Origin of the sequence: Streptomyces sp. BBFR102 (assembly GCF_051397025.1) — a bacterium.
Lineage (GTDB): Bacteria > Actinomycetota > Actinomycetes > Streptomycetales > Streptomycetaceae > Streptomyces.
In genome coordinates this window covers 5,945,963-6,003,633 of sequence record NZ_CP195757.1, presented here as the reverse complement: position 1 = coordinate 6,003,633, position 57,671 = coordinate 5,945,963, and the positions used below count along the sequence as shown (strand labels likewise).

Annotated in this window: 5 protein-coding genes (2 of these 5 running past the window's edge); all 5 read right to left on the bottom strand. The window is 74.8% G+C overall.

Going from position 1 to position 57,671, the window contains the following annotated elements:
- Window positions 1-6,398 carry the start of an SDR family NAD(P)-dependent oxidoreductase gene (locus tag ACSLIC_RS26175; protein WP_436740166.1) on the bottom strand. Its footprint begins 25,492 nt before the window's first position, so 6,398 of the gene's 31,890 nt are visible here — the first part of the coding sequence; its start codon is at window positions 6,396-6,398; the stop codon falls past the left edge of the window.
- A gap of 101 nt (window positions 6,399-6,499) precedes the next feature.
- Window positions 6,500-23,116, bottom strand: coding sequence for a type I polyketide synthase (locus ACSLIC_RS26170; RefSeq protein ID WP_436740165.1), 16,617 nt, complete (start codon window positions 23,114-23,116; stop codon window positions 6,500-6,502).
- A 413-nt stretch (window positions 23,117-23,529) separates the two neighbouring features.
- Window positions 23,530-29,679: an SDR family NAD(P)-dependent oxidoreductase gene (locus ACSLIC_RS26165; RefSeq protein ID WP_436740164.1), complete on the bottom strand. Its 6,150-nt coding sequence runs from the start codon at window positions 29,677-29,679 to the stop codon at window positions 23,530-23,532.
- Between the two features lie 37 nt (window positions 29,680-29,716).
- On the bottom strand, window positions 29,717-53,038 hold the full coding sequence (locus ACSLIC_RS26160) for a type I polyketide synthase (RefSeq protein WP_436740163.1): 23,322 nt from the start codon (window positions 53,036-53,038) through the stop codon (window positions 29,717-29,719).
- A gap of 10 nt (window positions 53,039-53,048) precedes the next feature.
- Window positions 53,049-57,671 carry the 3' portion of a type I polyketide synthase gene (locus tag ACSLIC_RS26155; RefSeq protein WP_436740162.1) on the bottom strand. 24,015 nt of this gene lie beyond the right edge of the window, so only the last 4,623 of its 28,638 coding nucleotides appear in the window; its start codon lies off the right edge, out of view — the gene reads right to left on this strand; its stop codon occupies window positions 53,049-53,051.

Sequence of the window (57,671 nt, the reverse complement as noted above, 5' to 3'; positions counted from 1 at the left end):
TGCCCCAGGTTCGACTTCACCGAACCGAGCCAGAGCGGCTTGCCCTCCTCACGCTCCTGCCCGTACGTCGCCAGGAGTGCCTGCGCCTCGATCGGATCACCCAGCGTCGTCCCCGTACCGTGGGCCTCCACCACATCCACATCACCGGCCGACAGACCACCACTCGCCAGAGCCTGACGAATCACCCGCTGCTGAGAGGGACCGTTCGGCGCCGTCAGACCGTTCGACGCACCATCCTGGTTCACCGCCGAACCACGCACCACCGCCAGCACACGATGACCATGACGCCGAGCATCCGACAGACGCTCCAGCACCACCATCCCCACACCCTCGGACCAGCCCACACCATCAGCCGAGTCCGCGAACGAACGGCACCGCCCGTCCGCCGACAGACCACCCTGCCGCGAGAACTCCACGAACGTCGTCGGCGTCGACATCACCGTCACACCACCGGCCACCGCCAGCGAGCACTCACCCGAACGCAACGCCTGCGCCGCCCAGTGCAACGCCACCAACGACGACGAACACGCCGTGTCCACCGTCACCGCCGGCCCCTCGAACCCGAACGTGTACGAGACACGGCCAGACGCGATGCTGGGTGCGCTGCCGTTGCTGCGGAAGCCCTCGTACCGCTCGTCGGCGAGCATGTTGCCGTAGTCGTTGTACATGACACCGGCGAAGACGCCCGTCTGGCTGCCGCGCAGGGAGACCGGGTCGATGCCCGACCGCTCGATCGCCTCCCACGTCGTCTCCAGCAGCAGACGCTGCTGGGAATCGGTCGCCACCGCCTCGCGCGGGCTCATCCCGAAGAACTCGGAGTCGAAAGCTCCGGCCTCGTGCAGGAAGCCACCGGCCTTGGTGTAGGTGGTGCCGGACGCGTCCCGGTCGGGGTTGTAGAGCGCGTCGGTGTCCCAGCCCCGGTTGACCGGGAACTCGGAAACGGTGTCGACGCCTTCGGAGACGATGTGCCACAGGTCCTCGGGCGAGGAGACACCACCGGGGTAGCGGCAGGCCATGCCCACGATCACGATCGGGTCCTCGGCCACCGACGGCAGCGCCGACACCGGCACCCCCTCCGCCGGCTCCACCCCACCGAACAACTCCTCCAGCAGATACCCCACCAACGCGTTGACCGTCGGATAGTCGAACACCACCGTCGCCGGCAACCGCAACCCCGTCGACTTCCCCAACCGGTTCCGCAACTCCACCGCGGTCAACGAATCGAAACCCAGATCCTGAAACGCACGCCCCGGATCCACCGACTGCACACCCGCATGCCCCAACACCACAGCGACCTGACCACGCACCAGATCCAGCAACACCTCACGACGCCCATCCCCACCCAACGCCCCAAGACGCCGCACCAGACCCGCCGCCGCCACCGAACCACCCGCAGCCGCACGACGACCACGCCGCCGCACCAGACCGAGCATCATCGGGTGCAGGTCACCCTGCCCACGCAGGGCGGCCAGGTCGAGGCGGACAGGGAGGACGACCGGCTCACCGGAGGCCAGGGCCGCGTCGAAGAGGGCGGTCCCCTGCTCGGCGGTCAGCTCGGGCATGCCTGCGCGGGCGACGCGGTGCCGGCTGGTCCCGGAGAGGGTGCCGATCATGCCGGCGTCCTGGGTCCACGGGCCCCAGGCGAGCGAGGTCGCGGGCAGGCCGAGGCTGCGGCGGTGGCGTACCAGGGCGTCGAGGAAGGTGTTGCCGGCCGCATAGTTGGCCTGGCCGGGGCCGCCGAGGATGCCGGACATCGAGGAGAAGACGACGAAGGCTTCGAGGTCGAGGGCGCGGGTGGCCTCGTGCAGGTTCCACGCGGCGTCCGCCTTCGGGCGCAGCACGCGGGCCATGCGCTCGGCCGTGAGTGATTCCACCGTGCCGTCGTCCAGCACCCCGGCGGAGTGGACGACCGCGCGCACCGGGTGGCGGGCGACCAGGTCCGCGACGGCGGCGGGGTCGGAGACGTCGCACGCCTCGACGGTCACGTGCGCACCGGCCTGGGACAGTTCGGCGACCAGTTGCTCGGCGCCGTCCGCGGCGGCCCCGCTGCGGCTCACCAGCAACAGGTCCCGCACCCCGCGCTCGACCACCAGGTGCCGGGCGACGATCCGCCCCAGGCCACCCGTACCGCCGGTCAGCAGCACGGTGCCGTCGAGGCTGTCCCAGCGCGGGCCCGTCGTGGTGCCGGAGGCGATCCGGGCCAGTCGCGGAGTGAGCACCTCGCCGTCGCGTGCGGCGGTCTCCGGCTCGCCCGTGGCGACGGCGGCCAGCACGGTCGCGGCGTCGGTGCCGCGCCCCACCTCCATCAGGCCGAAGCGGCCGGGGTGCTCGGAGACGGCGGAGCGCACCAGGCCCCGGAGCGCCGCGTCGGCCAGGTCGCCGCCGTCGACGGCGTCCGAGGTGACGAAGACCAGGCGGGAGTCGGTGAACCGCTCCTGCGCCAGCCACTCCCGCACCAGCTCCAGGCCCCGGGCGGCCAGGGCGTGGACGGCGTCCACCACCGCGTCGGGCCGCGTCGCGGCGTCGGGACGCACCCGGGCCAGCACTGTCGCCGGTACCTCTTCGGCGGCGGCCAGGGCTGCCAGGTCGGGGAAGGCCACGAACCCGCCGTCCGACAGCCCTTCGGCCCGGAGGACTCCCGCGAGGGCCGTGGGCGCGTCGGAATCCCCGAGGACGCCGACCGGACCGGTGTCGGCCGCGTCACCAGGTGTCCCGGTCCGGAGCCAGTCCACCCGGAAGAGCGCGTCACGGGTCAGGGCGTCGACACCGGTGGCGTCGGGCGCGACCGGGCGGAGCACCATGTTCTCGACGCTGGCGACGGGCGCACCGGTGGGGTCGGCCACGGCGACCGTCACGGTCTCGTCGCCGGTCCGGGTCATCCGGACCCGGACCTCCCGGGCGCCGGTGGCGTGCAGGCAGACCCCGTCCCAGGAGAACGGGACCACCCCGTGCGCGAGACCACCCAGGGCCGAGACGTGCAGGGAGGCGTCGAGCAGCGCCGGGTGGAGGCCGAAGCCGGCGGCGTCGCGCTCGGCGGAGTCGGGCAGGGCGACCTCGGCGAAGACGTCGTCGCCCCGCCGCCAGGCGGCCCGCAGGCCCTGGAAGAGCGGCCCGTACCGGTAGCCGCCCTCGGCCATGCGCTCGTACAGGCCGGTGAGGTCGAGGGGTTCGGCGTCGGCGGGGGGCCACACCGCGGTGTCGAACTCCACGGTGCGCTCCCCGGGAGCGAGGACACCGGTGGCGTGCTCGGTCCAGAGCTGGTCGTCGGCGCCCTCGGCGCGGGAGCGGGCGGCGAGGACGCGGCGGCCCGCGGCGTCGGCGGGGCCCACGTGCAGGTGGAGCTGGACGCCGCCCTGCCCGGGCAGAACGAGCGGGGCGGCGAGGGTCAGTTCCTCGACGCGGTCGCAGCCGACCTCGTCGCCGGCGCGGACCGCGAGTTCCACGAAGGCCGTGCCGGGCAGCAGCGCGTTGCCCATGACGACGTGCTCGCCGAGCCAGGGGTGGGTGCGCAGGGACAGCCGGGTGGTGAGCAGCAGGCCGCCGGAGTCGGAGAGTTCGACGGCGGCGCTGAGCAGGGGGTGCCCGGCGGCGCGCAGTCCGGCGGACTCCACGTCACCGGCGGGCATGAGGGCGGGCACGGGCCAGTAGTGCTCGTGCTGGAAGGCGTACGTGGGCAGGTCGACGAGGCGGGCGCCGGTCCCGGCGAGGACGGCGGTCCAGTCGACGGGCGCACCGGTGGCGTGGAGGCGGCCCAGCGCGCTGAGCGCGGTGACCTCCCCGTCGCGGTCCTTGCGCAGGAGCGGGACGAGAACGGCGTCCTCACCGGCACCGGCCCGCGCCATGCCACTGAGCACCCCGTCGGGCCCCAGCTCCACGAACCGCGCGACACCCTCCGCCGCCAAGGCCCGGACACCGTCATCGAACCGGACAGCCTCCCGGACGTGCCGCACCCAGTAGTCCGGCGTGGTCAGTTCACCGGACTCCGCGATCCGGCCCGAGACGTTCGAGACGACGGGCAGCGACGGCTCCGCGTACGACAGACCGGCCAGGACCTCTCGGAAGTCACCGAGCATCGGCTCCATCAGCGGCGAGTGGAAAGCGTGCGACACCCGCAGACGGCTGACCCGCCGCCCCAGCTCACGGAACACCTCCGCCACCGCCTCGACCGCGTCCTCGACGCCTGAGACGACCACCGACGAAGGTCCGTTGACGGCAGCGACCGACACGCCCACGACGGGCTCCAGGTGCGGCAGCACCTCCGCCTCGGACGCCTCCACAGCCACCATCGCGCCACCCTCCGGCAACGCCTGCATCAACCGCCCACGAGCGGCCACCAGAGCACACGCGTCCGCCAGCGAGAACACACCCGCCACATGCGCGGCCGCCACCTCACCGATCGAATGACCGGCCACGAACTCCGGCCGCACACCCCACGACTCGACAAGACGGAACAGCGCCACCTCGACCGCGAAGAGACCCGCCTGCGCGTACGCCGTCCCGTCCAGAACCGACGCGTCGTCGCCCCACACCACCTCACGCAGCGGGCGGTCCAGGTGCGCGTCGAGTCCGGCACACACCGCGTCGAACGCCTCCGCGAACACCGGGAAACGCTCGTACAGACCACGCCCCATCCCCAGCCGCTGCGACCCCTGCCCCGAGAACAGGAACGCGGTGGAGGCGCTGCGGACGGAGTCCTCCAGGACCGCGGGGTGGGGTTCGTCGGCGGCGAGGGCGGTGAGGGCCGCTTCGGTGGTTCCGGGGTCGGTGGCGAGGACGACCGCGCGGTGCGGGAGCGGGGCGCGGCTGGTGGCGAGGGAGAGGGCGATGTCCACCGGGCGCAGGGAGTCGGGGCCGGTACGGTCGGTGAGGTGGGCCAGGAGTCGTGCCGCCTGGGCGCGCAGCGCGGTCTGCGAGCGGGCGGAGAGGAACCAGGGGGTGACGGCCGGGTCGGTGGCCGTCACCGGTTCGGCGGGGGTGGCGTCCTGAGGGGTGTCCTCGGCCGCGGCGAGTTCGGGGGTGGCCTGTTCGAGCAGGACGTGGGCGTTGGTGCCGCTGATGCCGAAGGCGGAGACGCCGGCCCGGCGGGGGCGCTCGGCGTCGGGCCAGTCGACGGCCTCGGTGAGGAGTTCGACGGCGCCCGCCGTCCAGTCGACGTGCGGGGTGGGGGTGTCGACGTGGAGGGTGGCGGGCAGCAGGCCGTGGCGGATGGCCATGACCATCTTGATGACGCCGGCGACACCGGCGGCGGCCTGGGCGTGGCCGATGTTCGACTTGATGCCGCCCAGCCGCAGCGGGCGGTCCTCCGGGCGGTTCTGGCCGTACGTGGCGAGGAGGGCCTGGGCCTCGATGGGGTCGCCCAGGGTGGTGCCGGTGCCGTGCGCCTCGACGGCGTCGACCTGGTCGGCGGCGAGGCGGGCGTCGGCGAGCGCGGCCTCGATGACGCGGCGCTGAGAGGGCCCGTTGGGCGCGGTGAGGCGGCTGCTGGCACCGTCCTGGTTGACGGCGGTGCCGCGGACGACGGCGAGGACGGGGTGGCCGTTGCGGCGGGCGTCGGAGAGCCGCTCGACGAGCAGCACGCCGACGCCTTCGCCCCAGGAGGTGCCGTCGGCGGCTTCGGCGAAGGGCTTGCAGCGGCCGTCGGTGGCGAGGCCGCGCTGGCGGGAGAACTCGGTGAAGAGTTCGGTGGTCGGCATCATGGCGACGCCGCCGGCGAGGGCGAGGGAGCACTCGCCCGCGCGCAGGGCGCGGACCGCGAGGTGCAGGGCGACCAGGGACGAGGAGCAGGCGGTGTCGACGGTGACCGCCGGGCCCTCCAGGCCGAGCGTGTAGGAGATCCGGCCGGAGAGGACGCTCATGGCGCCGCCGGTGAGGTTGTGGCCCTCGGTCTCCTCGGCGGTGCGGGCCAGGGAGCCGTAGTTGGTGTCGGCCCCGCCGACGAAGACGCCGGTGTCGGTGTTGCGCAGGGAGGCGGGGCTGATGCGGGCGCGCTCGACGGCCTCCCAGGCGGTTTCCAGGAGCAGGCGCTGCTGGGGGTCCATGGCGAGGGCTTCGCGCGGGGCGATGCCGAACAGGTCCGCGTCGAAGCCGGCGGCACCTTCGAGGAAGCCGCCCTCACGGACGTAGCTCTTGCCGGGGGTGCCCGGGTCCGGGTCGTAGAGGCCGTCCAGGTCCCAGCCACGGTCCACGGGGAGGGGGCCGATGGCGTCGGTGCCGTCGGCGACCAGCTGCCACAGGTCCTCCGGGGAGCGGACACCGCCGGGGAACCGGCAGGCCATGCCGATGACGGCGATGGGCTCGCTCTCCCGGGCCTCGACCGACTCCAGCCGCTGCCGGGTGCGGCGAAGGTCGGTGGTGACCTTCTTGAGGTAGTCGCGGAGTTTGGCTTCGGAGCTTGCCATGGGGTGGATCCTCTGAATTCGGGAAGGACGCGGTGGCCGGGACGGGGGACGGGAGCGGTGGCCGCCGACGCGCTCGTGGACGCGCCGGCGGCCAGGCGCCGTCAGGCGAGCCCGAGTTCGTTGTCGATGAGGTCGAACATCTCGTCGTCCGTGGTGGTGTCGAGGTCGGAGTCGTCGTCGGGCTCTTCGGCGTCCTGGGAGGTGGCGTCGAGCTTCCACCCGAGGGCCTTGAGTCGCTGCGCCAGGCGGGCGCGGTCCTGGTCGTCGAGGGCGGCGCCGCCGACGGCGGCCTCCAGGGCGGCCAGTTCCGCGAAGACGGGCTGGTCGGATTGGCCGGTGGCTGTGCCGAGTTCGGCCTGGAGGTGGCGTACGAGGGCGGCCGGGTCCGGGTGGTCGAAGATCAGGGTGGTGGGCAGGGAGAGCCCGGTGTCGGCGTTGAGCCGGTTGCGGAGTTCGACCGCGGTCAGCGAGGACATCCCGAGGTCGAGGAAGCCGCGGTCCGCGTCGAGGGACGCGGCGGAGGCGTGGCCGAGGACGGCGGCGAGGTGGCCGAGGACCGTACGGTGCAGCAGCGCCCGCTGCTGGGGGCCGCTGAGGCCGGCCAGCCGCTCGCGGAGGTCCGCCAAAGCGCCGGTGGCCGCGTCGGGCCCGGAGTCGGCGGCGCGCCGTACGGCCGGGCGGGCCAGGGCCCGTAGCAGCGGGGGCACCTCGTCGGCGCGCAGGGTGCGGGTGTCGAGCCGTACGGGGACGAGGTGGGCGGTGTCCAGGGCGGTGCTCGCGTCGAGGAGGGCGAGCCCCTGTCCGGCGGTGAGGGGCCGGATGCCGGAGCGTTCCAGGCGGGCGAGACCGGTGGTGTCGAGGGCGCCGGTCAGGTCGCTGCGGTCCTCCCAGAGGCCCCAGGCCAGGGAGTGCGCGGGCAGGCCGCTCGCCCGGCGGTGCTGCGCGAGGGCGTCGAGGAAGGCGTTGGCGGCCGCGTAGTTGGCCTGACCGGGGCCACCGGCGACGCCCGCGTAGGAGGAGAACATCACGAACGCGGTGAGTTTGGTGTCGCGGGTGAGTTCGTGGAGGTGCCAGGCGGCGTCGGCCTTGGGGCGCAGGACGTGGGCGACGCGGTCGGGGGTGAGGCCGTCCAGTGTGCTGTCGTCCAGGACGCCGGCCGTGTGGACGACGGCGGTCAGGGGGTGCTCGGCCGGTACGGCGTCGAGGGCGCCGGCCAGTTGCTCGCGGTCGGCGACGTCGCAGGCGACGATCTCGGCCTCGGCGCCCAGCGCGGCGAGTTCCTCGCGCAGGGCCGCCGCGCCGGGGGCGTCGGGCCCGCGACGGCTGGTGAGCAGCAGGTGACGTACGCCGTGGCGGGTGACGAGGTGACGGGCGACGAGGGCGCCGAGGGTGCCGGTTCCGCCCGTGATCAGCACGGTGCCGGCTCCGGTTCCCTCGCCCCACGGGGCGGTGGCGGTGGGCGCGGGGGCGCCCTCCGGGTGGCCGGCGGGGACGAGGCGCGGCACGGTGACGGTGCCGGCCCGTACGGCGAGCTGGTGCTCGCCGGTGCGCCCGGCCGCCGCGGCGGCGGCGATCAGGGTGTCCGCGGCGCTGTCCTCGTCGGTGCCGCCGGGGGCGGGGTCGAGGTCGGCCAGGAGGAAGCGTCCGGGGTGCTCGGTCTGGGCGGAGCGCAGCAGGCCCCAGGCGGTGGCGTCGGCGAGGCCGGGAACGGAGTCGTCCGGGCCGGTGGCGACGGCGCCCTCGGTGACCAGGAGGAGCCGGGCGTCGGCGAGGCGCGGCTCCCGGAGCCAGGCGGTGGACAGCTCCAGGGCACGGGTCGCGGAGGTGTGCGCGGCGCTCGTCGGGTCCTCGCCGCTGTCGTGGCCGTGGAAGGCGACGACCAGGGCGGGAGGTGCCGCCTCGTCGTTGTCGAGGGCGGTGGTGAGGGCGGCCAGGTCGGGGTGGAGCTGAACGGTGGCGCCGCTGCGTTCGAGGGCGGCGGCGAGCCGTCCGGGGGCACCGATGACGGCCCACGGACCGTGTGGTTCCGGGCTGGCGGAGGAGGTGCTGTCGGTCCACGGGAGCCAGACGACCCGGTGCGGGGCGTCGGGGCCGGCGGTGGCGGGGAGCCGGTCGGGGCCGGCCGGGCGGGTCACGGCGGTGCCGGTGAGGACGAGGTCGCCTGCGGCGTCGCGGGCTTCGACGGTCCAGGTGGCGTCGTCTCCCGGGGTGAGGCGGACGCGGAGCCTGGTGGCGCCGGTGGCGTGCACGGTGACGTCCCGCCAGGCGGCGGGCAGGACGGGTGCGGTGGCCTCCTCGGCGGTCGCGGCCAGGGCGAGCGGGGTCTGGAGCAGCGCCGGGTGGAGGCGGAAACGCGCCGCCTCGGCGTGCGCGGTGTCGGGAAGTGCGACCTCGGCGAGGACGTCGGTGTCGGCACGCCACAGGGAGCGCACCGTGTCGAAGGGCGCGGCGAGGTCGAGACCGCGGTCCTCGGCGAGGGCGCGCGCAGGGGCAGGGTCACCCGCGACCGCGTCGGCGGGCGGCCAGGGGCCGGAAGCCTGCGGGGTGGTGGTGGGCCGGTCGGTGAGGGCGCCGGTCGCGTTCCGCGTCCAGGGGGTGGTGGGCTCTCCCGCGTCGGCGGCGTGCGGCCTTGAGTGGACGGAGAACGGCCGGGAGTTGGTCTCGGGAGCGGAGATGGTGAGCTGGATCTCGACGCGCCCCTCCTCGGGCACGACGAGCGGGCTGTGCTCGTCGAGTGCGGCGACCACGGGCAGGCCGGTCTCGTCGCCGGCCCGGACCGCCCAGTCCAGCAGGGCAGTGGTGGGGAGGACGGCGACGCCATGGGTCCGGTGGGCGTCCAGCCAGGGCTGGGTGGCGAGGGACAGGGAGCCGCTGAGGACGGCTCCGCCATCGGCCAGGCGGACGACGGTGTCGAGGCCGGCCGGGTCGCCCTGAGGGGTGCCGGCCTCCAGCCAGTACCGCCGGCGCTGGAAGGCGTAGGTCGGCAGGTCGACGGGGGTGCCGTGGGACACGGCGGGGCGCCAGTCGACGGGAACGCCTTCGACGTGGGCGGCGGCGAGGGCGGTCAGGACACGGGCGGGGCCGCCGTCGTCGCGGCGCAGCGAGCCGAGGGCCACCGCGTCGGCCCCGAGGGCGGCGACGGTGTCCTCGATGCCGACGGTGAGCACCGGGTGCGGGCCGCACTCCACGAAGACGTCGTGGCCCTGCTCGACGAGGGCCCGCAAGGACTCCTCCAGGCGGACGGTGCCGCGCAGGTTGCGGTGCCAGTAGTCGGCGCCGAGTCCGGTGCCGGGGTGCCAGTCCGCGGTGACGGTGGAGAAGAAGGGGATGTCGCCGTCGCGGGGCTCGATGCCGTCGAGGGCGGCGGGCAGGCTCTCGGCGAGCCGGTCGGCGTGGGCCGAGTGGGAGGCGTAGTCGACGGGGACGCGGCGGGCGCGGACGCCCTGTTCCTCGCAGGCGGCGAGGAGCGTGTCGAGGCCACCGGTGTCGCCGGAGACCACCGCGGAGGAGGGTCCGTTGACGGCGGCGACACAGACGCCGGGCAGGTCGGCGAGGAGGGCGGTCACCTCGTCGTGCGAGGCGGTGACGGCCACCATGCCGCCGTGTCCGGAGAGTTCGCGGGCGATGGCCCGGCTGCGGACCGCGACGATCCTGGCTGCGTCGGCGAGGGAGAGCACTCCGGCGACGGCCGCTGCGGCGATCTCGCCCTGGGAGTGGCCGAGGACGGCGGCCGGGCGCAGGCCGTGGGCGCGCCACACCTCGGCGAGGGCGACCATCACGGCCCAGGTGACGGGCTGGACGATGTCGACGCGGTCGAGGGTGGGGGCGCCCTCCTCCTGGCGCAGGACGGCGGTCAGGGACCAGTCGACGTACGGGGCGAGCGCCTCCTCGCAGGCGGCGACGCGGTCGGCGAAGGCCGGGCTGGCGTCGAGGAGTTCGGCGCCCATGCCGGCCCACTGGGAACCCTGTCCGGGGAAGACGAGGACGGTCCGGCGGTCGCGTCCGGCTCCCCGGCCGCCGGTCACCACGTGGGCGGCGGGGCTGCCCTCGGCGAGGGCGGCGAGGCCGGCGCGGAAGTCGCCGGTGGCGCTTCCGACGACGACGGCCCGCTTCTCCAGCTGGGCCCGGCGCGTGACCAGGGTGTGGGCGATGTCGGCGGGGTCGGTCCCGGGGTGGGCGTCGAGGTGGGCGAGGAGGGCCTTGGCCTGGCCGCGCAGGGCGGCCTCGCTGCGGGCGGACAGTACCCACGGCAGGGGCGCGGGGCCGGTCTCCGTCGCGTCGGCGCCGGTGGGCTCCGGCTCGCCGCCGTCCGGGCCGGCGGCGGCGGGGGCCTCCTCCAGGATCACGTGGGCGTTGGTGCCGCTGATGCCGAAGGAGGAGACGGCGGCGCGGCGCGGGCGGGGGGCGGGGGGCTCGGGCCAGGCGGTGGCCTCGGTCAGCAGGCGCACGCCGGAGTCCACCCAGTCGACGTGCGGGGTCGGCGCGTCGATGTGCAGGCTCTCGGGGAGCAGGCGGTGACGCAGGGCCAGCACCATCTTCATCACCCCGGCGACACCGGCCGCGGCCTGGGTGTGGCCGAGGTTGGACTTGACGGAGCCGAGGAGCAGCGGGTGGCCGCCGTCCCGGTCGCGGCCGTACGTGGCGAGGAGCGCCTGGGCCTCGATCGGGTCGCCGAGGCGGGTCCCTGTGCCGTGCGCCTCGACGGCGTCGACCTCGGCGGCGCCGACACCCGCGTCGGCGAGGGCCTGGCGGATCACCCGCTGCTGGGCGGGGCCGTTGGGGGCGCTGAGGCCGTTGCTGGCACCGTCCTGGTTGACGGCGGAGCCCCGGATCAGGGCGAGCACCTGGTGGCCGTTGCGGCGGGCGTCGGAGAGCCGCTCGACGAGGATCAGGCCGACGCCCTCGGAGAAGCCGGTGCCGTCGGCGGCCTCGGCGAAGGGCTTGCAGCGGCCGTCGGCGGCGAGGCCGCGCTGCCGGGAGAAGTCCACGATGATCTCGGGCGAGGACATGACGGTGACGCCGCCCGCCAGAGCCATGGTGCATTCGCCGCGTCGCAGGGCCTGGAGCGCCATGTGCAGCGCGACGAGGGAGGAGGAGCAGGCGGTGTCGACGGTGACGGCCGGGCCCTCCAGGCCGAGGGCGTAGGAGACGCGGCCGGAGACGATGCTGTGGGCGTTGCCGTTGTTGACGTATCCGGCGATCTCGTCGGGGACGTGGGTGACGCGCTTGAGGTAGTCGCTGGAGGAGAGGCCGGCGAAGACGCCGGTGCGGCTGCCGCGTACCGAGCGGGGGTCGATGCCGGCGCGTTCGAAGGTCTCCCAGGCCGTCTCCAGGAGCAGGCGCTGCTGCGGGTCCATGGCCAGCGCCTCACGAGGGGAGATGCCGAAGAAGTCGGCGTCGAAGTCGGCGGCGTCGTGGAGGAAGCCGCCCTCGCGGGTACGGGAACTGCCCTGGCCCTCGGGGACGGAGTCGTAGAGGCGGGCGAGGTCCCAGCCACGGTCGTCGGGGAAGGGCGCGACGGCGTCGGCGCCGTCGGCCAGCAGCCGCCACAGGTCCTCGGGCGAGTGGATGTCGCCGGGGAGGCGGCAGGCCATGCCGACGACGGCGAAGGGCTCGTCGTCGCCGGTCGCGGCGGGAGCCGGTGCGGGCGCGGCGGGGAGCGCGGCCGGGGTGCCGTCGGAGAGTTCGCCGTCGAGGTGGGCGGCGAGCGCGGCGACGGTCGGGTGGTCGAAGACGAGGGTGGCGGGCAGCCGCAGACCGGTGGCGGTGCTGAGGCGGTTGCGCAGTTCGACGGCGGTCAGCGAGTCGAAGCCGAGGTCGCGGAAGGCGCGGCCGGCGTGGAACGGCTCGGTGTCGTCGTGGCCGAGGACGGCGGCCGCGTGGGCACCGACCAGGTCGCGCAGGGTGCTGAGCCGGTCCTCGGCGGAGCGGCCGGCCAGGCGCGCGCGCAGGCCGTCGGTACCGGTCGCGGCGCCCGCGTCGGCGGTGCGCCGGGCCGGGCCCCGGTACAGGGAGCGCAGCAGGGGCGGGACCTCGTCGCCGGAGGCGCGCAGCTGCCCGGTCTCCAGGCGGACCGGCACCAGGTGGGGGCGCTGCTCGGCGAGGGCGGCGTCGAAGAGGGCCGTGCCGTCGGCGGCGGAGAGCGGCAGGACACCGGAGCGGCGCACCCGGGCGAGGTCGGTGTCGTCGAGCTGCCCGGTCAGGGCGCTGGTGTCGGCCCACAGGCCCCAGGAGAGGGAGGTGGTGGGCAGGCCGTCGGCGCGGCGCCGGTGGGCGAGGGCGTCGAGGTAGGTGTTGGCGGCGGCGTAGTTGGCCTGTCCGGCGTTGCCGAAGACGCCGGCGCCCGCGGAGAACAGGACCAGCTCCGCGAGGTCGAGGTCGCGGGTGAGGCGGTGCAGGTGGCGGGCGGCGTCGGCCTTCGGGGCGAGGACGGTGCGCAGCCGGTCGGGGGTGAGGGATTCGAGGACGCCGTCGTCGAGGACGCCCGCGGCGTGGACGACGGCGGTCAGCGGGTGCTCGGCGGGGACGGCGGCGAGCACCGCGGCGAGGGCGTCGGCGTCGGCCGCGTCGCAGGCGGCGAGGGTGACCTCGGCGCCCAGTTCCCGCAGCTCCGCGGCGAGTTCTCCGGCGCCGGGGGTGTCGGGGCCCCGGCGGCCGGTGAGGACGAGGTGGCGCATGCCGTGGCGGGTGACGAGGTGGCGGGTGAGGATGCCGCCGAGGACACCGGCGCCCCCGGTGACGAGGACGGTGCCCTCGGGGTCCCAGGCGCGCGGCAGGGTGAGCACGATCTTGCCGTAGTGCTTGGCCTGGGCCATGTGGCGGAAGGCTTCTCGGGCGTGCCGGACGTCCCAGGTGACGGTGGGCAGGGGGCGCAGGGCTCCGGAGGCGAAGAGTTCCGACAGGTCGCGGAACATCTCCTGGATGCGGTCCTCACCGGCCTCACGCAGTTCGTACGCCTGGTAGAGCGCGACGGCGGGGTGGTCGCACAGGACCTGCCCGGGGTCGCGGACGTCCGTCTTGCCCATGTCGACGAGGCGTCCGCCGGGGGCGAGCAGCCGCAGGGAGGCGTCGATGTAGTCGCCGGCCAGGGAGTTGAGGACGACGTCGACGCCACGGCCGCCGCTGGTGGCGCGGAAGCGGTCCTCGAAGGCGAGGGTGCGGGAGGAGGCGAGGTGGGCGTCGTCCCAGCCGTCGGCGCGCAGCAGGATGCGCTTGTGGTCGCCCGCGGTGCCGTAGACCTCGGCGCCCCAGTGGCGGGCGAGCTGGGCGGCGGCCATGCCGACACCGCCGGCGGCGGCGTGCACGAGGACGGACTCGCCGGAGTCGAGGTGGGCGAGGTCGCGCAGTCCGTAGTAGGCGGTGAGGAAGGCGACGGGGACGGAGGCGGCCTGCGCCCAGGTCCAGCCGTCGGGTACGGGGGCGAGCATGCGGGCGTCGGCGACGGCGCGGGGGGCGAAGCCGCCGGAGACCAGGCCCATGACGCGGTCGCCCGGGGCGAAGCCGGTGACTCCCTCGCCCACGGCGGCGACGACACCGGCCGCCTCGGCGCCGAGGAGCACGGCGGGGCCGGGGTACATGCCGAGGGTGTTGAGGACGTCGCGGAAGTTCAGTCCGGCGGCACGCACCTCGATCACCACCTCGCCGGCGGCGGGCTCCTCGGCCGTCCCGGGGGCGGCGACGAGGTCCAGCCGGTCGACGGACCCCTTCTCGGGGATGTCTAGGCGCCAGTTCCCTGCCCCCTCGGGCACCGTGAGGGTGTCGGAGGTGCGGGGGCGGACCAGGCGCGGCGCGTACGCGGCGCCCTCGCGGAGGGCGAGTTGGGGCTCACCGGCGGCGAGCGCGGCCGGCAGGGCGAGCCAGGAGTCGTCGTGGACGTCGAGGTCCACCAGGACGAGGCGGCCCGGATGCTGGGACTGGGCGGAGCGCACCAGGCCCCAGACGGCGGCGCCGGGCAGGTCGTGGGCGGGGTCGGCGGGGCCGGTGGGGACGGCGCCGCGGGTGGCGACGACCAGCGGGACGCCCTCGGTGGTCTCGTCGGCGAGCCAGCTCTGGACGGTGGCGAGCACGTCGCCGAGGACGGCGTCCGGGACGCCCGGCTCGGCGTCGGGCGCGGCGGCCGTGCCCGTCGCGGCGGCCCCGGCGAACAGCAGGACTGCGCCCGGCCGGTGACCGGTGGCCTCGGTGTGCTCGGCCAGCCCGCCGGGGGTGGCGAAGGCGGGCAGCGCGGTTCCGCTGCCGTCGGGTGCGGTGACCGGGGCGGCCGGGGTGCCGAGGACGGCCCAGCCGGTGGCGGCCGGGACGGAGGCGGGCGGCGTGACCGGTGTCCAGTCGAGGCGGAACAGCCAGTCGCGGGCGGCGCGGGCGGACGGATCGAGGGTGTCCGGCCCGATCTCGCGTACGACCAGGGCGTCGATGGTGGCGACCGGGGCGCCGGTCGGGTCGGCGAGCTGGACGGAGATGGCGTCCTGCCCTGCCGGGGAGACGCGGACGCGCAGCGAGGTCGCTCCGGCGGCGTACAGGCAGACCCCGCTCCAGGTGAACGGGACGACCGTGCGCCCGGCGCTGCCGGGAGCGAGGTGGGCGGCGTGCAGGGCGGCGTCGAGGAGCGCGGGGTGGATGCCGAACCGCCCCGCTTCGCCGCGGACCTCCTCGGGCAGGACGACCTCGGCGTACAGGTCCTCACCGCGGCTCCAGGTGGCGCGTACGCCCTGGAAGACGGGCCCGAACTCGTAGCCACGGGCGGCGAGCAGCTCGTAGAAGCCCTCGGCGGCGACGGCGGTGGCGCCGGGGGGCGGCCAGGCGGTGAACTCCTCGGGCCGGTCGACGGCGGGGGCGCCCGGCTCGGTGAGGGTGCCCTGGGCGCGGAGCGTCCAGAGTTCCTCGGTGGCGCCGTCGGGGCCGGTGGTGCGGGTGTGGACGGTGACGGGACGGCGGCCGGAGGCGTCGGGCTCGCCGACGCCGATCTGAACCTGTGCCTCGCCCCGTCCCTGGAGGACCACGGGGGCCTGGAGGGCCAGTTCCTCGATCCGGCCGCAGCCGAGGACGTCTCCGGCCCGGATCACGGACTCCACGAGCGCGGTTCCGGGGACGATCACCGTGCCGGACACCGCGTGGTCCGCCAGCCAGGGGTGGGTGCGCAGCGACCACCGTGCCGTGGCCACCAGGCCGTCACCGCCCGCCAGTTCGACGGAGGCACCGAGCAGGGGGTGGTCGGGCGAGTCGAGGCCGGCCGAGCTGACGTCACCGCCCAGCTCGGCGAAACGCGGCCAGTAGTGCTGCCGCTGGAAGGCATACGTGGGGAGGTCGACGTGGCGGGTCCGGGTGCCCGCGTAATGCGTCTCCCAGTCCACCTCGGCACCCAGCGCCCACGCCTCGCCCAGCGACAGCGCGAACCGCTCCAGACCACCCTCGTCACGCCGCAGCGTGCCGACGACACCGGCCTGCACCCCCGCGTCCTCGATGGTCTCCCGCACCCCGGTCGCCACCACCGGATGCGCACTCACCTCGACGAACACCCGGAACCCGTCGGCCAGCAACGCACGCGTCCCCGCCTCGAACTCCACCGTCCCCCGCAGATTCCCGTACCAGTACCCGGCATCCAGACCAGCCGTGTCGATCACCCCGCCGGACAGCGTCGAGTAGAACGGCACATCACACGAGCGCGGCACCACCGGAGCCAGGAGCTCGGCCAGCTCCTCCTCGATGCGCTCCACATGGGCGGAGTGCGACGCGTAGTCCACCGCCACCCGACGCGCCCGCACACCCGACTCCTCACACACGGCCACGAACTCGTCCAGCGCATCCGCGTCACCCGACACCACCACCGACGACGGCCCGTTCACCGCCGCCACACCAATACGCCCCTCCCAGCCCGCCAACAGACCACGAACCTCCTCCACACCCCGCGCCACCGACACCATGCCGCCCAGACCCGACAGCACACGCAACGCACGTGACCGCAGCGCCACCACACGCGCACCGTCCTCCAACGACAGACCGCCCGCCACCACCGCAGCCGCGATCTCACCCTGCGAATGACCGATCACCGCACCCGGCTCCACACCCTGAGCCCGCCACACCTCCGCCAACGACACCATCACCGCCCACAACACCGGCTGCACCACATCCACCCGCTCCAACGACGCGGCACCCTCCACACCGCTCAGCACATCCAGCAACGACCACCCGGTGAACGGCTCCAACACCGCCGCACACTCCGCCACCCGCCCCGCGAACACCGGCGACGAACCCAACAACTCCACCGCCATACCCACCCACTGCGAACCCTGCCCCGGGAACACAAAGGCGACCTTGCCGGAGCCCTCACCGACCGAGCCTTCCACCAGACGCGGGGAAGGCCCCCCGGCGGCGAGCGCGTCCAGCCCCGCGAGCAGCTCCATACGGTCGGACCCCACGACCACCGCACGCCGGTCCATCGCCACCCGCGACGACACCAGCGCATGCGCCACATCCAGCACCGAGGCCCCGGACGCACGCACCGACGCCGCCAGACGCGCCGCCTGCTCCCCCACCGCCGCACGCGACTTGCCCGACACCATCCACGACCGGACGGTGTCGGCCGAGTCGTCCGCGGAGGGCTCGGTGAACGGGTCCGCAGGCTCGTCCTCGGCGGGTTCGGGGGCGGGGGCCTCCTCCAGGATGAGGTGGCCGTTGGTGCCGCTGATGCCGAACGAGGAGACGCCGGCGCGGCGCGGACGCCCGGTCTCGGGCCAGGGGGTGGACTCGGTGACGAGGCGGACGGCGCCGCTCGACCAGTCCACGACGGAGGTCGGCCGGGTGATGTGGAGGCTCTTGGGCAGGGTGCCCTGCCGCATCGCCAGGATCATCTTCATCATGCCGGCGACGCCGGCGGCGGCCTGGGTGTGGCCGATGTTGGACTTGAGCGAACCGAGCAGCAGCGGCCGGGCCGGGTCGCGGTCCTGGCCGTAGGTGGCGAGGATGGCCTGCGCCTCGATGGGGTCGCCGAGCGGGGTGCCGGTGCCGTGCGCCTCGACCACGTCGACCTCGCCCGGGGCGAGGCCCGCGTTGGCGAGGGCCTGGCGGATGACGCGCTGCTGGGAGGGGCCGTTGGGGGCGGTCAGGCCGTTGGAGGCACCGTCCTGGTTCAGGGCGGAACCCCGGATGACGGCGAGTACCGGGTGACCGTTGCGGCGCGCGTCGGAGAGCCGCTCCAGCAGGACCAGGCCGACGCCTTCGGCGAAGCCCATGCCGTCGGCGCCCTCGGCGAATGCCTTGCAGCGCCCGTCGGCCGCCAGGCCCCGCTGCCGGGAGAACTCGACGTAGGGCTCGGGCGTGGACATGACGGTGACACCGCCGGCCAGGGCCATCGTGCACTCGCCGGTGCGCAGCGACTGCAGGGCCAGGTGGAGGGCGACCATGGACGAGGAACAGCCGGTGTCCATGGTGACGGCGGGGCCTTCGAAGCCGTACGTGTACGACAGGCGGCCGGAGGCGATGCTGGAGGCGTTGCCGGTCATGAGGTGGCCGGCGAGCTGTTCCTGGGCGGCGGCGCCGCCCAGGCGGACCTGGTAGTCCGTGGTGATGCTGCCGACGAAGACACCCGTGGCGCTGTTGCGCAGGGTTCCCGGGTCGATGCCGGCGCGTTCGAAGGTCTCCCAGGAGGTCTCCAGCAGGAGCCGCTGCTGCGGGTCCATGGCCAGGGCCTCGCGCGGCGAGATCCCGAAGAACGCCGGGTCGAACCCGGCGACGTCCTGGATGAAGCCGCCCTCACGGCTGTAGGTGGTGCCGTGGCGTTCGGGGTCCGGGTCGTACAGGGCGTCGAGGTCCCAGCCGCGGCCCTCGGGCGGGGTGGAGACGGCGTCCACCTCGGCGGCCATGAGGTGCCACAGTTCCTCGGGCGTGGTAACACCGCCGGGGAAGCGGCAGGCCATGGCGACGACCGCCATGGGCTCGTCGGTGGCGCCCGCGGAGACGACGACGGGCGCGGTGGGGCGCTCGTCGCCGAGGAGCAGGGTACGCAGGTGGGCGACGACCGCCCGGGTGTTGGGGTGGTCGAAGAGGAGGGTGGTGGGCAGCTTGACGTCGGTGGCGGCGGTGATCCGGTTACGGACCTCCACGGCGGTCAGCGAGTCGAAGCCCAGGTCCTTGAAGGCACGGTTGACGTCCACGGCCTCCGGTGACGAATGGCGCAGCGCGGTGGCGACCTCGGCGCGGACCAGGTCGGTGAGCAGCCGGTCCTGTTCGGCGGGGGCGAGGCCGCGCAGCCGGTCGCGCAGGGCGTGGGTGTCGGGCGCGGTGGCGGCGGCCGCCTCCAGAGCACGGCGGACCTCGGGGAGGTCGCCGACGAGCGGGCTGGGCCGGGCCGCGGTCATGGCGGAGGCGTAGGACCGCCAGTCCACGTCGAGGACGGTGGCGTGCGGGGCGCCCTCGGCGACGGCGGCGCGCAGCGCGGCGACAGCGGTCTCGGGGTCCATCGGGGCGAGCCCGTCGTGGCTCATCCGGTCGGCGAGCACGTCGGCGGTGGCCATGCCCGCGTCGGCCCACGGCCCCCAGGCCACGGAGGTGACGGGCAGGCCCTCGGCCCGCCGCTGCTCGGCGACGGCGTCCAGATAGGCGTTGGCGGCGGCGTAGTTGGCCTGTCCGGCGTTGCCGAGGACACCGACGATCGAGGAGAAGAGCACGAACAGGGTGACGCCGTGCCCGCGGGTCAGCTCGTGGAGGTTGGCGGTGCCGAGGGTCTTGGGGCGCAGGACGGTGTCGAAGCGGTCCAGGGTGAGGGCGTCGAGGACACCGTCGTCCAGGACACCGGCGGCGTGCACGACGCCGGTGAGGGGGAGGTCGGCGGGGAGGGAGTCCAGCAGACCGGCGAGCTGGTCGCGGTCGGCCACGTCGCAGTCGGCGACGGTGACCCGGGCGCCCAGCTCCTCCAGTTCCGCGGCGAGTTCGGCGGCACCGGGACTGCCGGGCCCGCGGCGGCTGGTCAGCACCAGGTGGCGGGCGCCGGAGGCGGCGAGCGAGCGGGCCACGCGGGCGCCGAGCGCGCCGGTGCCGCCGGTGACCAGGACGGTGTCGTGGTCGCCCCAGCCCCCGATCCCGTCGTCGGCCGCCCGCACGGCGAGTTCCGCGTCCGCGCCGGTGGCCCGGGGCGGCTCGGGCAGCGGCATCCGGGCCAGCCGGCGGGCGTACGCGCCGGAGGAGCGTACGGCGATCTGGTCCTCGGGGCCGCCGAGGAGCGTGGCGAGGCGGGTGAGGCTGCGGGCGTCGGGGTCGGCGGGCAGGTCGGCGAGGCCGCCCCAGGCGTCGGGGAGTTCCAGGGCGGCGGCGCGTCCGAAGCCCCAGGTCTCGGCCTGGACGGGCGAGGTCAGCCGGTCGCGGCTGTCGACGGCGACGGCGCCGCGCGTCAGCGCCCACAGCGAGGCTTCGGTGCCGGACAGCGCGTGCAGCAGCTCCTTGGCGGTGGCGAGGCCGCGCGGTACGGCGGGGTGGTCGGGGTGGGGGCGCTCGTCGAGGGCGAGGAACGAGAGGACGCCCGCGATGCCTTCGACGCCGTCGGTCTCGGTGTCACCGGCGCCGGTGAGCAGGGCGGTGAGCGCGGCGGTGTCCTCGTCGCCGGTGAGGTCGTGGCGCTCGACGCGCAGGCCGCGAGCGGTGAGGGCGCCCAGTACCGCGCGCACCCAGGGGTCGTCGGCGTGGCCGGCGGGGACGAGCGCGGGCCAGCGGCCGGCGGGGACGGCGCCGTCTGCACCGGTCAGCGCGGTCCAGGTGACGCGGTAGCGCCAGGTGTCGAGGGTGGAGCGCAGGGTGCGGCGACGGCGCCAGGACGCCAGCGCGGGCAGCAGCGTGCCGAACGCCTCCACGTCGTCCCCGGTGACCTCCAGCACGGAGGAGAGCCGGGTGAGGTCACCGCTCTCGACGGCCGACCAGAAGTCGCCGTCGGCGAGGTCGCCGGTGGCCGCCGCTGCGGCCGACTCGGCGGGCGTCAGCCAGTACCAGTCACGGCGGAAGGGGTAGGTGGGGAGGTCGACGTGGCGGGTCCGGGTGCCCGCGTAGTGCGTCTCCCAGTCCACCTCGGCACCCAGCGCCCACGCCTCACCCAGCGACAGCGCGAACCGCTCCAGACCACCCTCGTCACGCCGCAGCGTGCCGACGACACCGGCCTGCACCCCCGCGTCCTCGATGGTCTCCCGCACCCCGGTCGCCACCACCGGATGCGCACTCACCTCGACGAACACCCGGAACCCGTCGGCCAGCAACGCACGCGTCCCCGCCTCGAACTCCACCGTCCCCCGCAGATTCCCGTACCAGTACCCGGCATCCAGACCAGCCGTGTCGATCACCCCGCCGGACAGCGTCGAGTAGAACGGCACATCACACGAGCGCGGCACCACCGGAGCCAGGAGCTCGGCCAGCTCCTCCTCGATGCGCTCCACATGGGCGGAGTGCGACGCGTAGTCCACCGCCACCCGACGCGCCCGCACACCCGACTCCTCACACACGGCCACGAACTCGTCCAGCGCATCCGCGTCACCCGACACCACCACCGACGACGGCCCGTTCACCGCCGCCACACCAATACGCCCCTCCCAGCCCGCCAACAGACCACGAACCTCCTCCACACCCCGCGCCACCGACACCATGCCGCCCAGACCCGACAGCACACGCAACGCACGTGACCGCAGCGCCACCACACGCGCACCGTCCTCCAACGACAGACCGCCCGCCACCACCGCAGCCGCGATCTCACCCTGCGAATGACCGATCACCGCACCCGGCTCCACACCCTGAGCCCGCCACACCTCCGCCAACGACACCATCACCGCCCACAACACCGGCTGCACCACATCCACCCGCTCCAACGACGCGGCACCCTCCACACCGCTCAGCACATCCAGCAACGACCACCCGGTGAACGGCTCCAACACCGCCGCACACTCCGCCACCCGCCCCGCGAACACCGGCGACGAACCCAACAACTCCACCGCCATACCCACCCACTGCGAACCCTGCCCCGGGAACACAAAGGCGACCTTGCCGGAGCCCTCACCGACCGAGCCTTCCACCAGACGCGGGGAAGGCCCCCCGGCGGCGAGCGCGTCCAGCCCCGCGAGCAGCTCCATACGGTCGGACCCCACGACCACCGCACGCCGGTCCATCGCCACCCGCGACGACACCAGCGCATGCGCCACATCCAGCACCGAGGCCCCGGACGCACGCACCGACGCCGCCAGACGCGCCGCCTGCTCCCCCACCGCCGCACGCGACTTGCCCGACACCATCCACGACCGCCACGTCCCGTCGCCGGTCGTTCCGGCGGGCTCGGTGCCGGGGTCCTCCGTGCGGGGGGCCTGGTCCTCGGGGGCCTGTTCCAGGATGAGGTGGGCGTTGGTGCCGCTGACGCCGAAGGAGGAGACGGCGGCGCGGCGCGGACGGCCCGTCTCGGGCCAGGTGGTGGACTCGGTGAGCAGTTCCACGCCCCCGGCCGCCCAGTCGGCGTGCGGGGTGGGCGCGTCGACGTGGAGGCTCTTGGGCAGGGTGCCGTGGCGCATGGCCTGCACCATCTTGATGACCCCGGCGACGCCGGAAGCGGCCTGGGTGTGGCCGGTGTTGGACTTCAGCGAGCCGAGCAGCAGCGGGTGCGCGTCGCCGCGGTCCTGCCCGTAGGTGTTGAGGAGGGCCTGTGCCTCGATGGGGTCGCCGAGGGTGGTGCCGGTGCCGTGCGCCTCGACCACGTCGACCTCACCCGAGGTGAGGCCGGCGTCGATGAGGGCCTGGCGGATCAGTCGCTGCTGGGAGGGGCCGTTGGGGGCGGTCAGGCCGTTGGACGCGCCGTCCTGGTTGATGGCGGAACCCCGGATGACGGCGAGGACCTCGTGGCCGTTGCGCTGCGCGTCGGAGAGCCGCTCCAGCAGGATCAGGCCGACGCCCTCGGACCAGGCGGTGCCGTCGGCGCCGGCGGCGAAGGGCTTGCAGCGCCCGTCGGCCGCCAGGCCCTGCTGGCGGGAGAACTCGGTGAACATCTTCGGCGTCGACATGACCGTGGCGCCGCCGGCCAGGGCCAGCGAGCATTCGCCCTGCCGCAGCGAACGGACGGCCAGGTGCAGGGCGACGAGGGAGGAGGAGCAGGCGGTGTCCACCGTCACGGCGGGGCCCTCGAAGCCGTACGTGTACGACAGGCGGCCGGAGGCGACGGCGACCGTGTTGCCGGTGAGCAGGTGCCCGGCGACCTCTTCCTGGCGGCCGCGCGAGGCGCCGTCGTAGTCGCCGTGCCCGGTGCCGACGAAGACACCGGTGGTGCTGCCCGCGAGGGTGTCGGGCAGGATGCCGGCGCGCTCCAGCGCCTCCCAGGAGGTCTCCAGCAGGAGCCGCTGCTGCGGGTCCATGGCCAGGGCCTCGCGCGGCGAGATCCCGAAGAACGCCGGGTCGAACTCACCGGCGTCGTGGAGGAATCCGCCTTCACGCGTGTAGGTGGTGCCGTGGTGGGCGGGGTCCGGGTGGAACAGGTGGTCGAGGTCCCAGCCACGGTTCGCGGGAAACGCGGAGATGGCGTCCACTCCGTCGCGGGCCAGTTCCCACAGGTCCTCGGGGGTGCGCACGCCGCCGGGGTAGCGGCAGGCCATGGCGACGACGGCGACGGGCTCGCGGTCGCGGTTCTCGGCGTCGCTGAGCTGCTGCCGGGCCTCCTGGAGATCGGTGACGGCCCGCTTGAGATATACGCGGAGCCTGTCCTCGTTCGACATCAGGTGCCCACCTCTCCATGAGATACCGGAAAACGCGGAGGCGGCGATTCCCGAATTCCACGCCCCGACCCAGTTCGCGCTCCCGGAAGTCAGGGGACTCGTCCGGGAGAGCGGCCCCGGGCCGTACGGGACGGCCCGGTGCGAGAGCCAGTCTGGCCGTCTTGGACTGCGGGTTTCCCTAAAGCATGGGGAGGCTGGTGGGGACACGGGTTCCGGTCGAGGCGGGTTTTCCGTCCGAGGTCTGGTGAATTCCCTCGACGGTTTCCGATATCGGCGGGGCGGATCGCCGGGCGGGGAATTCGCGACGGCGGAGGGCGGGACGGCTCGGAGGGGCCGGGCCCGCTCGATCCCGGGGCCGACGAGGCCCCGCTCCGTCGGGGGTGACGGAACGGGGCCTCGCGGGTGGGGGGCAGTCAGCCGGCGGGGGCGGTCTCCGGCTCGTCGGTGGCGGCCGTGGTCTCCAGGGCGGTCAGCCACGCGTCCATGAGGTCGGCGGCGGGGCCGGAGTCCTCACGGATGAGGGAGAGGTGGTCGGAGTCCAGGGGGCGGACCTCCGCGTCGGGGACGACCGGAAGGTACAGGCGCTCGGGGTCGGGGGCGGGGACGCCCTCGATGAGCGCCCGGGTGCACTTGATCTCCAGGACGGGGGCGGTGGTGGGGTGCACGTCGAGGGCGTTGAGGAGCACCATCCAGCGGCCCATGGCGGACAGGCGGGAGTTGGTCAGGCGCACCGGGGAGTCGTCGACGGCGGTGAAGTTGAACTTCATCATGCCGTTGTAGTCGACGCCCTCGTCGCTCTTGTGCTGGATGCTGAGGGTGTCGAGGAGGACGACGGCCTCGGGCCGGATGCCCCAGACGTGTTCCAGGACTCCGGCCGCCGCGTAGGCGAGGGAGCCTCCGGAGGAGTGGCCGACCAGGACGAAGGGCTTGCCGTCGGCGGCCTGGAGGGTGCAGTCGGCGATGATCCGCGCGGCCGCCTCGGCGTGGGCGGGCAGGGCCTCACCGGTGTTGAAGCCGATGAGGGGCAGCGCGGTGACGTCGCGGCGGCCGCGGAAGTGGCCGGAGAGGGTGGCGTACTGGTGGACGCCGCCGTTGGCGGTGGGGGCGCTGACGCATACCAGGCGGGTCGGTGCGGGGCCCTCGGAGAGCGTCACCGGCCAGGGCAGGTCCTCCAGTTCGGCGGTCACCTCGAAGGAGGGGCGCAGCGCCGCGACGGTGGCGAGCATCCGCTGTGCCTCGCGCACCTTGCCCTGGGCCAGACCGTCGAGGAGCAGCCGCTCCATGGAGTCGTTCTCGGTGGGGCCCCCGGCGGCGCCGGTCTGCGGGGCGCCGCCGCCCTGCGCGCCGAGTTCGGTACGCAGCCAGGCGGTGAGCCCGTTCGGGGAGCCGCTGTCGTAGACGATGCTCGCGGGGAGCTGGAGACCGGTGACCTCGCTGAGCTTGCGGCGCAGTTCGATACCGATCAGGGAGTCGAAGCCGAGCTCCAGGAAGTCGCGGTCGGGGTCGATCTCCGAGGTGTCGGTGTGGCCGAGGAGGGCCGCGGCGCAGGCCACGACCGTCTCGCGCAGGGTGGTCTCCTGCTCCCCCGCGCCGAGATGCGCGAACTCCTCGCGGAAGGAGGCCGCGTCCAGGACGCGGGCCGGGGCGTCGGTCGTGGCGGAGGCGGTCCGGCGCGGGGGACGGACCAGGCCCCGCATGAGCGGCGGCACCTCGTCGAGGTGGGCGGTGGCGGGCGGTGCGGCCAGGTTGGTGGCGACCACCAGCGGCTCGCCGAGCGTGAGCGCGGTGTCGAGAAGGTCCAGGGCGCGGCCGCCGGGCAGGGTGTCGATGCCGCCGGAGCGGATACGGCGGCGGCCGGTGTCGGTGAGGAGGTCGCCGGCCATGCCCTCGTCGAGGTCCCACGCGCCCCAGGCGACGGAGAGGGCCGGCAGGCCCTGGGCGGCCCGGTGCTGGGCGAGGGTGTCGAGGAAGAGGTTGGCGGCGACGTAGTTGGCCTGGCCGGCGCGGGCGGTGACGCCTGAGATGGAGGAGTAGAGGACGAAGGCGTCGAGGCCGAGGCCGCGGGTGAGGTCGTGCAGGTGCCAGGCGGCGTCCGCCTTGGACCGCAGGACGGTGGCCAGGCGGTCCGGTGTGAGGGAGGTGACGACGGCGTCGTCGAGGACTCCGGCGGCGTGCACGACGGCGGTGAGCGGGTGCTCGGCGGGGATGCCGCCGAGCAGTGCGGCGAGGGCGTCGCGGTCGGAGACGTCGCAGGCGGCGACGGTGACCTGGGCCCCGAGGGCGGTCAGTTCCTCGCACAGGGCGGCGGCGCCGGGCGCGTCGGGGCCCCGGCGGCCCGCCAGCAGGAGCCGGGTGGCGCCGTGGCGGGTGACGAGGTGGCGGGCGGTGCGGGCGCCGAGGGTGCCGGTGCCTCCGGTCACCAGGACGGTGCCGCCACGGGTGACACCGAACGGGTCGGTGTTCTCCGGACCGCCCTGGGGCGTGGGCGGGGGCAGTTGGGCGAGGCGGCCGACGAGGACCTGTCCGTCGCGGACGGCGGCCTGCGGCTCGTCGACGGCGAGGACGGCCTCCAGGGGGAACGGGGCGCCCGGTTCGACGTCGACCAGGGAGAAGTCGGCGGGGTGCTCGGCCTGGGCGGTGCGGACCATGCCCCACACCGCGGCCCCGGCCAGGTTGGCGGCCATGTCTCCGGGACGGGCGGCCACGACGCCGCGCGCCACGAAGACCAGCCGTGCGCCCGCCGGGCGGGGGCCGTCCAGCCACTCCTGGACGAGGGCGAGGGTGGCGCGGGTCGCCTCGTGGGTGGCGGTGACCGGGTCCTCGCCGCCGTCGGGGACGGGTACGAGGACCTGGGTGCCTGCCTCGGTGACCTCGTGAAGGCCTGCCAGGACGGTGCCGGTGCCGAACGGGTCGGTGCCGAGGGCGACCCGGGGGCCGGCGACGGCGGGCCCGGTGGGTTCGGCGGGGACCCAGTCGAGGCCGAGGAGCGTGGAGCGGTCGGTTCCGGGCTTGAGCAGGCGAGCCGCCCCGGAGGGCCGCAGGGCCAGCGACTCGACCGACAGCACGGGCCGGCCGGCGGTGTCGACGGCGGCGATGCTGACGGTGTCCTCACCGGCCTTGGTGATACGGACCCGGAGCCGGGCGGCCCCGGAGGCGTGCAGGGTGACGCCGGACCAGGAGAAGGGCAGGAGCCCTTGGTCGGCGTCCTTCAGCTCGACGTACTCCACGGCGTGGAGGGCGGCGGTGAGCAGGGCGGGGTGGAGGCCGAAGAGGGCGGCGTCGTCGGCGCGGGCGGGGAGTTCGAGTTCGGCGAGGACCTCGTCGTCCCGGGTCCACACGGCACGCAGCCCTTGGAAGAGCGGGCCGTACTCGGTGCGCTCGTAGAAGCCGTCCAGGTCGACGGGGGTGGCGTCGGCGGGGGGCCAGGCACTCTGGCCGAAGGCGACCTGGCGTGCTCCGGCGGCCAGGACGCCGGTGGCGTGCTGGGTCCAGGGCTCGTCGTCGTCGGCGTCCTCGGGCCGGGAGTGGATGGCGAGCGGGCGGCAGCCGGCGGCGTCGGGGGGGCCGACGCCGACCTGCACGGAGGCGGCGCCTCGCGGGTCGAGGGCGAGCGGAGTGGTGAGGGTGAGTTCCTGGACGCGGCCGCAGCCGGCCTGGTCGCCCGCGCGGACGGCGAGTTCGAGGAAGGCCGTGGCGGGGAAGAGGGCGAGGCCGCCCATGACGTGGTCGGCGAGCCAGGGATGAGTGCGCAGGCCCACGCGCCCGGTCAGCAGGACGCCCTCGGAACCGGCGAGGGAGACCGCGGCACCGAGCAGGGGGTGCTCGGCCGGGGTGAGTCCGGCGCCGGGGAGGTCGGCGGCGTGGGCGAGCGGGCGCGGCCAGTACCGGCGGTGCTGCCAGGCGTACGTGGGCAGGTCGGTGCGGCGGGCGCCGGTGCCGGTGAACCAGGCGCCCCAGTCGACGCGGACGCCCGCGACGTGCAGCTGGGCGAGACCGGTGAGCAGGGCTTCCTGCTCGGGCCGCCGGGAGCGCAGCGCCGGGGCGGCCACGGCGCCGGGACCGCCGTCGGGCGTGTCGAGGCTCTGCCGGGTGAGGGCCGTGAGGACGCCGCCGGGGCCGATCTCCAGGTAGGCGTCGGCTCCCGCCTCGGCGAGGGCGCGGACGCCGTCGGCGAAGCGTACGGTCTCGCGGACGTGCCGCACCCAGTACTCGGGGTCGGTGAGCTGACCGGGCTCGGCGAGGGCGCCGGTGACGTTGGAGACCACCGGGACGCGCGGCTCGGCGTAGACCAGTGAGCGGGCGACCTCGCGGAAGGCGTCGAGCATCGGCTCCATCAGCGCCGAGTGGAAGGCGTGACTGACGGACAGACGCTGGATCTTCCGCCCTTCGGCTTCGAACTCGGCCGCGAGGGCGGTCACTTCGCTCTCGGGGCCGGACACGACGACGGAGTCGGGACCGTTCACGGCGGCGAGGGACAGGCCGTCGGTCAGCCGGGGCGCCACCTCGGCCTCGGCCGCCCGCACGGCCACCATCGCCCCACCGGAGGGGAGCTCCTGCATCAGACGGGCGCGGGCGGCGACCAGCGCGCAGGCGTCGTCCAGCGAGAGGACCCCCGCCACATGAACCGCCGCGATCTCCCCGACCGAATGCCCCGCCACGAACTCCGGCGAGACACCCCACGACTCCACCAGCCGGAACAGCGCCACCTCCACCGCGAACAGCGCGGGCTGCGTGTACCCGGTCGCATCCAGCAGCGCCGCCGCCTCCGAACCCTCCTCCGCGAACAGCACCTCCCGCAGCGGACGCTCCAGCCCCGTGTCCAGACGGGCCGCCACCGCGTCCAGCGCCTCCGCGAACACCGGGAAACGCCCGTACAGCTCCCGGCCCATCCCCGCACGCTGCGAACCCTGCCCCGAGAACAGGACAGCGAGTGTGCGCTCGGTGGCCCGTCCTCGCGCGGCCTCGGCCGGTTCACTCTCGGGGCCCGCGAGGAGAACCGCACGGTGTTCGAAGGTGGAGCGTCCGGTGGCCAGCGAGTGACCGACGTCGAGCGGTGTGGGGCCGGTGACCGAGGTGACGCGGGCGAGTTGCGCGTCGAGCGCCTCGCGGGTCTTCGCGGACACCACCCAGGGGACGACGGTGGGCCTGGCGGCGGGCGTCCCGTCCTCGGGCGCCGCGGGCTCCTCGGGCTCGGGCGCCTGCTCGATCACGACGTGGGCGTTGGTGCCGCTGATGCCGAAGGAGGAGACCCCGGCGCGGCGTGGGCGGCCGGTCTCGGGCCAGGCGGTGTTCTCGGTGAGCAGGCGGGCGTTGCCCGCGCTCCAGTCGACGTGGCTGGAGGGCTCGTCGATGTGGAGGGAGCGGGGAAGGACGCCGTGCTGGATGGCGAGCACGGTCTTGATGACGCCCGCGACGCCGGCGGCGGCCTGGGGGTGGCCGATGTTCGACTTCACCGAGCCGAGCAGCAACGGCCGGTCCTCGGGCCGGTCCTGCCCGTACGTCGCCAGCAGCGCCTGCGCCTCGATCGGGTCACCCAGCGGCGTGCCCGTCCCGTGTGCCTCCACGGCGTCCACGTCGGCGGCGGAGAGTCCGGCGCCGGCCAGCGCCTGGCGGATGACGCGCTGCTGGGACGGGCCGTTGGGCGCGGTCAGGCCGTTGGAGGCACCGTCCTGGTTGACGGCCGAGCCGCGCACGACGGCCAGTACCTGGTGGCCGTGGCGGCGGGCGTCGGAGAGCCGCTCCAGGACGAGGACGCCGGCGCCCTCGGCCCAGCCGGTCCCGTCGGCGGAGTCGGCGAATGCCTTGCAGCGGCCGCTGGTGGAGATGCCGCCCTGGCGGGTGAAGCCCGAGAAGCCCATCGGGGTGGACATCACGGTGACGCCGCCGGCCAGCGCGAGGCCGCACTCGCCGTTGCGCAGCGCCTGGGCCGCCAGGTGGATGGCGACCAGCGAGGCGGAGCAGGCGGTGTCGACGGTGACGGCGGGCCCGGCGAGGTCGAAGGCGTACGACAGGCGGCCCGAGACCACGCTGGCGGTGAGGCCGGTGGTGGCGTGGCCCTCGGCGTCCTCCCGGGAGTTCATGACGACACCGACGTAGTCGACACCGGCCGTGCCGACGTAGACGCCGGTGCGGCTGCCACGCAGGGAGACCGGGTCGATGCCCGCCCTCTCCACCGCCTCCCAGGTGGTCTCCAGCAGGATGCGCTGCTGCGGGTCCATGGCGACCGCCTCGCGGGGCGAGATCCCGAAGAAGCCCGCGTCGAAGGCGGCGGCGTCGACGAAGCCGCCCTCACCCGCCGCGCTGCTGCCGACCCCCTCACCGTTCAGGGCGTCGAGGTCCCAGCCGCGGTCGGCCGGGAAGGGCGCGATGCCGTCTCGGCCCTCCTCCAGGAGCCGCCAGTACTCCTCGGGGGTCGCGACGCCTCCGGGCAGTCGGCAGGACATGCCGACGACCGCGATGGGTTCGCGGCGGTGGGCCTCCGCCTCCTCCAGCCGCCGACGGGTCTTGTGCAGATCGGCCGTGACCCACTTGAGGTAGTCGACGAGCTTCTTGTCATCGGGCATGACGTGGGGAACCTTCCTGTAGTGGATCAAGCTCGTCTCAGCGGTCGCCCAGGCGGCCGAGCTCGTTGTCGATGAAGGCGAAGACCTCGTCGGTGCTGGCCGACTCGAAGTTGTCGTCGAGGGAGGAACCGGCCTGCTCGGGGGCCTTGCCGCGCACCTGGTCGAGCATCTGGCCCAGCCGCAGGGCGAGGCCCGCGCGGGTGATCTCGTCCGGGTCCCCGGCCGACAGCAGCGTCTCGAAGCGGTCGATTTCGGCGAGGAGCGACGGTCCCTGCGGGACGGCGTCGTCACCGGCCAGCTCGGCGACGAAGTGTTCGGCGAGCGAGGTGGGGGTCGGGTAGTCGAAGACCAGCGTGGCAGGCAGCCGCAGCCCGGTCGCGGTCGCCAGGTGGTTACGGAGTTCCAGCGCCGTCAGCGAGTCGACGCCCAGCTCGCGGAACTCCTGGCTGACGTCGACGGACTTCGGTGAGGCGTGGCCGAGGACCCGGGCGGCCTGTTCGCGGACCAGGTCGGTGACGTACCGGACGCGCTCGGCGGCACCGAGCCCGGCGAGCTTGGCGCCGAGCGCGGCGGAGGCGCCGGCCGCGTCCGTGGAGGCGGCGGTACGGCGGCCGCTGCGGACCATGGAGCGGAACAGCGGGGGCAGGTCCTCCGGCGCCGCGCCGCGCATCGCTCCCGGGGCGAGACCGACCAGGACGAGGAAGGACTCGTCCGAGCCACGGGCGATGTCGAACAGTTCCAGGCCCTGGTCGACGGCGAGCGGCGGGAGGCCACCGGACTGCATACGGCGCATGTCCGTGTCGGACAGGGTGCTGGTCATGCCGCCGTCGTGGGCCCAGGGGCCCCAGGCCAGCGAGGTGCCGGCCAGGCCGAGGTGGCGCCGGTGCCGGGTGAGGGCGTCCAGGAAGGAGTTGGCCGCGGCGTAGTTGCCCTGGCCGGGGCTGCCCATGACGCCCGCGACGGAGGAGAAGGGCAGGAAGGCGGCGAGGTCGAGGTCGCGGGTCAGCTCGTGCAGGTGCCAGGCGGCGTCGACCTTGGGCCGCAGGACGGAGGCGAGGCGTTCGGGCGTGAGGGAGGCGATCACCCCGTCGTCGAGGATGCCCGCGGTGTGCACGACGGCGGTGAGGGGGTGTGCGGCCGGGACCGCGTCGAGGAGCGCGGCCGTCGCCTCGCGGTCGGCGGTGTCGCAGGCGGCGACGGTGACCTCGGCGCCCAGTTCCTCCAGCTCGGCGGCGAGTTCGGCGGCGCCGGGGGCGTCCGCGCCCCGCCGGCTGGTCAGCAGCAGGTGGCGCATGCCGGCCCGGGCGAAGCGGCGGGCGAGGTGGCCGCCGAGTGCGCCGGTGCCGCCGGTGACGAGGACGGTGCCCTCGGGGTTCCAGCGGGGCGGCATGGTCAGCACGATCTTTCCGGTGTGCTTGGCCTGGCTCATGAAGCGGAACGCCTCGCGGGCCCGGCGGACGTCCCAGGTGCGCACCGGGAGCGGCCGCAGCGCGCCCTCGGCGAAGAGGTCGAGGAGTTCGCCGAGGAGGGCCTTGTTCCGCTCCGGTCCGGCCTCGCCGAGGTCGAAGGCCTGGTAGCGGACCTCGCCCGTGGAGTGCGGGTCGCGGATGTCGGTCTTGCCCATCTCCAGGAACCGGCCACCGGGAGCCGTGACCCGCAACGACGCGTCCACGAACTCCCCCGCCAGCGCGTTCAGGACCACATCCATCCCAGCGCCGCCCGTGACCTCCCGGAACTTCTCCTCGAAGCCCAGGTCACGGGAGGACGCGATGTGAGCGTCGTCCAGGCCCAGCCCCCGCAGCGTCTCCCACTTGGACTCACTCGCCGTCGCGAACACCTCGGCCCCTATGTGCCGCGCCAGCTGGATCGCCGCCATCCCCACACCACCCGCACCGGCGTGGATCAGCACCCGCTCCCCCGCCTGGACCGAGGCCAGGTCACGGAAGGCGTACAGGGCGGTGAGGAAGACCAGCGGCATCGAGGCCGCGTCCTGCATGGTCCAGCCTTCGGGGACCTGGGTGACGTAGTGCTGGTCAGCGACGACGACGGGGCCGAATCCGCCGGGCACGGTGCCGAGGACGCGGTCGCCGGGGGCGAGGCCGGTGACGGCCTCGCCGACGGCGGTGACCACGCCGGCGGCCTCTGTGCCCATGGGGCCCGACTCTCCCGGGTACATGCCGAGCGCGTTCAGCACGTCGCGGAAGTTGAGACCGGCCGCCTCGACGTCGATGCGGACCTCGTGGGCGCCGAGTGGCTGGAGGACCTCCGGGCACGCGGCGAGGACCAGGTTGTCCAGGCTGCCCTTGCCGGTGGTGTCCAGGCGCCACGGGGTGCCGGTGGGGGCGAGGAGGCCGGGTGCCGTGGTGAGCCGTTCGAGCCGGCCGACCAGCGCGGTGCCCTCGCGGACGGCGAACTGGGCGTCGCCGCTGCCCAGCAGACCCGGCAGGTCGGGCAGGAGCGCGCGCAGGGTGTCCGGGGCGTCCGCTCCGTCGAGGTCCAGCAGGACGAAGCGGTCGGGGTTCTCGGACTGGGCGGAGCGCACCAGGCCCCAGGCGGCACCGGCCGCGAGGTCGCGGACGGTCTCGGTGTCATGGGCGGCGACCGCTCCCGTGGTGACGAAGACCAGGCGGGAGTGGGCGAGCCGGTCGGCTGCCTGCCACTGCTGGAGCAGGTCGAGCGTCCGCGTGGTCAGCGTGTGGACGGCGGCGGGCACGTCGGCGCCGTGGGCGTACGGGTCCTCGGTGCCGGCCGTGTCACAGGCCCCGGCGAGCGGGACGAGGACGAAGTCGGGTGCTGCGGACGGGTCGGCGTCGGGGCCGGTCAGGTCGGTGAGGGACGCCAGGGTGGTGCCCACGCCGAACACGTCGTCGCCGAGGGTCGCCGCGGTCAGGCCCTCGGTGGGCTTGACCGCGGGTGCGGCCGTCCAGTCCAGGCGGAAGACCGGCTCCTGGCCTCCGGTGGCGACCGGGGTGCTGGGCACCGTGGGGGCGCGCAGGACCAGGGACTCCGCGCAGAGCACCGGGACGCCCTCGGCGTCGACGGCGGTCAGCCGGACCGACTCGTCCCCGAGCCGGATGATCCGCACCCGCAGCGTGGTGGCGCCCCTGGCGTGCAGGGAGACGCCGTTCCAGGCGAAGGGCAGCAGCAGGTTCTCCTCGCTGCCGACCCCGAGGTAGCCGTTGGCGTGCTGGACGGCGTCAAGGAGCGCGGGGTGCATGCCGAAGTACTGGGCGTCCCCGGCGACCTCCTCGGGGAGGGCGACCTCCACGAAGGCCTCCTCACCGCGGAGCCACACCTGGCGCAGGCCCTGGAAGGACGGCCCGTACCCGGTACGGCTGTAGTCGCCGTCGAACTCCACGGAGACCGCGTCGGCCGGGGGCCAGACGGGTGCTTCGAACGAGTCGGTGCGCTCCTCCACGGCCAGGAACCCGTCGGCGTGCCGGGTCCACGGCGCGTCCACGGCGTCGGAGGGCCGCGAGTAGAAGGTGATCGACCTGGATCCGGTGTCGTCGGGAGCGCCGACGGCGACCTGGACGGAGACCGGGTGCTTCTCGTCGAGGACCATCGGCGCGGCTAGGACGAGTTCCTCGACGCGGGCGCAACCGACCTGGTCGGCGGCGCGGATGGCCATCTCCAGGTAGCCGGTGCCCGGCATGATGACGGTGCCGCCGACGCGGTGGTCGAGCAGCCAGGGGTGGACCTGCATCGAGATCTGGCTGGTGAACAGGACGCCCTCGGAGTCGGCGAGCGGGACGGCCGCGCCGAGCAGGGGGTGTTCGGCGGAGATGAGGCCGGCCGTGCTGATGTCGCCGGTGAGGGCGGCCGGGCGCGGCCAGTACCGCTCGCGCTGGAAGGCGTAGGTGGGCAGCTCGGTGCGGCGGGCGCCGGTGCCGGTGAACCAGGCGGACCAGTCCACCCGGACTCCGCTGACGTGGAGCCCGGCGACCGCGCCGAGCAGCGCGGTCTCCTCATCGCGGTCCTTGCGCAGGGCCGGGAGGACGACCGCCTCGTCCCGGTCGTCGGCTTCGAGGACGCTCTGAGCCAGGACGGTGAGGACGCCGCCGGGGCCGATCTCCAGGAAGGCGTTGGCACCGGCGCCGGTGAGGGCGCGGACGCCGTCGGCGAAGCGGACGGTGGCACGGACGTGCTCCACCCAGTACGCGGCCCGGGTGAGCTGTCCGGGTTCGGCGAGGGCGCCGGTGATGTCGGAGACCACCGGGATACGCGGCTCGGCGTACTCCAGGCTCTCCGCCACCTGCCGGAACGCGTCGAGCATCGGCTCCATCAGCGGGGAGTGGAAGGCGTGGCTGACCGACAGGCGCTGGGTCTTGCGGCCTTCCGCCGCGAACGCCTCCGCGAGGGCGAGGGCTTCGTCCTCGGCGCCGGCGATCACCACGGAGTCGGGGCCGTTCACGGCCGCCAGGGACAGGCCGTCGGTGAGCCGGGGCACCACCTCGGCCTCGGTCGCCCGCACGGCCACCATCGCCCCGCCGGAGGGGAGTTCCTGCATCAGACGGGCGCGGGCGGCGACCAGCGTGCACGCGTCCTCCAGCGAGAAGACTCCCGCCACGTGGGCCGCCGCGATCTCGCCGACCGAGTGGCCCGCGACGTGGCCGGGACGCACGCCCCACGACTCGATGAGGCGGTACAGGGCGACCTCGACGGCGAACAGCGCGGGCTGCGTGTACCCGGTCGTGTCCAGGAGAGCCGCCGTCTCGGAGCCCTCCTCCGCGAACAGCACCTCCCGCAGTGAGGGGGTCAGGCCGGTGTCCAGCCGGGCGAGGACGGCGTCCAGCGCCTCGGCGAAGACCGGGAAACGGTCGTACAGTTCGCGGCCCGTGCCGGCACGTTGCGATCCCTGGCCGGAGAAGAGCAGGGCGAGCGAGCGCACCGCGGCCCGGCCTCGGGCGGCCTCCCACGGCGTCGCGCCGGGGCGGGCGAGGAGCACGGCGCGGTGGTCGAAGCGGGCGCGGCCGGTGGCCAGGGAGTGGCCGACGTCGAGCGGGGCCGCGCCGTCGAGCGCGGTGACGGCCGCGATCTGCGCGTCGAGGGCCTCCTCGGACTTGGCCGACACCGGCCACGGCACCACGGTGGGCGTGGGCCCCGGCAGGACGGCCGCACCGGGTTCGGCGGGCTCCGGGGCCGGGGCCGGGGCCTGCTCGATGATGGTGTGCGCGTTGGTGCCGCTGATACCGAAGGACGAGATGCCCGCCCGCCAGGGCCGGCCGCTGTCGGGCCAGGCCGACTCCTCCGTGAGCAGCCGTATCGCCCCGGCCTCCCAGTCGACGTGGGTCGAGGGCCGGTCGACGTGGAGCGTGCGCGGCAGGACGCCGTGGCGCATCGCCATAACGGTCTTGATGATGCCGGCGACGCCGGCGGCGGCCTGGGTGTGGCCGATGTTCGACTTGATGGAGCCGAGCAGCAGCGGCCGGTCCGCGGGCCGGTCCTGCCCGTACGTCGCCAGCAGCGCCTGCGCCTCGATCGGGTCACCCAGCGGCGTGCCCGTGCCGTGGCCCTCGACCGCGTCGATGTCGGACGGGGTCAGTCCGCCGCCGGCCAGCGCCTGGCGGATGACGCGCTGCTGGGACGGGCCGTTGGGCGCGGTGAGGCCGTTGGAGGCGCCGTCCTGGTTGATGGCCGAGCCGCGCACGACGGCCAGTACCTCGTGACCGTTGCGGCGGGCGTCGGAGAGCCGCTCGACGACGATCAGGCCGACCCCCTCCGACCAGCCGGTGCCGTCCGCCGCGTCCGCGTACGCCTTGCAGCGGCCGTCGACGGCCAGGCCGTTCTGGAGGGTGAAGCCGGAGAAGGCGGACGGGGTGCTCATCATGGTGATGCCGCCCGCCACGGCGAGGTCGCACTCCCCCGCGCGCAGCGCCTGCATCGCCCAGTGGAGGGCGACCAGTGAGGAGGAGCAGGCGGTGTCGACGGTGACCGCCGGGCCTTCCAGGCCGAACGTGTAGGCCAGTCGGCCCGAGACGACGCTCGCGGCGAGGCCGGTGCCGGCGTGGCCCTCCAGGTCCTCGCGGGAGTTCATGACGAGCGTGGAGTAGTCCTGGCCGTTGGTGCCGACGAAGACACCGGTACGGCTGCCGCGCAGTGCGTCGGCGTCGATGCCGGACCGTTCGAACGCCTCCCAGGTGGTCTCCAGGAGCAGGCGCTGCTGCGGGTCCATCGCCAGCGCCTCACGCGGGGAGATACCGAAGAAGCCCGCGTCGAAGTCGGCTGCTCCAGAGAGGAATCCGCCGCGCAGGGTGGCGCTGCGGCCCCGGCCGTCGGCCCCGCCGGTCGTCAGGGTGGCGAGGTCCCAGCCTCTGTCCTCGGGGAATGCCTCGATGCCGTCGCGGCCCTCACTGACCATGGCCCACAGGTCCTGCGGGGAGCGGACCCCGCCGGGCAGGCGGCAGGCCATGCCGACGATGACGACCGGGTCCTCGGCCAGTGCCGCCGGGGTGGCCCGGCCGGAGGCGGGGGTGTCCTGCTCGCCCAGCAGTTCGGCGACGAGGTGTTCGGCGAGTGCCTGGGCGGTCGGGTAGTCGTAGACGGTGGTGGCGGGCAGGCGCAGGCCGGTCGCGAGGGCGATCCGGTTGGGCAGCTCGAGGGCGGTGAGCGAGTCGAAGCCCAGGTCGCGGAAGTTGCGGTCGGCGGCGACGGACTCCGGTCCCGGGTGGCCGAGGACGGCTGCCGCGTGGGTGCGCACCAGCTCCGTGACGCTGTCGGTGCGCTCCTCCGCAAGAAGGCCGCGCAGCCGCTCGGCGAGCCCGGAGGCGGCCGTCCGGGCACGGTCGCGGGTCGTCTCGGCGTCGGCGAGAGCCTGCCGGGCCTCGGGCAGGTCGCGCAGGAGCGCGTTGCCGCGCATGCCGATCAGGCTGTCCAGGACCTGCGGCTGGCGCGGGTCGAACAGGACGGGTGCGGCCTCGGGCCGGGTCACGGCCTGCCGCAGTGCGGCCAGCGCCAGATCCGGGTGGACCGCCGGGTGCCCGGCTCCTGCCCTCGGGACGGCGGGGGCGTCGTCCCCTCCGGCCTCGTCGGCGTCCCCGATCCAGGCGCCCCAGGCCATCGAGGTGGCGGGCAGCCCCTCGCCCCGGCGGCTCCGGGCGAGGGCGTCGAGTACGGCGGTGGCGGCGGCGAGGTTGGCCCGGCCCGCCGTGCCGACGGTGCCGGCGACGGAGGAGCAGAGGGCGAAGACGTCGAGGTCGAGGCCGCGGGTCAGCTCGTCCAGGTGGAGGGCGGGCGCGGTCCGCGCGTGGTGCGGAGCGGCGAACCGTTCCGGGGTCAAGTCGTCGAGGACTCCGTCGTCGACGACTCCGGCGGCGTGCACGACGGCGGAGAGCGGGGTGTCGGCGGGAATGCCGTCGAGGACGGCCGCGAGGGCCTCCCGGTCGGCGGCGTCGCAGGCGACGAGGGTGACGCGGGCGCCGGCCGCCTCCAGTTCGGCGCGGAGCGTGCCGGCGCCGGGGGCGTCGGGACCGCGGCGGCCGAGGAGCACCAGGTGTGCGGCGCCGGCTCCGGCGAGCCAGCGCGCGACGTGGGCGCCGCGTCCGCCGGTACCGCCGGTGACGAGGACGGTTCCGCGGGGCTGCCAGCCGTCGCCGGGCTCCGCGGCCGGTGCCGGGACGAGCCGGCGTGCGAAGGCGGCGGAGGAGCGGACGGCCACCTGGTCCTCGCCGTCGTGTCCGGCGAGGACGGCGGCGAAGCGGCGGGCGGCGCGTTCGTCCCACGCGGAGGGCAGGTCGACGAGCCCGCCCCACACGGCGGGGTGTTCGAGGGCGGCGACCCGGCCCAGACCCCAGACGGCAGCCTGGGCGGGGGCGGTGACGGCCTCGGAACCGGCCACCGCGACGGCTCCTCGGGTCAGACACCACAGGGGGGCGTCGACCTCGGCGTCGAGCAGGGCCTGGAACAGGACGGCGGTCGGGGCGCCGGGGACTCCCGCCGGGTCGCCGGAGACGGCCGCCTCCGGCGTGTCTGCGAGGGCCAGCAGGGAGACCACCCCGGCGAGGGCGGCGCCGTCGGCCAAGAGGGCGCGCAGGCGGTCGGCGAGCGCGTGGCGCTCGACGGTGTCCACGGTGAGGCGGACGACGTCGGTGCCGACGGTGTCGAGGACGGCGGAGATCCAGGGGTCCTCGCCGTACGCGGCGGGCACGACGGCCAGCCAGGTTCCGGCCGGGGCAGGCGCAGCGGCCGGCAGCGACAACGGCCTCCAGGTCTCGTGGTGGCGGTTGGAGTCGACCATGGCCTGGTCCCGGCGCCGGCGCCGCCAGGTGGAGAGGGCCGGAAGTACCGCGCCGAGCGCCTCGGTGTCCACGGACAGGTCGCTGGCGAGACGGGTCAGGTCCTCGCCCTCGACGGCGGTCCAGAAGGCGCCGTCGAGCGGGTCGGAGGAGCCGCCGCCCGTACCGGGGCGCCGGTTGTCGGGCCAGTGGCGGACCCGCTGGAAGGGGTAGGTGGGCAGGTCGACGCGGCGGGCGCCGGTGCCCTCGAAGCAGGCGGCCCAGTCGACGGGGACGCCGGTGACGTGGAGCGTGGCGAGCGCGGTGAGCAGGGCGGGCTCCTCGGCCCGGTCCTTGCGCAGCGCCGGCGCGGTCACGGCCGCGGAGTCGGTGCCCAGGGTCTGCCGGGCGAGGGCGGTGAGGACGCCGCCGGGACCGGCCTCCAGGTAGGCGTCGGCTCCGGCGTCGGCGAGGGCGCGGACGCCGTCGGCGAAGCGGACGGTCTCGCGGACGTGCCGCACCCAGTACTCGGGGTCGGTGAGCTGACCGGGCTCCGCGAGGGCGCCGGTGACGTCGGAGACGACGGGGATACGCGGTTCGGCGTACGTCAGGGAGCGGGCGACCTCGCGGAACGCGTCGAGCATCGGCTCCGTGAGCGCGGAGTGGAAGGCGTGACTGACCGGCAGGCGCTGGGTCTTGCGTCCCTCGGCCACGAACTCGGCTGCCAGCGCGGTCACTTCGCTCTCCGGGCCGGATACGACCACGGAGTCCGGGCCGTTCACCGCCGCCAGGGAGAGTCCCTCGGTCAGCCGTGGGGCGGCCTCCGCCTCGGTGGCCTGCACGGCCACCATGGCACCGCCGGCGGGGAGTTCCTGCATCAGGCGGGCGCGGGCGGCGACCAGCCGGCAGGCGTCCTCCAGCGAGAAGACCCCCGCCACGTGCGCGGCGGCGATCTCGCCGACGGAGTGACCGGCCACGTACTCCGGCGACACGCCCTGCGACTCCAGCAGGCGGTGCAGGGCCACCTCCACGGCGAAGAGCGCGGGCTGGGTGTAGCCGGTGGTGTCCAGGAGAGCCGCCGTCTCGGAGCCTTCCTCCGCGAACAGCACCTCGCGCAGCGGACGGTCCAGCTCCGGGTCGAGCAGGGCGGTGATCTCGTCGAGCGCCTTCGCGAACACCGGGTAACGGTCGTACAGTTCACGGCCCATCCCGGCCCGCTGGGAGCCCTGGCCCGGGAACAGCACCGCGAGCCTGCGCTCGCCGGCCCGGCCCCGCGCCACCTCCACCGGCTCGTCCCCCGCACCGGTCCCCGCCAGCAGGACCGCCCGGTACTCGAAGGAGGCGCGGCCGGTGGCCAGGGAGTGACCGATGTCAAGCGGGGTGGCGCCGGTGACGGTGGTGATCCGGGCGAGCTGCGCGTCGAGCGCCTCCGGGGACTTCGCGGAGACCGGCCAGGGGACGGCCGCCGGGGCCGGGGCGGACGGGGTGGCCGGCGCGGCCTCCACGATCTCCGGGGCCTGCTCGATGATGGTGTGCGCGTTGGTGCCGCTGATGCCGAAGGAGGAGACGGCGGCGCGGCGGGGGCGGCCGGTCTCGGGCCACTCCGTGGTCTCGGTCAGCAGGCGGACGTCGCCCTCGGTCCAGTCCACGTGCGTGGAGGGCCGGTCGATGTGGAGCGACCGGGGCAGGACGCCGTGCCGGATCGCCATGACGGTCTTGATGACCCCGGCGACGCCGGCGGCGGCCTGGGTGTGGCCGATGTTCGACTTGATGGAGCCGAGCAGCAGCGGCCGGTCGCCGTGCCGGTCCTGCCCGTACGTCGCCAGCAGCGCCTGCGCCTCGATCGGGTCGCCCAGGGTGGTGCCCGTCCCGTGCGCCTCCACGGCGTCGACCTCGTCGGTCGAGAGTCCGGCGCTCGCGAGGGCCTGACGGATGACCCGCTGCTGCGAGGGTCCGTTGGGCGCGGTCAGCCCGTTGGAGGCGCCGTCCTGGTTGACGGCGGAGCCGCGCAGTACCGCGAGGACCGGGTGGCCGTTGCGGCGGGCGTCGGACAGGCGCTCGACGACGAGCATGCCCACGCCCTCGGACCAGCCGGTCCCGTCCGCCGCGTCCGCGAACGCCTTGCAGCGGCCGTCGGCGGCCAGGCCGCCCTGCCGGGTGAAGCCGGCGTACCCCATGGCGGTGGACATGACGGTGACGCCGCCGGCGAGCGCCAGGTCGGCTTCGCCGGAGCGCAGCGCGTGCGCGGCCCAGTGGAGGGCGACGAGTGAGGAGGAGCAGGCGGTGTCGATGGTGACCGCCGGGCCCTCCAGGCCGAAGGTATAGGACAGCCGGCCGGAGATGACGCTGGTGGCGAGGCCGGTGGGGGCGTGACCCTCGGCGTCCTGACGGGAGTTCATGACCAAGGTGGTGTAGTCCTGGCCACTGGTGCCGACGAAGACACCGGTACGGCTGCCGCGTACCTCGGCGGGGGTGATGCCGGCCCGCTCGAACGCCTCCCAGGTGGTCTCCAGGAGCAGGCGCTGCTGGGGGTCCATCGCCAGCGCCTCGCGCGGGGAGATGCCGAAGAAGCCGGCGTCGAAGTCGGCGACGTCGTAGAGGAATCCGCCTTCGGAGGTGGCACTGCGGCCGTGGCCGCCCTCGCCGCCGCGCTGGAGGGTGTCGAGGTCCCAGCCCCGGTCGGTCGGGAAGGCGGAGATGCCCTCCTGGCCGTCGAGGACGAGCTGCCACAGCTCCTCGGGGGAGCTGACGCCGCCTGGCATCCGGCAGGCCATGCCGACGATGACGACGGGGTCCTCGGCGAGGGCCGCGGCGACGGGCGTCGGGGCGGTGGCGCCGGTGGCGCGCTGCTCGTCGAGCAGGGCGGCGATCAGGTGCTCCGCCAGCACGCCGGGCGTCGGGTGGTCGAAGACGAGGGTGGCGGGCAGCCGCAGGCCGGTGGCGCCGGTGAGGCGGTTGCGCAGTTCGACGGCGGTGAGGGAGTCGAAGCCCAGGTCGTGGAAGTCGCGTTCGGCGTCGATGGCCTGGGCGGAGGAGTGGCCGAGGACCGAGGCGGCCTCGGCCCGGATCAGGTTCACGGCGAAGCGGAGCCGCTCGTCCTCACGCAGGTCGAGGAGGCGCCGGGTGAGCTCGTCGGCGGTACCCGCGCCGCCGACGGCGGTCGCGGCGGCACGCCGGGTGCCGCGGACCAGGTTGCGCAGCAGCGGCGGCACCTCCCCGGGCATCCGGGTGGAGCCCGAGGCACCGAGGGGTACGAGGTGCGGCTCGTCGGAGACGACCGCGGCGTCGAGGAGGGCGAGCCCCTGCTCGACGGTGAGCGGGGCGGCCCCAGAGGCGGTGACGCGCTGCATGTCGGCCTCGGTGAGGGTGCCGGTCATACCGCTGGCCTGTTCCCAGGCCCCCCAGGCCAGGGAGAGCCCGGCCAGGCCCTCGGCCCGGCGGTACTGCGCCAGCGCGTCCATGAACACGTTGGCAGCGGCGTAGTTGGCCTGCCCCGCACTACCCATCACACCCGACACCGACGAGAACATCACGAACGCCGCCAGACCCATGCCCCGCGTCAACTCATGCAGATGCCACGCAGCGTCCACCTTCGGACGCAACACCCCCGACAACCGCTCCGACGACAACCCCGTCACCACACCGTCGTCCAACACACCCGCCGCATGCACCACAGCCGTCAACGGATGCCCCACCGGCACCGAACCCAGCAGCTCCGCCACCGCACCACGGTCCGCCACATCACAGGCCACCACATCCACCTGGGCACCCAGCCCGGCCAACTCCTCACGGAAAGCCTCCACACCCTCCACCGCCGGACCACGCCGCGACACCAGCAACAGACGCCGCACCCCACGCACCGACACCAGATGACGCGCCACCTCACGCCCCAGACCACCCGTCCCACCAGTGACCAGGACAGTCCCCTCAGGCTCCCAGCGCGCCGGCATCGTCAGCACGATCTTGCCCACATGCTTCGCCCGACTCATGAAACGGAACGCCTCACGCGCCCGCCGCACATCCCACGTACACACCGGCAACGGGCACAACGCCCCCTCGGCGAACAGGCCCAGGAGCTCGGACAGCATCTCGCCGATACGGTCCGGCCCCGCCTCGCCCAGATCGAAAGCGCGGTACCGCACGTCACCGACCGCGTGCGGGTCGCGGATATCGGTCTTGCCCATCTCCAGGAACCGGCCACCGGGAGCCGTGACCCGCAACGACGCGTCCACGAACTCCCCCACCAGCGCATTCAGGACCACATCCATCCCAGCGCCACCAGTCACCTCCCAGAACTTCCCCTCGAAGCCCAGATCACGCGAGGACGCGATATGAGCGTCGTCCAGCCCCAGCCCCCGCAACGTCTCCCACTTGGGCTCACTCGCCGTCGCAAACACCTCGGCACCCAGATGCCGCGCCAGCTGGATCGCCGCCATACCGACACCGCCCGCACCGGCGTGGATCAGCACCCGCTCCCCCGCCGACAGGCCGGCGAGTTCGGTGAGCGCGTAGTAGGTGGTGAGGAAGACCAGGGGCACCGAGGCGGCGTCCTCGTCGCTCCACTCCCCGGGTACGCGGGTGAGGAAGCGCTCGTCGATCAGGATCTCCGTGGCGAGGCCGCCGGGGACCATGCCCATGACGCGGTCGCCCACGGAGAGCCCGGTGACCTCGGGGCCCACGGCGGTGACGAACCCGGCCGCTTCCGCGCCGAGCAGCCCGGCCTCGCCGGGGTACATGCCGAGCGCGTTCAGCACGTCACGGAAGTTCAGGCCCGCAGCTCGTACCTGGACCCGGACCTGGCGCTCCTGAGGCTCCGACAGCTCCTCGGGGCAGGGGCGCAGGGTGAGCGCGTCCAGGCTGCCGCGCGAGGGGGAGTCCAGGCGCCAGGGGCCGTCGGTGGGCGGCAGGAGAGACGGGGCGGTCACGGCCCGGTCGAGGCGGCCGACCAGGACGGCGCCCTCGCGGACGACGAACTGGGCGTCGCCGCCCGAAAGCGGGCCGAGGAGTTGCGGCAGAGCGGTCTCGACGGGGGTGGTGCGGTCCAGGTCGAGGAGGGCGAACCGGGTGGGGTTCTCCGACTGGGCGGCGCGGACGAGGCCCCAGACGGCGGCGGCGGGGAGGTCGTCGACCCGCTCGCCGGGGCGGGTGGAGACCGCGCCCCGGGTGACGAAGACGAGGCGGGCGTCGGCGAACCGTTCGTCGGCCAGCCACTCCTGCGCCAGGGCGAGGGCCTGCGCGGTGCGCTCGTGGGTGGCGGCGGGCACGTCGGCGCCCTCGGCCGGCGCGAGGACCTCGACCAGGACGAGGTCCTCCTCGCCGGTCAGCGGGGCGAGGGTGGCCGCGGCCCCGTCGGTGCCGAGGGCACCGACGGTCGTGTGACGGGCGGCGGGGGCGTCGCCGGTCTCGGGGGCGGCGGTCCACTCCAGGCGGAGCAGCGAGTCGAGTTCGGTGCGGCGCGCGGCCGGGGCGTGGTCCCCGGCGGGGAGACGCAGCACCAGCGACTCGGCGGAGAGCACCGGGGCGCCCTCGACGTCCACGGCAGCGATGGAGACGGAGTCCTCGCCGGTCCGGGCAACGCGGAAGCGGACCACGGAGGCGCCGCCGGCGTGCAGGGAGACTCCGGCCCACAGGAACGGGAGCAGCTGGTGCTCGTCGTCGAGCCCGGCGAAGCCGACGGACTGGACGGCGGCGTCGAGCAGCGCGGGGTGCATCCCGTAGTACTCGGCGTCGTCGGCCTGCGGGGGCAGGGCCGCCTCGACGAACGCCTCGTCGCCGCGCTTCCAGACGGAGCGGATGGTGCGGAAGACCGGGCCGTACTCGGTGCGGTCGTAGAAGTCCTCCAGGCCGACGGCGACCGCGCCCTTGGGGGGCCAGGTCTCGGCGTCGGCGGGGAGGGTGACGGCACCGGTGGTCAGGACGCCGGTCGCGTGCTGCGTCCAGGTGGCGTCCGGGGTGTCGGCGGACCGGGAGTACAGGCTGACCGTGCGGGCGCCGCTCTCGTCGGGGGCGCCGGCCCAGACCTGGACGACCACGGCGGTGTCCGCGGGCAGCAGCAGCGGGGTGGCGAGGGTGAACTCCTCGACGCGATCGCAGCCGACCTCGTCGGCGGCGCGTACGGCCAGTTCCAGGAAGCCGGTGGCGGGGAAGAGCACCATGCCGCCGCCGACGGTGTGGTCGGCGAGCCAGGGGTGGGTGGTGAGGGAGAGCCGTCCGGTGAAGAGGACGCCTTCGGAGGCGGCGAGGCCGGTGGCGGCGCCCAGCAGCGGGTGTGCGGCGGGGCTCAGACCGGCGCCGGTGACGTCCCCGCCGTGTGCGGAGGGGCGCGGCCAGTACCGCTCGTGCCGGAAGGCGTAGGTGGGCAGGTCGACGCGGCGGGCGCCGGTGCCCTCGAAGCAGGCGGCCCAGTCGACGGGGACGCCGGTGACGTGGAGCGTGGCGAGCGCGGTGAGCAGGGCGGGCTCCTCGGCCCGGTCCTTGCGCAGCGCCGGCGCGGTCACGCTGTCGCTCGCGGTGCCGGCGGCGTCGAGGGTCTGCTGGGCGAGGGCGGTGAGGACGCCGCCGGGGCCGATCTCCAGATAGGCGTTGGCGCCGGCCTGGTCGAGGGCGTGGACGGCGTCGGCGAAGCGGACGGTGGAGCGGACGTGCTCGACCCAGTACGCGGGCGTGCTGAGCTGCCCGGGCTCGGCGAGGGTGCCGGTCACGTCGGAGACGACGGGGATGCGCGGTTCGCCGTACCCCAGGCCCTTGGCGACATCGTGGAAGGCGTCGAGCATCGGCTCCATGAGCGCCGAGTGGAAGGCGTGGCTGACCGCCAGGCGCTGGACCTTGCGTCCTTCGGCGGTGAACTCCGACGCCAGGGAGTCGATCTCGTGGTCCGGACCGGCGATCACCACGGACTCCGGGCCGTTGACCGCGGCCAGGGACAGGCCCTCGGTCAGCCGCCCGGCGGTCTCGGTCTCGGTCGCCTGGACGGCCACCATGGCGCCGCCCGCGGGCAGTTCCTGCATCAGGCGGGCGCGGGCGGCGACCAGCGTGCACGCGTCCTCCAGGGAGAGGACGCCCGCGATGTGGGCGGCGACGATCTCCCCGACAGAGTGGCCCGCGACGAACTCCGGGACGACCCCGAAGGACTCGACCAGGCGGTAGAGGGCGACCTCCACGGCGAAGAGCGCGGGCTGGGTGTAGCCGGTGGTGTCCAGGAGGGCGGCTTCGTCGGAGCCTTCCTCCGCGAAGAGCACCTCGCGCAGCGGACGGTCCAGCCTCGGGTCGAGCAGGGCCAGGACTTCGTCCAGCGCCTTCGCGAACACCGGGAAACGGCCGTACAGTTCACGACCCATTCCGGCGCGCTGCGAGCCCTGGCCGGAGAACAGCACCGCGAGCCTGCGCTCCACGGCACGGCCCCGCGCCACCTCCACCGGCTCGTCCTCGCCGTCGGCGCCCGCCAGCAGGACCACCCGGTGGTCGAAGGAGGCGCGGCCGGTGGCCAGGGAGTGCCCGATGTCCAGGGGTGCGGCGTCGACTGCGGTGATCCGGGCGAGCTGGCCGGGCAGTGCTTCCCCGGTACGGGCGGAGACGGGCCACGGGACGACCCGCGCGACGGCTTCGGGCTCCGTCAGGGGCTCGGGGGACTCCGTGTCGGCGGTCTCCGGCTCCGGCTGTTCGAGGATCACGTGGGCGTTGGTGCCGCTGAGGCCGAAGGAGGAGACTCCGGCGCGCCAGGGGCGCCCGGTCTCGGGCCAGCCGGTCGTCTCGGTGAGGAGCCGGACCGCTCCGGCCTCCCAGTCGACGTGGGTGGAGGGCTGGTCGATGTGGAGGGACCGCGGCAGGGCGCCGTGGCGCATGGCGAGCACCATCTTGATCACACCCGCGACGCCGGCGGCGGCCTGGGTGTGGCCGATGTTCGACTTGATGGAGCCGAGCAGCAGCGGCCGGTCGCCGTGCCGGTCCTGCCCGTACGTCGCCAGCAGCGCCTGCGCCTCGATCGGGTCACCCAGCGGGGTGCCCGTCCCGTGCGCCTCTACCGCGTCGACCTCGTCGGCGGTGAGCCGGGCCGTCGCCAGCGCCTGACGGATGACCCGCTGCTGCGAGGGTCCGTTGGGCGCGGTCAGCCCGTTGGAGGCGCCGTCCTGGTTGATGGCCGAGCCGCGCACGACGGCGAGGATGTCGTGACCGTTGCGGCGGGCGTCGGACAGGCGCTCCAGGACGAGCATGCCCACGCCCTCGGACCAGCCGGTCCCGTCGGCGGCGTCGGCGAACGCCTTGCACAGGCCGTCCCCGGCGAGGCCGCCCTGACGGGTGAACCCGAAGAAGTTCATGGGCGTCGACAGCACGGTCACCCCGCCCGCGAGGGCGAGGGAGCTCTCCCCGCTCCGCAGGGACTGGGCGGCGAGATGGAGCGCGACGAGGGAGGAGGAGCAAGCGGTGTCGACGGTGAGGGCGGGGCCTTCCAGTCCGAGCGCGTAGGAGACGCGACCGGAGATGACACTGGTGGCCAGGCCCGTACTGGCGTGCCCCTCGACGTCCTCGCGGGAGGTCATGACGAGGTTGGCGTAGTCCTGGCCGGTGGTGCCGACGAAGATGCCGGTGGCGCTGGAGCGCAGGCCGGTCGGGTCGATGCCGGACCGCTCCAGGGCCTCCCAGGAGGTCTCCAGCAGCAGGCGCTGCTGCGGGTCCATCGCCATCGCCTCACGCGGGGAGATCCCGAAGAACCCCGCGTCGAAACCGCCCACGTCGTGCAGGAAGCCGCCGCGCCGCGTGGCGCTGACGCCGCGGTTGTCGCCACCGCCGCCGAAGAGGGCGTCCAGGTCCCAGCCGCGGTCGGCGGGGAAGCCGGTGATGCGGTCCTCGCCGTCGGCGAGCATCCGCCACAGGTCCTCGGGAGTCTCGATGCCGCCGGGCATCCGGCAGGCCATGCCGACGATGACGACCGGGTCGTCGGCGACATCGGCGGCCACCGTCGGCACGCCGGTCTCGCCCTGTTCGTCGAGGAGTTCGGCGACCAGGTGTTCGGCGAGGCCTTGGGGAGTGGGGTAGTCGAAGACGAGGGTGGCGGTGAGGCGCAGGCCGGTGACGGTGGTCAGGCGGTTGCGCAGTTCGACGGCGGTGAGGGAGTCGAAGCCCAGCTCGCGGAACTCGCGCCCGGGTTCCACGGCCCGCGCCGAGGCGTGGCCCAGCACGGCGGCGGCCTCGGTACGGACCAGTTCGACGGCGTGGCGGACCCGGTCCTCGGCGGGAAGCGCCAGGAGGCGGCGGGCGAGGTCGGCCGCGGTGCTCGCGCCGCCGGCGGCCGTGGCGGCGGAGCGACGCGTGCCGCGAACGAGGTTGCGCAGCAGCGGCGGGACCAGGCCGAGGACGCGTTGGTCGCCCGACGGGGCGCCGATCGGCACGACCAGGGGCTCGTCGGAGACGACCGCGGCGTCGAGGAGGGCGAGCCCCTGCTCGACGGTGAGCGGGGCGGCCCCAGAGGCGGTGACGCGCTGCATGTCGGCCTCGGTGAGGGTGCCGGTCATACCGCTGGCCTGTTCCCAGGCCCCCCAGGCCAGGGAGAGCCCGGCCAGGCCCTCGGCCCGGCGGTACTGCGCCAGCGCGTCCATGAACACGTTGGCAGCGGCGTAGTTGGCCTGCCCCGCACTACCCATCACACCCGACACCGACGAGAACATCACGAACGCCGCCAGACCCATGCCCCGCGTCAACTCATGCAGATGCCACGCAGCGTCCACCTTCGGACGCAACACCCCCGACAACCGCTCCGACGACAACCCCGTCACCACACCGTCGTCCAACACACCCGCCGCATGCACCACAGCCGTCAACGGATGCCCCACCGGCACCGAACCCAGCAGCTCCGCCACCGCACCACGGTCCGCCACATCACAGGCCACCACATCCACCTGGGCACCCAGCCCGGCCAACTCCTCACGGAAAGCCTCCACACCCTCCACCGCCGGACCACGCCGCGACACCAGCAACAGACGCCGCACCCCACGCACCGACACCAGATGACGCGCCACCTCACGCCCCAGACCACCCGTCCCACCAGTGACCAGGACAGTCCCCTCAGGCTCCCAGCGCGCCGGCATCGTCAGCACGATCTTGCCCACATGCTTCGCCCGACTCATGAAACGGAACGCCTCACGCGCCCGCCGCACATCCCACGTACACACCGGCAACGGGCACAACGCCCCCTCGGCGAACAGGCCCAGGAGCTCGGACAGCATCTCGCCGATACGGTCCGGCCCCGCCTCGCCCAGATCGAAAGCGCGGTACCGCACGTCACCGACCGCGTGCGGGTCGCGGATATCGGTCTTGCCCATCTCCAGGAACCGGCCACCGGGAGCCGTGACCCGCAACGACGCGTCCACGAACTCCCCCACCAGCGCATTCAGGACCACATCCATCCCAGCGCCGCCCGTGACCTCGCGGAACTTCCCCTCGAAGCCCAGGTCACGCGAGGACGCGATATGAGCGTCGTCCAGGCCCAGCCCCCGCAACGTCTCCCACTTGGGCTCACTCGCCGTCGCAAACACCTCGGCGCCCATGTGCCGTGCCAGCTGGATCGCCGCCATACCGACACCGCCCGCACCGGCGTGGATCAGCACCCGCTCCCCCGCCTGGACCGAGGCCAGGTCACGGAAGGCGTACAGGGCGGTGAGGAAGACCAGCGGCACCGAGGCCGCGTCCTCGTCGCTCCACTCCTCGGGCACGCGGGTCACGTACCGCTCGTCGACGAGGACGGTGTCGGCGAGGCCCCCGGGGATCATGCCGGTCACGCGGTCGCCGACGGCGATCCCGGTGGCGTCCGGGCCCACTGCCGTGACGAGGCCGACCGCCTCCGAGCCGAGCAGTCCGGCCTCGCCGGGGTACATGCCGAGCGCGTTCAGCACGTCACGGAAGTTCAGGCCAGCGGCCCGCACCTCGACCCGGACGGCGCGGCCCTCCGGCTCGTCCAGTGCCTCGGGTGCGGGGACGAGGGAGAGGCCGTCGATGCTGCCGGGGACGGTGGTGTCCAGGCGCCACGGCAGCCCCGGGACCGGCAGCAGGCTCGCGCCGGTGGCCAGCCGGGCCAGCCGGGCCACCAGGACGGCCTCGTCGCGTACGGCGAACTGCGTGTCGCCGGCCGCCAGCAGGGGAGGTAGCTGCGCCAGGAGTTCGTCGGAGGGCGCGGCGGTGCCCGCGTCGAGGTCGAGGAGGGCGAAGCGGCCGGGGTTCTCGGCCTCGGCGCTGCGGACGAGTCCGTGCACCGCGGCGGCGGCGAGATCGCTCACGCCGGTGTCGGACCCGGTGGCGACGGCGCCCCGGGTGACGAACACGAGACGTCCGGCGGCGGAGGTGGCCGGATCCAGCCACTCCTGGATCAGTGCCAGGGCGCGCGCGGTGGCCGCGTGGACGGCCGTGGGGGTGTCGTCCTCGACGCCCTCCAACGGGGCCAGGACCAGGTCGGGGGCGGGCGTGACGGCGGCGGCGTCGGCGAGGGAGGCCACCGGGCCGGGCCAGGCCCGGTCGGCACCGAGGGTGACGGCGCGCGCGGGGGCGGCGCCGCCCTCGGGCGCGGCCACCCACTCCAGGCGCAGGAGCCCGTCCTGCTCACTGCTGTGCAGGGTGGGGGCCCGAAGCGCCGAAGGGGCGCGCAGGATGAGGGAGTCGGCGGAGAGCACCGGGGCGCCTTCGACGTCCACGGCGGCGATGGACACGGTGTCCTCACCGACCCGGGCGACCCGCACTCGCACCACGGAGGCGCCGCCCGCGTGCAGCGAAACGCCGGACCAGGAGAACGGTACGAGCTTCTTGCCGTCGCCGAGGCCGGCGAAACCGACGGACTGGACGGCCGCGTCGAGCAGCGCCGGATGCATCCCGTAGTACTCGGCGTCGTCCACCTGGGGCGGCAGCGCGACCTCGACGAAGGCCTCGTCGTCGCGGGTCCAGACGGCGCGCAGGCCCTGGAAGACCGGGCCGTACTCGGTGCGCGTGTAGAAGCCCTCGAGGTCGGCGGCGACGGCGCCGCGGGGCGGCCAGACGGCGGAGTCGAAGCCGGTGACGCGCTCGCCACGGGTCAGCAGCCCGGAGGCGTGCTCGGTCCAGCGCTGCTCGGGGTCGTCGACGGCCTGGGAGTAGACGGTGACGCGGCGGGCGCCGTCGGCGTCGGCCGCGCCGACGTGGACCTGGACGACGGCCGCCGAGTTCTCGGTGAGGATGAGGGGCTTGGCGAGGGTGAGGTCCTCGACGCGGTCGCAGCCGACCTGGTCACCGGCGCGGACAGCGAGTTCGAGGAAGCCGGTGCCGGGGAAGGCCACCATCCCGCCGACCGTGTGGTCCAGCAGCCACGGGTGGGTCTGCACGGAGAGGCGTCCGGCGAAGAGGACCCCGTCGCTGCCGGCCAGCGACACGGCGGCGCCGAGCAGCGGGTGTTCGGCGGAGACCAGGCCCGCGGCGCTGACGTCCCCGGCGGCGGCCATCAGGACGGGCCAGTAGCGCTCGTGCTGCCAGCGGTAGGTGGGCAGCTCGGTGCGGCGGGCGCCGGTGCCCTCGAAGCAGGCGGCCCAGTCGACGTCGACACCGGCGACGTGGAGCCGGGCCAGCGCGGTGAGCAGGGCGCGCTCCTCGGCGCGGTCCTTGCGCAGGACGGGGACGGCGACGACGTCGGGCCCGTCCAGGCACTGCTGGGCGAGGGCGGTGAGGATGCCGTCGGGGCCCAGTTCGACGAAGGTGTCGGCGCCGGCGCCGGCCAGGGCGCGGACGCCGTCGGCGAAGCGGACCGTGGAGCGGACGTGGTCCACCCAGTACTCGGGGTCGCACAGCAGGCGGTCGTCGGCGAAGGCGCCGGTGACGTTGGAGACGACCGGCAGGACCGGCTCGTGGTAGGTGAGGCTCTCGGCGACGCGGCGGAACTCCGCGAGCATCGGCTCCATCAGCGGCGAGTGGAAGGCGTGGCTGACCGCCAGGCGCTGCGTCTTGCGGCCCTCGGCGGCGAACTCGGCGGCCAGCGCGAGGACCTGGGCCTCGTCGCCCGCCAGGGTGACGGAGTCGGGGCCGTTGACGGCGGCCAGGGCGACGCCCTCGGTCAGGCGCGGGGCGGCCTCGGCCTCGGTGGCCTGGACGGCGACCATGGCGCCGCCCGCGGGCAGTTCCTGCATGAGGCGAGCGCGGGCGGCGACCAGCGTGCAGGCGTCCTCCAGCGAGAGCACACCGGCGACGTGGGCGGCGGCGATCTCGCCGATGGAGTGGCCGGCCACGAAGTCCGGGACCACGCCCCAGGACTCGACGAGGCGGTGGAGGGCGACCTCGACGGCGAAGAGCGCGGGCTGGGTGTAGCCGGTGGTGTCCAGGAGGGCCGCCTCGGGGGTGCGGCGCCGGGCGAACATCACCTCCCGCAGCGGGCGGTCCAGTCGCGGATCGAACAGGGCGGTGATCTCGTCCAGTGCCTTCGCGAAGACCGGGAAGCGGGCGTACAGTTCGCGGCCCATCTCGGCGCGCTGGGCGCCCTGGCCGGAGAACAGGACGGCGAGGGAGCGTTCGGTGGCGCGGCCGCGGGCCACCTCGGCGGGGACGCCGTCGAGGCCGGAGAGCAGGACGGCGCGGTGCTCGAAGAGGGAGCGCCCGGTGGCCAGGGAGTGGCCGATGTCCAGGGGCGTGGCGTCGGTGAGAGCGGTGACGGCCTCGATCTGCGCGTCCAGGGACGCCTCGGAGCGGGCGTGGACGGGCCACGGCACGACGGTCGGGACGGTCTCGGGCTCTGCCGGGGACTCCGGTTCGGCGGTGGGTCCGGCCTGCTCGATGACGACGTGGGCGTTGGTGCCGCTGATGCCGAAGGAGGAGACGCCGGCGCGGCGAGGGCGGCCGGTCTCGGGCCATTCGACGTCCTCGGAGAGCAGCCGGACGGCCCCGGAGCCCCAGTCGACGTGGCGCGAGGGGTGGTCGGCGTGGAGGGAGCGCGGGACGACGCCGTGCCGCATCGCCATGATCATCTTGATGACCCCGGCGACTCCCGCTGCGGCCTGCGCGTGGCCGATGTTCGACTTGACGGAGCCGAGCAGCAACGGCCGGCCCTCGGGGCGGCCCTGGCCGTAGGTGGCGAGCAGGGCCTGCGCCTCGATGGGGTCGCCGAGGGGCGTTCCCGTCCCGTGGCCCTCGACCGCGTCGACGTCGGCGGCGGTGAGTCCGGCGGCGGCCAGCGCCTGCTGGATGACGCGCTGCTGGGAGGGGCCGTTGGGCGCGGTGAAGCCGTTGGAGGCGCCGTCCTGGTTGACGGCCGAGCCGCGCAGCACGGCGAGGACCGGGTGACCGTTGCGGCGGGCGTCGGAGAGCCGCTCCAGAAGGAGGACACCGACCCCCTCCGACCAGCCGGTGCCGTCGGCCTCGTCGGCGAACGCCTTGCAGCGGCCGTCCCCGGCCAGGCCGCCGGCGCGGCTGAACTCCATCAGCGAGCCGGGGGCGGACATGACGTTGACGCCGCCGGCGAGGGCGAGGCCGCACTCCCCCGCGCGCAGGGCGTGGGCGGCGGCGTGGAGGGCGACGAGGGAGGAGGAGCAGGCGGTGTCGACGGTGACCGCCGGGCCCTCCAGGCCCAGGGTGTAGGAGAGGCGGCCGGAGGTGGCGCTGGCGGCGATGCCGGTGCCGATGTCGCCGGTCGCGTCGGCGAGGGAGCGCACCAGGAGGTACGCGTAGTCCTGGCCGTTGGTGCCGACGAAGACGCCGGTGCGGCTGCCGCGCAGGCTGCGCGGGTCGATGCCCGCCCGCTCGACGGCCTCCCAGGAGGTCTCCAGCAGCAGCCGCTGCTGGGGGTCCATGGAGACGGCTTCGCGCGGGGAGACGCCGAAGAAGGAGGCGTCGAAGTCGGCGGCCCCGTCGAGGAAGCCGCCCTGCTGGCTGACGGAATGGCCACGGGCGTCGACCCCGGCGTCCCGCAGCGCGTCCAGGTCCCAGCCCCGGTCGGTGGGGAAGCCGCCGACGGCGTCGGTGCCGGAGGCGACGAGGTGCCACAGGTCCTCGGGGGAGGTGACTCCCCCGGGGTAACGGCAGCTCATCGCGACGACGGCGACAGGCTCCGAGGCGGCGGCCGCGAGGTCGCGGTTCTGCCGGCGCAGGCGTTCGGTCTCCTTGAGCGAGGCCCGGAGAGCTTCGACAACTTTTTCGCTGGGCGTGGTCATGATGGCTCCGTCAGTCCCGCTCTTCGTCAGGGTTACCGTTGAGTGCCGCCTGCACCAGGCCGTCGACGTCCATGGCGTCGATCGACGCGTCGTAAGCGTCGCCGGCCCCGGAGGGCTCGGCTTCCTGGTCCGTGCCTGTTCCGGCCGGGTCCTGCCCGGCGAGGTCCAGCAGCTGGTCCAGGAGTCCGCTGTCGCGCAGCCGGTCCATGGGGACCTGGGCGAGGGCGGCGCGCACGGCCCGCTCCTCTTCGCCGGCTCCGTCCGTGGCGGGGGCACCGGGGGTGCCGGCCGGGAGGAGCTGTCCGAGGATGTGGGCGGCGAGTGCGGCGGGCGTGGGGTGGTCGAACACGAGGGTCGCGGACAGGGTGAGTCCACTGGCGGCGCCGAGCTGGTTGCGCAGCTCGACGGCGCCGAGGGAGTCGAATCCGAGGTCGCGGAAGGCCCGGTCGGGGCCCACCTGGTCGGTTTCGGAGAGGCCGAGGACCTCCGCGGCGCGTTCGCGCACCAGCGTCAGGACCGTCTGGGTACGGCGGCTCTCGGGGAGCCTGGCCAGCCGGTCGCGCAGCGACGGACCGGAGTCCGCGGCCCGGTCGGCGGCGGATGCGGCCTTCTTGAGGGCGGCGTACGCGGGCATCTCGGCCAGCAGGCTGCTGGGCCGGACGGTGGTGAACGCGCGGACGAACCGGTCGGGGTCGACGTCGGCGACGACGGCGACCGGGTCGCTGCCCGTGACGACCTGCCGCAGCGCGAGGACCGCGAGGTCCGGGTCGAGCGGCCGGATGCCGGTGCGGCGGGCGAGCGCGGCGGCGCGGACGCCGTCGGCCATGCCCTCCCCGCCCCAGGCGCCGTACGCCACGGAGGTGGCGGGCAGCCCTTCGGCCCTGCGCTGTTCGGCGAGGGCGTCGAGGACCGCGTTGGCGGCGGCGTAGGTGCCCTGGCCCGGGTTGCCGACGGCGGCGGACGCCGAGGAGAACAGGGCGAACACCTCCAGGTCGTGGGCGCGGGTCAGTTCGTCCAGGAGCAGCGCGGAGGCCACCTTGGCCCGGAACACCGTGGCGAACCGCTCGGGGGTCAGGCCGTCCACGACGCCGTCGTCCAGCACCCCGGCGGTGTGGATGACGCCGGTGAGCGGCGCGTCCTCGGGGATCGCCGCGAGGACGGCGGCCAGGGCCTTCCGGTCGGCGGTGTCGCAGGCGGTGATGACGGGTTCGGCGCCGAGCGCGCGCAGGTCGGCGGCGAGTTCACCGGCGCCGGGCGCGTGGGGTCCGCTGCGGCTGAGGAGGATCAGGCGGCGGGCTCCGGCCCCGGCCAGACGGCGGGCGGTGCGGGCGCCGAGGGCGCCGGTGCCGCCGGTGATCAGGACGGTTCCGGTGGGCTTCCAGTCGCGGGGCGTCCCGGGCCGGACGGCGGCGAGGCGGCGGCCGAAGACCGCACCGGGCCGTACGGCGAGCTGGTCCTCGCCCTCGGGGTCGGCGAGGACGGCGGCGAGCCGTTCGGCGGTCCGGGCGTCGACGGCGAGCGGCAGATCGACGGTGCCGCCCCAGCGCTGCGGGTGCTCCAGCGCGGCCACCCGGCCGAGTCCGTGGACGGCGGCCTGGAGCGGTGCGGCGACGGTCTCGGCGGGCGAGACGGCGGCGGCGCCACGGGTCAGGCACCACAGCGGGGCGTCGGTGCGGGCGTCGCCGAGCGCCTGGACCAGGGTCGCGGTCAGGGCCGCGCCGACCGGGACGCCGCCGGGGAGGGCGCCGGTCCCGTCACCGGGTGCCCCGGCGACGGCGAGCAGGGAGACCACGCCGGTGAACGGCCCGGTGGTGTCGAACCGTTCGCGGATCGCGGCGGCGAGTGAGGCGCGGTCCTCGCCGGAGACCTCCAGGACCTGGGCACCCGTGCCGAGCGCGGCCAGGACGGCGGTGGTCCAGGGATGGTCGGCGTGGTCGGCGGGCACGAGGGCGAGCCAGGTGCCGGCGGGGGTGCCGGCGGTGGCCCGGTTCAGGGGCCGCCAGGCGATGCGCTGGCGCCAGCCGTCCACGGTGGTCTGGTCGCCGTGCTTGCGGCGCCAGTCCCGCAGGGCCGGCAGGACGCGCAGCAACGCGTCGCCGTCGACGCCGAGTTCCCCGGCGAGGGAGTCGAACTGCTCGTCCTGGACCGCCGCCCAGAAGGCGGCGTCCCCGGCGTCGGCCGTGGTGACGGTGGCGGCGGGTGCCCCGTTGGGCCAGAACCGCAGTCGGCGGAACGGGTAGGTGGGCAGGTCGACGCGGCGGGCGCCGGTGCCGTCGAGCAGCGCCGTCCAGTCGAGTCCCTGGCCCGCCGCGTGCAGCCGGGCCACGGCGGTGATCAGGGCCTGCTCCTCGTCGCGTCCGGTGCGCAGGGCCGGGACGGCCGTGGGGGCCGGGCGGTTCTCGTCGGCGAGGGTGTCGAGGGTCTCCTGGGCGAGGCCGCACAGGACTCCGTCGGGGCCGAGTTCGAGGTAGCGCGTGGCACCGCGGCCGGCGAGGGTGCGCACACCGTCGCCGAAGCGGACCGCCTCGCGGGCGTGCCGGACCCAGTACCCGGGGTCGCACACCTGCGCGTCGGTGACCGCGTCCCCGGTGAGGTTCGAGACCAGGGGCAGCTTCGGCGGGGCGTACGACACACTCCGGGTGACCCGTTCGAAGTCCTGAAGCATGGCGTCCATGTGCAGTGAGTGAAACGCATGGCTCACCCGCAAACGCCTAGTCTTCCCGCCCTGTTCGGCGAAGGCCTCGGCGAGCGCGGTGACCGCCTCCTCGTCGCCCGAGACCACCACGGACTCCGGGCCGTTGACGGCGGCGAGGCAGACGTGGTCGGTCAGGTACGGGGCGATCTCGTCCTCGGTGGCGCGCACGGCGAGCATGGCGCCGCCCGCAGGGAGTGCCTCCATGAGGCGGGCGCGGGCGGAGACGACGCGGCAGGCGTCCGGCAGGGAGAGGACCCCGGCCACGTGGGCGGCCGCGAGCTCGCCGACCGAGTGCCCGGCGAGCAGGTCGGGCCGTACGCCCCAGGACTCGACCAGCCGGTACAGGGCCACGCCGAGGGCGAAGAGGGCGGGCTGGGTCCAGCCGGTCCGGTCGAGGAGCGCCGCCTCGGGGGTGCCCTCGTCGGCGAACATCACGTCGCGCAGCGGGCGTTCGAGTTCCTGGTCGAAGTGGGCGAGCACCTCGTCGAGGGCGGTGGCGAAGACCGGGAAGCGGGCGTACAGGGCGCGGCCCGCGCCGGGGCGCTGGGAGCCCTGCCCGGGGAAGAGGAACGCGGTCCGGCCGCCGGGGGCCGCACGGCCGCGCAGTACGGCGGGGTGGGCGCGGTCCTCGGCGAGGGCGGTGAGCGCGTCGAGGAGTTCGTCGCGGCCGGCCACGGCGAGGACGGCCCGGTGCTCGAAGGCGGAGCGGGTGGTGCCCAGGGAGAGCGCCAGGTCGGCGGTGGTCGGCGGCTCCGTCGCACCGGCGGTGAGCCGGTCCCGGAGCCGGGCGGCCTGCTCGGTCAGGGAGTCCGCGGTGGCCGCCGACAGCGGCAGGGGCAGCAGCCGTGCGGCGCCGGGGGCGGGCGTGGCGGGCTCCGGGTCCCGCGCGGGGGCGGCCGGGCCGGTGGGGGCCTGTTCCAGGATGACGTGCGCGTTGGTGCCGCTGGCGCCGAAGGAGGAGACACCGGCGCGGCGGGGGCGTCCGGTCTCGGGCCAGTCGGCCGCCTCGGTCAGCAGGTGGACCGCGTCCGGGTCCCAGGCGACGTGGCGCGAGGGCTTCTCGGCGTGCAGGGTGCGTGGCAGCGTGCCGTGCCGCATGGCGAGGACCATCTTGATGATGCCCGCGACGCCGGAGGCGGCCTGGCTGTGACCGATGTTGGACTTGACCGAGCCGAGCAGCAGCGGCTGTCCCTCGGGCCGGCCCTGCCCGTAGGTCGCCAGGAGGGCCTGGGCCTCGATGGGGTCACCGAGGGTGGTCCCGGTCCCGTGTGCCTCCACGGCGTCGACCTCGGGGGCGGTGAGCCCGGCGGCGGCCAGCGCCTTGCGGATGACGCGCTGCTGGGAGGGGCCGTTGGGGGCGGTGAGACCGTTGGAGGCGCCGTCCTGGTTGATGGCGGAGCCGCGCAGGACCGCGAGGACCTCGTGGCCGCGCCGGCGTGCCTCGGAGAGGCGCTCGACGACGAGCATGCCCACGCCCTCGGACCAGGCGGTGCCGTCGGCGGCGTCGGAGAAGGGCTTGCAGCGGCCGTCCGGCGAGAGGGCGCCCATCTCGCCGAACTCGACGAAGCCGACCGGGGTGGACATCACGGTGACACCGCCGGCCAGGGCGAGCGAGCATTCGCCGGAGCGGAGCGCCTGCGCGGCGAGGTGCAGGGCGGTCAGGGACGACGAGCAGGCCGTGTCGACGCTGACGGAGGGGCCCTCCAGGCCGAGGGTGTAGGAGAGCCGTCCGGAGAGGAGGCTCGCCGACTGGGCGGTCTCGACGTGCCCGGACTGGCCGATGGCGGGGCGGTAGTCGCCGCTGCCGCCGCCGACGAAGACACCGGTGTCGCCGCCGCGGAGCACGGCGGGGTCGATCCCGGCCCGCTCCAGCGCCTCCCAGGCGGCCTGGAGGACGAGCCGCTGCTGCGGGTCGATGACCAGGGCCTCGCGCGGGGA

Bases quoted from the DNA above. Each gene is read 5' to 3' on its own strand.
- ACSLIC_RS26160 (WP_436740163.1), bottom strand. From the start codon at position 53,038: ATGACCACGCCCAGCGAAAAAGTTGTCGAAGCTCTCCGGGCCTCGCTC.
- ACSLIC_RS26165 (WP_436740164.1), bottom strand. From the start codon at position 29,679: ATGCCCGATGACAAGAAGCTCGTCGACTACCTCAAGTGGGTCACGGCC.
- ACSLIC_RS26170 (WP_436740165.1), bottom strand. From the start codon at position 23,116: ATGTCGAACGAGGACAGGCTCCGCGTATATCTCAAGCGGGCCGTCACC.